The organism is Caballeronia sp. INML1, from assembly GCF_023631085.1.
In the GTDB taxonomy this organism is placed as follows: domain Bacteria; phylum Pseudomonadota; class Gammaproteobacteria; order Burkholderiales; family Burkholderiaceae; genus Caballeronia; species Caballeronia turbans.
Window position 1 is genome coordinate 1 of record NZ_JALQDT010000071.1, and the last position, 57671, is coordinate 57671.

Here is a 57671-nt window from a genome sequence, read left to right on the forward strand (position 1 = left end):
GCCGGCGCGCCGATCTCGCGCGAGATGACTTGGGCCATCTCGTCGTAACGCGCGAGATACGCTTCGAGCAGACGCTGTAGCAACGCGACGCGCTCTGCCACGCGCGTCTGCGAGAACGACACGAACGCGCGCCGCGCCGCTGCCACCGCGCGGTCCACATCGCGTGCATCGCCGAGGGCGACTTCGCCGATCGTTTCTTCGGTCGATGGATCGATGACAGGCAAACGCATGCTGCCGAAAGGCTCGACCCATTCGCCGTCGATATAGAACTGCTGTAGATGTCGCATGTTTTCGAGTAGTGGCGGATCGTTCAGGAAGCGTCAGGCGGCGTGCGCGCTGTCGAAAGCAAATGCCCGCGGTCGATTTTGCGCGACGCGCTTGGACAAACCGGCATCGAGCTCGGCCGAGCGGGCCTTCTTTTGCGTGCGCTCGACGAAAGCGCTCGGCGTCATGCCGCATAGGCGCTTGAAGTGCCGCGCAAGATGACTCTGATCGAAAAAGCCGACTTCCGTCGCGACGACCGAACCCGGCACACCCGCGAGCAACAAGGTCTGCGCGCGCCGCACACGCAGCTCGCACAGGTACTTGTACGGCGACAGCCCGAATTGCTCGCGAAACACGGTCGCGAAGCGCGATACGCTCAGCGCCGAGAGATCGGCGAGTTGCGCGAGGCTCACGGTCTTGTCGAAATTGGCTTCGATATAAGCGAGCGCGTCGACGAGATTGGCTTGGCTCATGGCGAAGTCTCGGAGGTGACCGATTCGGCGTGCGTCGACGAAGCGCGCTGAAATCGTCCAATGGAAAACGATGTGAGGTCGACTGGCGTGCTGCCGCTATCGAGCAACTCGGCGAGCGTTTCGCCGACGCCCGGCCCGATCTGAAAGCCCGATCCGCTGAAACCAAACGCATAGAAAAGACCATCGGCTTTCGTGCTTGGGCCGATCACCGGCTCCGAATCCGGCAGATAGCTTTCCACGCCGCTCCATACGCGAATCACATGCAGCGGGCGCATCGCGGGCACCATGCGGCAGAACTGCGCCATCTGTGCGACCGTATTCGCGGGCAGCACGGATGCGCGCCGCGTGCCGGCATCGGCGGGACCGGGAGGGCCGCCACCCAGCACGATATTGCCGCGCGGAATCTGCCGGAAGTACACGCTCTCTTCTTTGATGGACGTGTACACGCCCATCGAAAACTGGAAGACGTAGGGCACGGGCTCGGTCACGGCCATCTGCGGACCGCGTGCGGTGAGCGGCACAGGCTCGCCGAACTGCGTCGATAGCGCATTGGCCCACGCGCCCGCGCAGATCAGCACCTGCTCCGCGCGATACACGTCGCCCGTTGCGCTTTCCACGCGAAAGCCGCCCGCTTCCTTTTCGACGCGCACCACTTCCGTGTTCTCGACGATGCGCGCACCGAGCCGCGCCGCCGCGCGGCCGAACGCGGGCGCGGCGAGACGCGGGTTCGCGTGGCCATCGAGCGGCGAGATCGATGCGGCGAGCACATCGCGGCCGAGGAACGGAAAGCGCCTGAAAAGGGCCGCGCCTTCCAGCACATCGAGATCGAGGCCATACGCGCGCGCATCAGCGGCATAGCGATGAAAGTATTCCGCGTCATGCGCGTGATAACACACACGCGTATGCCCCGACGGCAGGAACTCGACGTCCTCGCCGAGCAATTCGCGCGAACGCCGCCATGTGTCGAGCGCACGATTCGACATCGCGAGTTGTTCGAGCGCGCGGCCTTGGCGACGCACGCCGCCGAAGTTCACGCCGCTCGCCTGCTGTCCCGTCAGACCGCGTTCGAGCAGAATCACCGAACGCTTGCGTCGGCGCAGAAAGAAAGCGGTCGAGGTGCCGACGATGCCGCCGCCGATCACGATCACATCGGCGCGTTCGATCATTCACTGGTCTCCATGTCCTCGTGCGGCGCAAGCGCCATCGGTAAAGGTTTGACGGGCGCCTGCCCGCGCAGGCGCCCGACTGCTTCGAGCGGCACGCGTGCTTGCGCGGCGATCACTTCCGCGCCCGCATGCGCGCAGAACCGGCCCTGGCATCGGCCCATGCCGACACGGGAGAATGCCTTGGCGCGATTCGCTTCCTTCGCGCCCATGTCGTTCACGACGCGCCTCAGCTCGCCGGCGGTGACCGCTTCGCAGCGGCAGACGATGGTTTCGTCCGGCAGCGTGGCCGCGAATCGCGCGGGCCACGGGAATGCGGTACGCAAGCCCGCCGCGAAACGCGTGAAGCGGCTTAGTTGCGTACGCAATTTGTTTGCTTCATCTTCGTTGCAGGTCATGCCGATGTCTTTGATCGCCGCAAGCGCGGCAAGCCGTCCCGCGCGTTCAGCGGCATCCGCGCCGCGCACACGCGCGCCATCTCCCGCGAGATAGACGCCCCTTACGTTGCTGCGGCCGTCTTCATCGGCGACGGGAAGCCACTGTTGCAACGCATGATCGAAACGGAATTCGCAGCCCGCGAGATCGGCGAGTTGAGTTTCGGAGCGCAGGTGATAACCGAGCGCGACGGCATCGCATTCGACTTCGAGCATTGCGCCATCGGCAAGCGTCACGCGCACGGCTTGAACGCCACGCTCAGGTGTGCCGCGAACCTCGACCGGCGTAATGCCGCGATGAATCGGCACGCGCGCATCCTTGAGAATGCCCATCAGCGCGATGCCTTTCTTCAGCGTCGATGGAATCGCGAGCAGTTGCGGCAACGCGCGCAGACGTTGCGCAAAAGTCGATGTATCGAGCACTGCGCTCACCGTCGCGCCCGCTTTGACGTATTGCGCGGCGACGAGATAAAGCAGCGGCCCCGTGCCCATCATCACGACGCGAGAACCGATCGCGCAGCCCTGCGATTTCAGCGCAACCTGCGCGCCGCCGAGACTATAGGTTCCCGCGTGATGCCAGCCAGGCACGGGCATCACGCGATCGGCCGCGCCGCTGCAAATGATGAGCGCATCGAATGCAAGCTCGCGATGATGCGTGCCGCTCACTACATGCACCGCGTTCGGCGCTACGTTCCACACGAGCGTATCGGGCATATGGTCGATGTGCGGGCGCAATGCATCGAAGGCCTCGTGCAACGCACGCGCGCGTTGCGCCTCGGTGCCGTACAAGGTGTCATAGGTGCGCGTGAATCCTTCCGGCTGACGACGATAGATCTGCCCGCCATCGCGCCGGCTTTCGTCGATCACCACGGGACGCAAGCCGGCTTCAACGAGCGCCTGCGCCGCGCGCACGCCTGCAGGCCCCGCGCCGATCACGATCACAGTCGCGGCCATACGCCCTCCTCGGCTTGCGAGAGACGCGTGACAATGGACATGCCTTCGACCGCCGGCGTCGTGCACGCGCGCACGCGCTCGCCGGCTTCCGTCCACACCCAGCAGTCCTGGCATGCGCCCATCACGCAGAAACCCGCACGGCGTCCGTCGCCGAACTCGGAATCGCGCAAGTCTTCCTGCGAGGTGAGCAGCGCGACCATCAACGTGTCGCCTTCGGACGCGAGCGCACGTCTGCCGTCGATGACGATACCGAACGTCCTGCGCTCTTTCTCCGCGACCCTCACGAAACGTCCGCTCATGCCGTCTCCGCTTCTGTGGACTGCATGCGCGAGAGATCGCCCGCGCTGTGATGACACAAAATCTGCGCGCCCGACGGCAAGGTCTTCCTCGCTGGCGGCGTCACATTGCATTTGCCGTCGATGCGCGCCGAACAACGCGAACGGAAGCTGCACAGTTCGGGCGCATCGCTTTCCGGGCCGAGCACGGGCAACGCGCCGAGCGCCATCGCGCGGCGCGAATCGAGCCAGCCGGGACGCAGCGCGGGCACCGAGTCGATGAGCAAGCCCGTGTAAGGGTGATAAGGCGGATGCGAAAGCGCATCGCGCTGGCCCGCTTCGACGCACTGGCCCGCATAGAGCACGATTACTTCGTCGCAGATCGCGCGCACCGTCGAGATGTCGTGGCTGATGAACATGTACGACACGTGCAGTTCGCGGCGCAGTTCCGCGAGCAGATCGAGGATCGCTGCGCCGACGACGGTATCGAGCGCAGACGTCACTTCATCGCAGAGAATGAGTTCGGGATTCGCGGCGAGCGCACGCGCGAGGTTCACGCGCTGCTTCTGTCCACCCGACAAACCGCCGGGCTGACGCTTCGCAATCGATGCGGGCAGCTTCACCAGATCGAGCAGTTCGAGCATGCGCTTTTGCGCAGCCGCGCCGCGCAAGCCGTGATAGAAGTTCATCGGCCTGGCGAGGATATCGGCGATGGTGCGGCTCGGGTTCAGCGCGGTATCGGCGTTCTGAAACACTATCTGCACGCGCCGATACTGCTCCAGCGTGCGCTCCGACAGCTTCGCGGGCAAGGGCTTGCCATCGAGCAGCACGTCGCCGCGCGCACGATCGACGAGGCCCGCGATCACGCGCGCGAGCGTCGTCTTGCCCGAGCCGGATTCGCCGATCACGCCGAGCGTGCTGCCGCGCGCGATCTTCAGGCTCACGTCATCGAGCACGCGCACGGCGGGCACGCCGTTCGCATCGATACGGCCATAGCCCGCGCTCAGGTTGCGTATTTCGAGCAGCGGCACGTCGCGCGCTTCGTCGGGCATCGTGAGCTGCGCTTCCGGACGGCGCGTAGCAGCAAGCAGTTGACGCGTGTAATCGTCGGCGGGTGCATCGAGCACTTGCGCGGTCGCGCCGTTCTCGCGCACGCGGCCGCCATTCAATACGACGATGCGATCCGCCATCTGCGCGACGACCGCCAGATCGTGCGACACGTACACGGCTGTCGTGCCCAGTTCGCGCACCACGCCCTTGAATGCGGCGAGCACTTCGATCTGCGTGGTCACGTCGAGCGCGGTGGTCGGTTCGTCGAACACAACCACGGCGGGATCGGTGATCAACGCCATCGCCGCCATGAGCCGCTGCAACTGACCGCCCGACACCTGATGCGGATAACGATCGCCGATGGTCTCGGGGTCCGGCAATGCCAGCGAACGGAAGAGACCGATTGCCTTCTCACGCGCGGCGGCGGGCGTCATCAGCTTATGCAGCAGCGCGGGCTCGGTGACCTGATCGATGATCGTGCGCGCCGGATTGAAGCCCGCCGATGCGCTCTGCGCGACATACGCGACCGTTCGTGCACGCAATGCGCGACGGCCCCTGGCGTCGAGCGACAATACATCCGTATCGCCGATCTTCACCGAGCCGCCCGCAATCGCGCATCCGCCGCGCGCATAGCCGAGCAGCGCGAGCGCGATCGTCGTCTTGCCCGAACCCGACTCGCCGATCAGCGCGAGCACTTCGCCCTTCTTCACCGTGAAATCCACGCCTCTCACGATCTCGACGACCGGATCGGGCGTCACGCCCGCGACGACGCGCAAGCCTTTCACTTCGATCATGTTCGTGCTCGTTGCCGTATTCACTGAGCGCCTCCATGCGAACGCGCGCCATGACGACGCAGGCTGTCGATAAGCAGATTCACACCGACGGTCAGCGTCGCGATCGCCACCGCGGGCATCAGCACCGCGGGCGCGCCTTCCGAGAGTCCGCCGATGTTCTCGCGCACGAGCGAGCCCCAGTCCGCATTCGGCGGCTGCACGCCGAGGCCAAGGAAGCTCAGCCCCGAGAGCAGCAGCACGATGAACACGAAGCGCAGGCCGAAGTCCGCGAGCATCGGATGAATCATGTTGGGCAGCACTTCCACGCGCGCGATATAGAAGAGTTTCTCGCCGCGCGCCTTCGCCACCTGCACATATTCGAGCGTCATGATGTTCACCGCGAGCGAGCGCGAAATGCGGAATGCCCCGGGAATGTAGGCGAGCGCGGCGACCATCATCAGCATCGGAATGGATGAGCCGAACGCCGCGATCACGACGAGCGCGAGAATCTTGCTCGGGATGGAAATGAGCGCATCGAAGAGGCGGCTCAGCACTTCATCGACCCAGCGCCCCGACACGGCGGCGATGAGACCGAAGAACGTGCCGATGACGCTCGCCGCCACCGTCGATGCGAGTGCGAGACCCACCGTGTATTGCGTGCCGTAGAGAATGCGGCTCAGCATGTCGCGGCCGAGATAGTCGGTGCCGAGCAAATGCGCCGGGCTATACGAGCCGAAGACTTCCGTCGACGTGAACGCGCCGCCTTTATACGGCGCGATGACCGGCCCGATGAATGCAACCGCTAGCCAGAACACGACGATGAAAAGACCGACGAGCCCCAGCACGGAGAAGCGATCGACGAGGCGCTTCGGCATGCTGCGCTTGACGACGGGCGCCTGTTCCTGCGGCGCATCGGCGGGAGGCTGCTCGTATAGCACGGTCGTGGCGTGAGAAGAGACGTTCCGGTTCATCGTTGACGCAGCCTCGGGTTGGAGACGATCTGAGCCAGATCGGCAATGAGCACGAGCGCGAGATAGGCCGCGCAGAAGACCATCACGCAGCCCTGCACGAGCGGCATGTCGCGATTGGTGACGGCATCGACCATCAGGCTCGCGAGACCGGGATAGTTGAAGATCGATTCGACGATCACCACGCCGCCGAAGAGATACGACAGCGAAAGCGCGACCGCGTTGGCAATCGGTCCAATGGTGTTCGGCAACACATGCCGCAAGACGACACGCATGGGCGTTGCGCCCTTCAGAAAGGCCATTTCCACATACGACGCATTCAGTTGATCGAGCACGGCCGCACGCGTCATGCGCGCCATCTGCGCAACGATCACGCAGCAGAGCGTCATCACCGGCATCGCATACGTGCGCACCAGGCCGCCGAACGACGACACATCCGACAAATACGACAACGCGGGCAGCCAGCGCAGCTTCACGGCGAAGATCAGCACGGCGATGGTCGCGACGAGAAACTCGGGCACGGCGACGGTCGACAGCGTGAGCACATTGAGCACGCGATCGACGAGCGAGCCGCGATACATCGCCGATGCAATGCCGATCACGAGCGCGAGCGGCACGGACACGAGAGCGGTCAATCCCGCGAGCACGAGCGAATTCGGCAGACGCGTCGAAATCAGTTCGCTGACCGGCAGATTGTTCGACAGCGACGTGCCGAAGTTGCCCGTCATCACATGCACGAGCCATTGAACATAGCGCGTGAGCGCGGGTTGATCGAGACCGAACTGATGCCGCAGCGCCGTCACCTGCTCGGGCGTCGCCGCCTGACCGAGCGCCTGTTGCGCGGCATCGCCAGGCAACAGTCCGGTGATGCCGAACACCACCATCGACACGATCAAGAGCGTGAGCAGCGCGAGGCCGAGGCGCGCGGCGACGAGTCGTTGCGCATGAACTTTCATCGGATATCGCCTCTCGTTGAAGGGTTGACTTCGCGCGCCGCCGCTTCAAGCCGGCGCGCGTCCGCTGTCAAATCACGCTCATGCTTCGAGCCACACGTTTTCGGCGAACATCCAGCCCATCAGACCCGCGAGCGGAATGCCGCCAAGACCCTTGAGCTTCGCGCTGTGCGCATCGAGCGAGCTCTGGAACATCGGAATGCCGATGCCGCCATCCGTATGCACGAGCTCCTGCATGTCGCCGTAGATCTTCTTGCGCTTCGCTTCGTCCGGTTCGCCGCGCGCGGCGACGAGCATCTGGTCGAACTGCGCGCTCTTCCAGTTCGCTTCGTTCCACGGCGCGTCGGACTTGAAGAACTGCGTGAAGATCACATCCGCGCTCGGGCGCGCATTGATGTTGCCGAAGCCGAGCGGATGCTTCATCCAGTGGTTCGACCAGTAGCCATCGGATGGCACGCGCACGACTTGCAGATTGATGCCGGCCTGCGGCGCGACCTGCTGCATCAGCACGGCCATTTCGACGGAGCCTTCCGCCGCCGGCGATGCGTACAGCTGGATCGGCGTGTTGCCGACCTTCGCCTTCTGGAAGTGGAACTTGGCCTTGTCGGGATCGAACGCGCGTTGCGGCAGGCCCGACATGTAGTACTTGTTGCTCGGATCGATCGGCTGATCGTTGCCGATCGCGCCATAGCCGCGGAAGATCGTCTTGCGCATCTGCTCGCGGTCCATGAGATACGTCATGCCGCGACGAAAATCCGCGTTGCCCGTGATGCCGCCGTCGTCGCGCATGATGAGGTCGGTGTACTGGCCTGTCTTCGTTTCCAGCACCGCGAAACCCGGCGTGCCCTTGATGCGCTCGGTCGAACGCGCGCTCACCGCGTTGATGAGCTGCACGTCGCCGGACATGAGCGCGTTCACGCGCGCGGGTTCATCCGCGATGCCGATGAGTTCCACTTCATCCAGATGCGGCATGCCCGGCTTCCAGTACTTCTCGTTGCGTACGCCCACGGTGCGCACGCCCGGCGAGAACTCCTTCAGCTTGAACGGGCCCGTGCCGACGGCGGTCTTGAAGTCTGTCGTGCCGTCTTTGATGATGAGGAAATGCGAGTCCGCGAGAATCACGGGCAGGTCCGCGTTCGCACCCGTCAGCGTGATGGTCAGTTCGTTCGGGCCGGTCGCCTTGATCTCCTTGAACTGATCGGCGAGCGTCTTCGCCTTCGAGGCGACAGCCGGGTCTTTATGACGCATCAGCGAATAGATGACATCCTGCGGCGCGAGCGCTTTGCCGTCGTGGAACTGCACGCCGTTGCGCAGCTTCACGACCCATACGGTCGCGTCTTTCGTTTCGAGCGACTCGGCGAGCGCCATCTTCGCGCCGAGATGATTGTCGAGTTCGGTCAGGCCGCTATAGAACATGAACGCGCGGGCGTAGTCCGTGCCGAGCGCGCCCTTGGCGGGATCGAGCGTATCGGCGGCCGACGACGACTGCGTCGCCACGCGGATGCGTCCGCCCTGCTTCGGCTTGTCCTGCGCGAAAGCCGCGCCGCTTGCGCTCAGCAGCCCCGCGCCTGTCACTGACAGCAAGCCGCCCGCGGCCATCGCGCGAAGGACGTTGCGCCGCGACGCGCCGCGGCGCGTCAGTTCTTCGAGCCGTTTGCCGGCATCGGCATGGACAAGTGCTTCAGGCGATGTGTCGATGCTCATGAACTTCTCCGCGATAGGGACTGTGAATGTTCGACGGCTCTTTGATTGAATGCTGGCCGCCTGTCTTTGCTTCGATGCTTCAATAGAACACGTCTTTGATCGAGTAATACGCGCCGACGAGCGGTAAGAACCACGGCTTGCCCGTATGACCCGGAATCGCGGGCCAGTCGAAATCGCGCCACGGGTTCGCATCGGCGTGGCCGTTCATCACGTCGGCCATGATCTGGCCCATGTGCGTCGACATCTGCGTGCCGTGGCCGCTGTAGCCCATCGAGAAATAGATGCCGTCGTGCTGGCCCGCGCGCGGCAAACGATCCGCAGTGATATCGACGAGACCGCCCCAGCAATAGTCGATGCGCACGTTGGCCAGGCTCGGGAAGATCGCTGCGAGATTCGCTTGCAGAATGCGGCCGCTCTTCGCATCCGATGGGCGCTCGGATGCGGTGAAGCGTGCGCGCCCGCCGAGCAGGAGACGCGCATCGGGCGTCACGCGAAAATAGTTGTGCATCAGGCGGCTCGTCGTGTACGAACGCCGGTTCGGCAGCAGCCGTTGCAGTTGGTCCGCAGGCAGCGGCTCCGTCACGATGATGAACGAACCCACGGGCGCGAGTCTGCGCCGATACCACGAGAACGGGCCGTGCTTCGACGGGCCCGTCGCGATCAGCACCTGCTTCGCGTGCAAGGCGCCGCGCCTGGAATCGATTCGATATGCGCCGCCTTCCTTCGTGATTCCCGTGACTTCCGCGTGCTCGTAGAGACGCGCGCCTTGCCTGACCGCTGCCTGCGCAAGCCCGGCGGCGAACTTGCCCATATGCATCTGCCCGCCATGACGCTGCAGCAAGCCGCCGTAAAAGGCATCGGACTGCACTTCGTTGCGGACCTGCGCGCGATCGAGCAGATCGATGTCCGGATCGACTTCACGCCGGATCAGCTCGGCGGTCTTCGCGATATGGTCGAGATGATGCGGCTTCGCGGCGAGCTTCAGCTTGCCGGACGCGAGATAGTCGCAATCGATGTTCTCTTCGCGGATCAGACGCTCGACGGTGTCCACCGCCGCCGCATACGCGCGATAACAGCCTTGCGCCCGTTCGACGCCGAGTTGCGCGCGCAGCGCCGCATAGTCCTGCGCGACGCCCGTATTGCACTGACCGCCGTTGCGCCCCGACGCGCCGCCGCCCACGCGCCCGGCATCGAGCACGACGACGCCCGCGCCGCGCCTGCCCAACGCGAGCGCCGCCGACAAGCCCGTGAACCCGCCGCCGATCACGGCGACATCGGCCTGGCCATCGGCCGGGCCTTCGCACGTCGGGATCATCGCGGGCGCGGTGTCGAGCCAGTAGGAGTCGAGTTTCATCGGCATTGCTCGCGTGGAAGTGGCTTTCTTTACAGACCGAGTTGCGTGGCGAGATCGCCGATGGTGTCCACTTCGTAATACTCGTAGTACGGCGTGCCCGGCTCATGGCCGCGCTTCACGAACGCCTTGTGCTTGATGCCCATGTCGTGCGCGGTCATCAGGTCGTAACGCAGGCTCGACGACACATGCAGCACGTCCTCCGGATTGCAGTTCAACTGATCGAACATGTATTCGAAGCCCTGCATGCGCGGCTTGTACGATTGCGCCTGCTGCGCCGTGAATACGCGATGGAACGGCGCGCCGAGCTTGTCGACGTTGCTCTGGATCTGATCGTTCGATGCGTTCGACAGAATCACGAGCTTGTACTTCGTAGCGAGCCGCGAGAGGCCTTCCGGCACGTCCGGATGCGGGCCCCAGGTCGGCACGGCGAGGTAAAACTTTTCGGCTTCCGCTTCATCGAATGCGACGTTCGTGCGTTCGCACGTGCGGCGCACGGAGTTGACGATCACGTCGCGATACGGCTTCCACGCGCCGAGCACTTCGTCGCGGCGATAGCCCGCGAAGAACTTCACGAATTGTTCGAGGTCGTCGCCTTGCAGGCGGTCGCCGTACATCTCGCGGGCCATATCGGCCATGCGGAATTTCGTCAGCGTGCCGTAGCAGTCGAACGTGATGTACTTCGGCTCGAAATCGATCATGGTGTCAATCCTGTCGTGTGATGAACCCGTCCGGAGTTCAGTGGTGAAAACAAGAAACAGCGATGTGTTGATGAAAATTTAAACAGTGCAAAAATGACTGATGGCGTCGAATGCGTGCCTCGCGGCGACATAAGTCATGCGTTTTGAGGCATCGCCACAGCAGAAAATGCGGCGCCTTTTTTGCACGATCGTGCATGTCTTGTGCGCCTCATCCTTCCGTATCGATGAGCACGCTCTTGAAGCGCAGATTCGCTTCATAAGCCTGCCGTCCGAGGTCCTTGCCGATACCCGAGCGCTTGTAGCCGCCGGTCGGAAGCACGAAGTCGCTCGTGCGGCCATAGCGGTTCACCCAGACGGTGCCCGCCTCGATGCCGCGCACCATCCGCAAAGCCCGCCCGATGTCCGCCGTATGCACGCCCGCGGCGAGACCGTATTTAGGATGCGCCGCGAGTTCGAGCGCTTCTTCTTCCGTATCGAAAGACTGCACGGTGAGCACGGGGCCGAAGATTTCGCTGCGCACGGCGTCGTTGTCCTGCGTGACATCGCATAACAAGGTCGGCGCGTAGAACGCGCCCGGCGTCGCCGCATCCGCGCGCTTTGCGCCGCAACGCAAGGTCGCGCCGCCCGCGATGCTGCGTTGAACGATCGCGTCGATACGTAGCGCCTGCGGCTCGGAGATGATCGGCGGCAGCGTCGTGCCCGCGGCCCACGTCGCGCCGGCTTTGAGTTCGCCGAATGCCTGCGCGATGCGATCGGTCAGCTCGCCGGCGATTGCGCGCTGCACGAGAAGCCGCGAACCCGCAACGCACACTTGTCCGGCATTGCCCGTGATCGCGCCGGCAATGCGCCGCGCTACATCATCGATGCGCGGTGCATCCGCGAACACGATCTGCGGACTTTTGCCGCCCAGTTCCAGCGTGACCGGCTTCGTGCCGGTTTCGGCGCATGCGGCCATGATCGCGGCGCCGGTGCGTGTCGATCCCGTGAACGTCACTTTGCCGATGCGCGGATGACGCACGAGCGCGTCGCCGGTCGTGCGGCCATCGCCCTGAACGACGTTGAAGATGCCCGGCGGCACGCCCGCTTCCAGTGCGAGCTCGGCGAGACGCAGCGTGGAAAACGGCGTCATCTCCGAAGGCTTCAGCACCACCGCGTTGCCCGCCGCGAGCGCGGGCGCGGCCTTCCAGATGCCCATCACGAGCGGAAAGTTCCACGGCGCGATCGCGCCGATCACGCCGTAAGGCTCCGCTATCGTCATGCCCAGATGCCGATGATCGGTCGCCGCGACATCGCCGCCGATCTTGTCGGCAAGCTCCGCATAGAAGCGGATGCTTTCGGCGGTGAACGGCACGTCCCAGTGGTACGCATCTCGCACGGGGCGCGTCGAGCCGAGCGCTTCGAGCGGCGCGAGTGTGGCGGCATCGGCGGCGACGAGATCGGCGAATTTGCGCAATACTCGCGCTCGCTCGCGCGGCGCGCGGCGTGCCCAGTCGCTCTTCTTGAACGCGCTGAACGCGTTCTGCACGGCGTAGTCGATCATCGCGTCATCGGCGACAGGCACCGATGCATACGCGACGCCATCCGATGGCCGCGCGACCTCGATGCGCGACGCGCCCGCATCGATCAATTCGCCGCCGATGAAATGCCCGCTCCTGATGACGATGCTGGCAGGATCGAACCGGTCCATATGCGTGAGTCCTCTTCCGTGATGCTGCGTTGACATGGCTTCATCGTAGGACCGGAGCACCGGCATATTTCGCCGACAAAATTGCCGATACAGCACAGCATGCGCGTTCTTGCGGCGATAACCCGTGGTTTTGCGTTGCACCACATGCGCCGGTCCATGCACCATGCGTGACAGGAAGATCGTCCTAGCCACGCGCGCGCTGCGGTGTCAAAGTTGCGATAAATGTATTCAAGGTCAGGAGGCCGGCGTGCCCGACTCGAGCAATAACAATGTGGTCGAATACCGGGCTTTCACGCTCGACGATATTCCCGCGGCGCACGCGCTGTCGGCCTCCGTCAAATGGCGGCATCGCGCGGACGACTGGCGCTTCGCGGCGCGTCTCGGCGACGGCCTCGCCGCCGTCGATCCGGCGGGCGCGCTCGTCGGCACGGCGCTCGCCTTTCCGTTCGGCGCGAACGCCGCGACGCTCGGCATGTTCATCGTGTCGCCGGAACATCAACGGCAGGGCATCGGACGCGCGCTGCTCGACCGGCTGACGGCGAAGCTCGGCTCGCGCACGCTCCTGATTCACGCATCGAACGAAGGCAGGCCGCTGTGCGAGCAACGGGGCTTCACGCGCATCGACACGATTCAACAGCATCAGGGTGCGGCGTTTCAACCGCCGCTGGTTTCGCTGCCGCCCGGCGAGCGGCTGCGTCCGATCGGCGCGAAGGACACGCCGCGTCTCGCCGAACTGGCATCGCGCGCGAGCGGGCTGGACCGCTCGGCGCTGCTTCCGCAACTGCTCGATGTCGCGAGCGGCATCGCGCTCGATCGCGACGGCGAGCTGATCGGATTCGCGCTCTTCCGGCGTTTCGGCGACGGACATGTGATCGGTCCGGTGATCGCACCCGAATCGCCGGATCAGAGCCGCGCCAAGGCGTTGATCAGTTACTGGCTCGCGCTGAACGCGGGCATGTTCGTGCGCGTCGATACGCCCTTGCGATACGGGCTTTCCTCGTGGCTCGAAGGGCTCGGGCTGCCGCTCGTCGATACCATCGAGCAGATGGCGTTGAACGGCGTGCCCGCCGCCGATGCCACGCTCACGCAGTTCGCGCTGACGAGTCAGGCGGTGTGGTAGTCGCGTGCGCGCAGACATCGGCGGAAGCGGCTTTCACGCCTTGTCCAGCCACGCGAACTCCGCGAACCGATAGCCCATCACGCGCCCCGAAGGCGTGCCCTTCAATCCGCGCAAGGTCGAGCTCTGTGCGTCGATGAAGTTGATGAATGCGGGAATCACGAGACTGTTCTTCTCGTAGATGATCGTCTGCATGTCGCCGTACATCTGCTTGCGCTTCGCTTCGTCGCGCTCGCGGCGCGCCTGGGTCAGCAACTGATCGAACTGCTCGTTCTTCCATCCCGACTCGTTCCAGTTCGCATTCGAGCGGAAGAACTGCGTGTACAGCAGGTCGAGCGTCGGGCGCGGCAGGATGGAGCCGTAGGTCATCGGATACTTCATCCAGTACGTCGTCCAGTAACCGTCGGCGGGCACGCGGCGCACGTTGATATCGACGCCCGCCTGCTTCGCGGCCTGCTGAATCATCATGGCGGAGTCGAGCGCGGTTTCGACCGATGGCGGCGCGATGATCTCCGCACGCGCGCCTGGCGTGCCGGCCTTCTTGAAGTGGAACTGCGCCTTGTCCGGATCGAACGTGCGCTGCGGCAATCCCTTCATGAAGTACGGATGCCACTCCGGCACCGGATGATCGTTCGCAAGCGTGCCGTGGCCGCGCAGCATCACGTTCACGATGCGCTGCCGGTCGTGCAGATACTTGACGCCCTCGTTGAAGTCCGCGCTCTTCGTCGGCAGCATGTCCTGCCGCAAGGCGAGGTCCGAGTAAAGCTGCGACGGACTTTCGAGCACCGTCACCTTGCCTGTCTGCTTGACGCGATCGACATCGCGCGCGGGCAGCGGCGAGATGAGCTGCACGTCGCCCGCGAGCAGCGCATTGGTGCGCGCCGCGTCGTCGCCGATGCCGATGATCTCCACTTCGTCGAGATACGGGCGCCCCGGCTTCCAGAAGTTCGGGTTGCGCGCGCCGATGCAGCGCTGCGCCGGCGTGAACTCCTTGCACGTGAACGGGCCCGTGCCGTTCCCTTTGGAGAAGTCCGTCGTATTCGCGGCGACGATCACCAGATGCGGAATCGCGAGCAGCGCGGGAAGGTCGACGTTCGGCTCGGTCAACGTGATCTCGACCTTCAGCGGCCCCGCCGCCTTGACCGAGCTGATGCCATCGACGATCGACTTCGCCTTCGATGCCGTCGCCGGATCCTTGTGGCGCATCAGCGAAAAAACGACATCGTCGGATGTGAAGGGCTTGCCGTCGTGGAAATGCACGTTGGGCCGAAGCGTGACGGTCCATTTCACGAAGTCGTCGGATTCGAGCTTTTCCGCGAGCGCGTTCTGCGTCTTGAAGTCGGCGTCGAGTTCGGTGAGGCCGCTATAGAACATGTACGCGCGTGAATAGTCGCCGGTATGCGTGCCCTTCGCGGGATCGAGCGAATCCATGAGCGACTGGTTCGCCAGCGCCACGCGGATGCGTCCGCCGCGTTGCGGCGCGGGCTGCGTCGCGGCGAACGCGAGTGACGATGCGCCCGGCAGGATGAGCGTCGCCGCGCCCGCGGCGGCCAGCGTCTTCATCGCCTTGCGGCGGCCAGGATCGGCGACTACGAGTTCCTTCGGCAATATCATGGTCAGCCTCGCTCGGTCATGTCGTTATGCGGATGGTATGGCGGATACGATGCAACCGGCCTTCACAGCGCGAGGCATAGCCTGCAGGCGTCGTAGATGGCCGTGTGAATGTCGCGCGACGCGCTCGCGTCGCCAATGCGGTAAAGATGGAACTGTCCTTCTTCGCCCTTCTGCACTTCGGGCTGCGGCTTGCCCGTGGCGAACGCTTCGAGATCGGTGTAGCCGTCGTTGACGGAATACATGCGCGTCGCCTCGAACAGATCATCGACTGCGAGCATGCCGCGCTCGACGACGACATGATCCGCTTCCATCTCCACGAGATCATTCGTCAGGTGATGACGGAACACGGCCCGGCGCTTGCCGGTATCGGACGTGCTCACTTCGATGAGCTCGATGTTCGTGCGCACGGGCACGTCCCAGCGCGCGATATTGCGCATCCAGACCTGATCGTCGCCGCGGCCGCCGGTTTCCTGCGCCGGCATGCTGTCGATGAGCGCGAGCGATACATCGAGGCCCGCATCGACATAACGCTCCGCGCACAGATAAGCGTTGTGGCGGCCGGTGCCGTCGTACACGAGCACGCTGCCTTCGCGCGGCGGCGTGTCCGTGAGCGCGTCGAAGACCGACTTGCACAGCTCGCCGCCCGGCAGCGCATCGAGATTGGGCAGACCGCCCGTCGCGATGATGACGACATCCGCGCCATGATCGAGCACGTCGCTCAGTTCGGCGTAGTGGTTATAGCGCACGTCTACGCCGAGCTTTTCGATCTGCGCCACGCGCCAGTCCACGATGCCGATGAGGTCGCGCCGCCAGCTTCCCGTCGCCGCCAGCAGCATCTGTCCGCCCGCCGTCGAGTTCGCTTCGAGCACGGTGACGTGATGGCCGCGCGTCGCGCAGATGCGCGCAGCTTCGAGACCCGCCGGTCCCGCGCCTACGATGAGCACGCGCTTCTTCCGCGCGGCTTCGGGTATGTCATGCGTGAGATAGGTCTCGCGCGACGTCGCCGGATTATGGATGCACGTCGCGCGGAAGTTGCGGCAAAACGATGCGCCGACGCACGGCCGCGCCTCGTCCTCCTTGCCCGCTGCGACGAGCTTCACGAGATGCGGCTCCGCGATATGCGCGCGCGTCATGCCGACCATGTCGAGCAGGCCTTCGCGGATCGCGTAGCGCGCGGTGGCGAGATCGGCGATCTTCGCTGCATGAAACACGGGCAGATCGACTGCGCGCTTGAATGCGGCGGCTTTCGGCAGCCACGGCGCGGACGGCACGAACATCCCCGGCATGGAATTGACCGCGAGCGACATCTTCGTGTCCATGCGCCCGAACGTGACGTTGAAGAAGTCGAAAAGGCCCGTGCCTTGCAGAATGCGCGACATCTCCAGCCCTTCCTCGAAGCTGCATCCGTCTTCGAGCGCGAAGCGAAAGCCGACGATGAAATCATCGCCCACCTGCTTGCGAATCTCCTCGTGAACCTCAATCGCGAAGCGCACGCGATTCGCCGTCGAGCCGCCGTATTTGTCGGTGCGCAGGTTCACGGTCGGGTCCATGAACTGGCCGATGAGATGACCGCCCGCATGCGATTCGATGCCGTCGAGGCCGCCATCGCGGCAGCGCTTCGCCGCGAGGCCGAAATCGCGGATCACGCGTTTGATGTCCGCGTCGTGGATTGCTTGCGGCATGGCGCGGTGCAGCGTTTCACGCACGGCCGATGGAGCGATCATCGGCAGCCACGGCTCCGTGTACGCATCGCCGCGCCGCCCGAGATGCGTGATCTGGCACATGAGCGCCGCGCCGTGCGTGTGGATGCGATCGGAAAAGCGCCGCAGATGCGGCACCACGGCGTCGGTTCCGACGTTGATCTGCTGGAACGTGTTCGGACTGTCGAGGCTGACGTTCGACGACCCGCCGAACATCGTCAGCGCGATACCCCCTTTCGCCTTTTCCTCGTGATACCGTTGATAGACCTCCTGCGGGAATTCGTCGCGCGTCAGACGGCTTGCGTGACTCGTGCTCATCACACGATTTTTGAACACGAGATGCCTGAGTGCGAATGGCTGAAGCAACGGGTCCGACGAAGCAGTAGTCATGGCCTGCCAGATGAAGTGAGCGTCGGACTCAAGGTAAGGAGGTCAATATGCGCCGTCAAATTACAAATCGATGCATGCCCCATAACATGGTGTTGTATGAGTCTGCGACTTCCCTCGCTTCAGGCACTGGTCGTTTTCGAAACATCCGCGCGGCTGCTGAGCTTCACCAAGGCCGCCGGCGAACTCAACGTAACGCCCGTCGCGGTGAGCCGCATGGTGGCGCGGCTTGAAGACGCGCTCGGCTTCAGGCTCTTCGAGCGCACGAAGCTAGGGCTAACCCTGACCGATCGCGGTGCAACATTGCAGCACGCCGTGGCTTCCGGCTTCGGGCAGATCGGCGACACCATCGAGGAGCTCAAGCGCGACCACGCGCAAGGCGAGATCGTCACGCTATCGCTCGCAAGCGGTTTCGCCGCGTTATGGCTCCTGCCCCGATACGCCGAGTTTCGCCGTGCGTTTCCTTCCGTCAATCTGCGCTTGCAGGTGATGGCGGGACGGTTGTATGGACCGCTCGAAGATGCGGACCTCGGCATCCGGCTGCATGGTCCGGGTTCGGACAAGGACCCGCTTCTGCTGTGTCCGGAGATCATCGTGCCCGTCTGTAGTTCGAACTATCTGGCGCAGTTCGGTCCGCTCGATGCACCGAAGAGCATCGACGGTCACGCCTACATTCATCTCGACGTGACCACGCTCTCATGGGCTGATTTTCATCGGGCGACGGGACTCTCGGAGAAAGGCATCGGCGAAGCGGTGCATCACACCGACCCGGGACTTGCCGTGCAATGCGCGATGCTCGGCCAGGGCGTCGTGCTCGGCTGGCTGCTCGCGGTCGCGGCGCCGCTCAACGAGGGCAAGGTCATTCCCGCGTGGGATCGCTATATCGAAACGGGCTCCAATTACGTGCTCGAATTTCGCTCGTCGAATCCGTCGGAGAGCACGCGCGCGGTGGCGCGGTGGCTCATCGACGAGATGAAGAAGGAACTCGACGACGCGCGGCGCGTGCTGGCTTTGTTGAAAGCGGTGCCCAAGCACCGCGTCGATCATGCGAGCACGCTTTGAGCGTCGTCATGACGCCGCTGCCGACGCGCGCTCGCGCTGCCAGCAGCGCAGGCCGAAGAGCGGCACGACGCCATAAGCGTGATCGAGCATGTCCGACAGCAGGCTTTCGTATCGCTCCCAACGTATCTCGTCGATAAACACGCAAATCTCCAGCGCGACGATGGGCGCCGTCGACTGCACCTGGCGAATCACGAGCGGCATGTCACGGCGCACGGCCGGATGCTCACGGAAATATCCGCTGAGATAGAGCCTGTACAAGCCGAGGTTCGTGCGGCGCTCGCCTTCGGGCATCGCGAGCGGTCGTTCGAATGATTCGCGCAGCCGCGCGAGCAAGGCATCGTCGGGGAAGCGGATGGTATCCACATCGAAGTGAATCGCGTGCCGCAGGCGCCGCCCGCCGGACGCGATCATGCCGCGCCAGTTCTTCACGCTGTTGGTCAGGAGAAGCTGGCTCGGCAGCATGACGACCGTGTTGTCGAAGTTGCGCACCTTGATCGTGTTCAGCGCGATGTCGATCACGATGCCATCGGCGACGAATCCCGGCACTTCGATCCAGTCGCCCACGCGCAGCATGTCGTAGGCCGCGAGCTGAATGCTGGCGACGAAGCCGAGGAGCGAGTCGCGAAAGATGATGATGAGCAGCGCCGTGACGGCCGAGAGACCGGTGAGCAGATAAACCGGCGAACGCTCCAGCAGCAACGACACCACCGCGATCAGCGCGACCAGATATACGACGATGGTCGCGATTTGCAGAAAGCTCTTGATCGGCCGTTCGCTCGCGGAAGGAAAGTGGCTGTATCGCTCGTCGATGCTGTCGCGCAACGCGAGCGCCGCGCGCACGAGCGTATAGACCATGTAGCAGGCTGCAAGGATGGCCAGCGGGTGGCCGAGCGCAGGAATGACCGGGAACGAGAGGCCAGAGAGCAACGGCGCCGACGCATAGATGATTGCCGCGGGCACGAGCGGCGCGAGCCGGTGAAACACGCGATGACGCTCCGCCGCGATCAGCCACTTGCGCCCTTCCTTGCGTGCGAGCCGGCCGACGATCAGGAGCATGATCGAGCGCGTCACGTAGTAGCAGATCACGCTCGCCAGCAGGATCGCCAGTAGCAGGGCGGCCACCAGCAGTGTCGCGACGAGCCAGCTCTCGGTGGCGACGTGGACTTGCCAGTCCGGTCCGACTTCGAAACGCAAGGTGTTGCCGAACATGGACGCTCCCGATGTGGGCGAAGCGAAATGATTATTCAGGCGAATCGGACGTGGCACTTGCTCCGCTGGCTATTGTAGTAGCGTCGTCTTGATCATCGGGTGCCCATGTGACGCACGAAGGTACTTCGCATCTGCGGATTTTCCCGCTAGAATTCGGTCCCCTTTGCCCAGGTGGCGGAATTGGTAGACGCACTATCTTGAGGGGGTAGCGCCGCGAGGCGTGCGGGTTCGAGTCCCGCCCTGGGCACCAGTCGCATCGGCGACGACTTCCGTTTTCTTCTGTTCCTTGCGTCCCGAACGTGCCTTGTGCATCTCCGGCGGCGCAGTCAGGCCCGCTACAGCCGCCCCCGACTGCATCAGAAACTCCCTGAATGCATTGGCGACCTGAGGCAGGCGCCGCTCCGACATATGCACCACATGCCACGCCCGCTCGATCGGCGTAGATGGCACGGGCAGCGTCGCGAGCAAGCCCGCCTGCATCTCGAGCGCGCACGCGTGCAGCGAAAGAAACGCGACGCCGAGTCCCGCTTCGACGAGCTGCTTGATCGCCTCGTTGCTCGATAGCTCCGATGCGGCATGCAGCTTCAATCCCGCTTCCTTGAAAAGCCCTTCGATCGCGACACGCGTGCCCGAGCCGCGCTCCCGGACGAGCAGATTCGCCGATTCGACATCGGTCAGGCTCAGGCGCCTGGCGTGCATGAGCGGATGCGACGGCGCGGCGACGAACGCCATCGGATGCTTCGCGAATGCCGCCGCGTTCGTGCGCAATTCGCGCGGCTGACGTCCCATGATCGCGAGATCGATTTCATTCGTCGCGAGCATGCGCACGATGTCATCGCGATTGCCGATGCGGAACTGCAGCTTCACGCCGGGCCGGTCTTTCGTGAAGCGCACGAGCAGCGGCGGCACGAGATACTCCGCCGTCGTGATCGCGCCGATGCGCAGCGTGCCGCCCAGCTCGCCGCGCAGCGCCGCCACTTCTTCGCCGGCTTCATTCCACAGGCTCAGAATCTCGTTCGCATAACGCGCCATCACTTCGCCCGCGGCCGTCAACTGCACCTCGCGCCCTACCCTGCGCAAGAGCGGGGTGCCGGCCGCCTCGCCCAGCAGCGAAATCTGCAGCGACACCGCCGGCTGGGTGAGATGCAGTTCGTCGGCGGCGCCCGAGATGCTGCCCACGCGCGCAACGGTCTGCAGCGTGCGCAACTGGCGGAAAGTCGTCGTCTTTAACATTAGTGAAAACTTATGAGTCGGCGATAAATACTCAATGGCGCAAATGTTTTCGCGACCTTATATTTTTTCCAACGAGGTCGTCAAGCATCCACAGCACTCCCGGGAGGTCCATGATGTTGAATCCGTATGCGCAACAGCAGGTCGATTCGCCCCATCGCATCGTCGTCGTGGGCGGCGGGGCCGCCGGGCTGGAGCTCGCGACGCGTCTGGGCAATGGCGTCGGCAAGCGGCGCCGCGCCGAAGTGATCCTCATCGACCGTTTCCCGACACACTTCTGGAAGCCGCTTCTGCACGAAGTCGCATCAGGCCAGATCGACGCGTCGAGCCATCAGATCGATTACGCCGCGCATGCGAAGTGGAATCACTTCCGCTTCGAGCAGGGCGCGCTCGCGAGCATCGATCGCGGCCGCCGCGAGATCGTCATCGACGAGACGACCGATATCGACGGACGTCCGCTCCTGCCGAAGCGAACGCTCGCATTCGATACGCTCGTGCTCGCGCTCGGCAGCGTGACGAACTTCTTCTCGATTCCGGGCGCCGAACGGCACGCATTGACGCTTGAGACGGTGGAGCAGGCAGAGACGTTCAGGCGGCGTCTGCTGTCGAGCCTGCTGCGCTCGAGTCACGCGCGGCAAGCGACGCCCGGCGCGAGCGCGACACCTGTTTCGGTGACGGTGATCGGCGGCGGCGCGACCGGCGTCGAACTGGCCGCCGCGCTGCGTGGCTCGGCCGAAATGTTGCGCGACTATCACCTCGCCTCGCTCGATCCGGCGCGTGACATCCGCATTCGCCTGCTGGAAGGCGCGCCGCGCGTGCTGCCCGCGCTGCCCGAGCGCATTTCGGCGCGCGCCCAGGACGTGCTCGCCGGGCTCGGCGTCGAGGTTCGGCTGGGCTGCCGTGTGCGCGCGGTCGATGCGAATGCCGTTTCAACCGTGGACGGCGAAACGCTCGCCAGCGACATCACGATCTGGGCCGCGGGCGTGGAAGGGCCGCCCGTGCTGCGCACGCTCGAAGGACTGCCGTTGAACAGGCTCGGGCAGGTCATCGTCGATGCAACGCTGCAGGTCGAACCCGGCTCGGGCATCTACGCGATGGGCGACTGCGCCGCGTGCGCCGCATCGAAAGGCGACGCGCTCGTGCCGCCGCGCGCGCAGGCCGCCTGGCAGCAGGCCGTCTATCTCGCCGATGCGCTCGCGCGCCGCCTCGACGATTGCGCCGTGCCGCTTTTCTCCTATCGCGATCAAGGCACGCTCATTTCCTTCGGACGCGCGGGCGCGGCCGGCGCGCTGATGAGCGAGTTGCTGCGGCAGCCGCTTTTCATCGACGGATGGTTCGCGGCGTCGTGCTACCGGCATCTGTATCGCCGGCACATCATGGGTCTCACGGGTGTCAAGCGAGCCGTGATGTATGCCGCGAGCCAATGGCTGCGCGAACGCGTGCGGCCCACGGTGAAGCTGAACTGAGGCGGCGACTGTCCGCGCAAGCCCGCGTGAACGGGCTGCCGTTTCACCGCATCGCCACGGCCTCGCCAGGCTGCGAGCGGCCCGACACGAGGCATTGCGACCTGAATGCGTCGCGCTGGCTGCTCGCGGCGGCATGACTGAAACCCTTGCTCAGGGCGTCGAATTCGACTTGCGCGGCGCTCTGGGCACACGAGGCCGCGCCGATGTCGTGTCCCTGCGCGTGAAGCATGGCGCGATCGGCGACGAGGTACGCGACGAGTGCGAATACGACGGCCTTGAATGTTTTCTTCATGCTTGTCTCCTTGCGGTCTAGGCTAAGGGCCAGCGGGCCGCGGGCAAATCAGGGCAACCCCGGAGCGAACGAATGTTTGATTCGATGCGGCGCGCGTCGGACCGATAAGCGGTAAAAAATGTCAATGCCGTCCGGCGCAATGAATTTGATACGCCGCAACGTCCCCAAAATCTTTTCTTTTGGGTTATCCTCGTTAACCCTTAGGAATACGCCTAGCGTATTCGGGTTGCGCTTGCGGATTCAACCTTCCGCGCATCTCGTCCCGTCTTACATTCCACTGTCACCGCGCCTTTCCCGCGAGCACGCCATTGCGTGCTAACCGTGCTTTGCGCCTGATTAGAACCAAGCTTATGCATCTGCCGTCCGTTCTCAGCTTTCTCATCTGGATTCCAGTGGTGTCGGGCATCTTCGTGCTGACGTTCAGCGCGTCGGCCACGCTTTCGCGCGCCGTCGCCCTGTGCGGCGCGATGCTCGGCCTGCTGCCGGTCGTGCCGCTGCTGTCGCGCTTCGACGCCTCTTCCAGCGCCATGCAGTTCGTCGAGCGCATCGAGTGGCTGCCGCAGTTCGGCATCTCGTACCATCTGGGTGTCGACGGCATTTCGCTGTGGTTCACCGTGCTGACGGCGGTAACGACGCTCATCATTTTCATCGCGTCGTGGCAGTCGGTCACGAAGCAGGTCGCGCAGTACTACGGCGCGTTTCTCGTGCTCTCGGGCTGCATGCAGGGCGTGTTCGCATCGCTCGACGGCATGCTGTTCTTCGTGTTTTTCGAGGCGTCGCTGATTCCGCTGTATCTGCTGATCGGCACATGGGGCGGCGAGCGGCGCGTGTACGCGGCCATTCGCTTCTTCTTTTTCTCGCTGCTCGGCTCGCTCGCGATGCTGGCCGCGCTGATCTATCTCTGGACGCAGGCGCATACCTTCGACATCGACGCATGGCGCCATCTGAAGCTCGGCTTCGCGCCGCAGATCGTCGTCTTCGTCTGCTTCCTCGCGGCTTTCTCGGTGAAGGTGCCGATGTGGCCGGTTCACACGTGGCTCCCCGATGTGAATTCGGAAGGCCCGACAGGCGCGGCAATTCTGCTCGGCATGCTCAAGATCGGCGGCTACGGCATGTTGCGCTACGTGTTGCCGATCGTGCCCGACGCATCCCACTTCTTCGCCCCGGCGATGATCGCGCTGTCGCTCGTCGCCGTCATCTACGGCAGTCTCGTCGCGCTCGTGCAGACGGACATGCGCAAGCTGCTCGCATACTCGGCGGTCGCGCACATGGGTCTCGTGACGCTCGGCCTCTTCACGTTCGACCGCATGGGCACCGAAGGCGCGGTCGTGCAGATGCTGTCGTACGGCATCGTGTCCGGCGCGATGCTGTTGTGCACCGGCGTGCTGGTCGAGCGCACGAAGAACGGTTCGATCGATGCCTACGGCGGCGTCGCCAACACGATGCCCCGCTTCGCCGTCTGCGCGATGCTGTTCTCGATGGCCAACGTCGGCCTGCCGGGGACCTCGGGTTTCGTCGGCGAGTTTCTGGTGCTGATGGGCGCGATCCGCCTGAATTTCTGGATCGGCGCGGCAGCCGCTTCGTCGCTGATTCTGAGCGCGGCCTACACGCTGTGGATGGTCAAGCGCGTGATCTTCGGCGCGGTGAAGAACGAGCGCGTGGCCGGCCTGCGCGATCTCGGCAAGCGCGAGCTCGCGCTGTTCGGCGCGATGGCCGTGCTCGTGCTCGCGATCGGCGTTCATCCGAAGACCTTCACGGACGCGATGGGCCCGTCGGTCGAGAGCCTCATGTCGGCGGTGCAGGGCTCGACGCTGCCGGACGACGCCAGCGCGCCTTCGTTCAACGCGCGTCGTGAAGCGAGTTCGGAACGCACGCCGGGCTGAGTCCCGCGACGCTGTCAGCCTGTCGCGGCGTGCCGGTGCACGAGCGGCAGGCGCACCTGCAACGGGGTCCCGCTCGCCTGGCGACGGCTTTCGCTATATTCCGGCATCCTTATCATTCGATCACGGCGCATTGGCCCGCGTTGATCGCATATCGGTGCATCAGGCACGCAACGCGACGTGACGTCCCCGATCACGCCGGAAGGCTTATGATAGGCACTTGCGGCCATAGTGATCCAGGCCCGGACGACATGGAAGCGCACCGCGCCGTGCAAAGATCGGGAAGCAACGCTAACATCTGATCATTCGCGGATCGACGCTGCCCGGCCCCCACGCACGGGGCAGCCCGCCCGTCTTGTATCGCCTGCTCCATCCGAAATTTGAAATGCAATCGCTCGATATGCAGTCAAAGGAGGCCTGGACATGAACAAGAAAAGCTCCGCAGCCATCTGGATCCTGGTCGCGATGGTCATCGGCATCGGGGTCGGCTACATGATCTTCACGAGCTTTCCCGACAAGAAGACCGCCACGGAGATAGCCGGTTACATCTCGCTCGTGTCCGACGTCTTTCTGCGGCTCATCAAGATGCTGATCGGGCCGCTCGTGTTTTCCACACTGGTCGTCGGCATTGCGCACATGGGCGACGCGGCCTCGGTCGGCCGCGTGTTCGCCAAGGCGCTAGGCTGGTTCGTCACCGCCTCCCTCATTTCACTGCTGCTCGGCTTGGTGATGTCGAATCTGCTCAAGCCCGGCGACAACCTGGGATTGCCGCTGCCCGACATCGGCGCATCGGCGAATCTCGCCACATCGAAATTCACGCTGAAAGACTTCGTCGGCCACATGGTGCCGCGCTCCTTCGCCGAATCGATGGCCAACAACGAGATCCTGCAGATCGTCGTGTTCTCGATGTTCTTCGGCGTCGCGCTCGCCGCGCTCGGCGACAAAGGCAAAATCCTGCTCGCCGCGATCGATCAGCTCTCGCACGTGATGCTCAAGATCACCGGCTATGTGATGAAAATCGCGCCGCTCGCCGTGTTCGCGGCGATGGCCGCCACCGTTGCCGTGAACGGGCTGACGATTCTTTTGAAATTCGCCGTCTTCATGGCCGATTTCTACCTCAGCCTGTTTCTTCTGTGGGGCCTGCTCGTGCTCGCGGGCTTCGCGTTTCTCCGGCGGCGCGTCTTCAGGCTGCTCTCGCTCATCAAGGAAGCATTCATGCTTTCGTTCGCGACCGCCAGTTCCGAAGCCGCGTATCCGAAGATCCTGGACGCGCTCGACCGCTTCGGCGTGAAGCGCAAGATCTCCAGCTTCGTGATGCCGATGGGCTACTCGTTCAACCTCGACGGCTCGATGATGTACTGCACCTTCGCAACGCTCTTCATCGCGCAGGCGTACAACATCCATCTGCCGTTCAGCACGCAGATCACGATGCTGCTGATCCTGATGCTGACGTCGAAGGGCATGGCGGGCGTGCCGCGCGCGTCGCTCGTCGTCATCGCGGCCACGCTCAATCACTTCAACATTCCCGAGGCGGGCCTGTTGCTGATCCTCGGCGTGGACACTTTCCTCGACATGGGCCGCTCCGCCACCAACGCGGTCGGCAATTCCATCGCGAGCGCGGTGGTCGCCAAGTGGGAAGGCGAGTTGCTCTCCGAACCGGAAGCGGCAGCGAATGCGGCGCGCATCGAGGCCGAACAGGAAGCCTCGCTGGCGCATCCCGCGCAAGTCTGAAGGAGGCGAGCCATGACAACGCAGCGCTTCTGGGCGGCGCTGGCTCTGGCCAGTCTGATCGCCGTGGCCTTCGGCGTGCGCGCCGCCGAAGACGTGCAGACGCCGCCGCCGGACAACGACGCCTTCGCGCCCGCCACGCTGACGGGCACGCTAGCCAAGGCCCGCGACACGGGCACGATCGCGCTCGGCTATCGCGAGTCTTCGGTGCCGTTTTCCTATCTCAATGCGCGCAAGGAGCCGATCGGCTATTCCATCGAACTGTGCAAGGCGCTCGTCGCGGCGGTCGGCAATACGGTCCACAAGAACCTGAAGATCCAGTGGGTGCCCGTGACGCCGGAAAACCGTATCGATGCCGTCGTCGATGGCCGCGTGGATCTCGAATGCGGCTCGACCACGAGCAACGTCGAACGGCAAAAACGCGTGGCCTTCTCGCCGATCTTCTTCGTGGCCGGCACCAAGGTCATGGTCAGGCGAGGCTCGCCGATCCGCTCGTTTCGCGATCTGGCGGGAAGGAAGGTCGCGGTCACGGCGGGCACCACCAATGAAAAGGCGCTGCGCGACATCGACAGGAAGTTCGGGCTCGGCATTCAGTTGCAGGTCGTGCCGGATCACGCGGAAGGCTTCGCGCGCGTGGCGAACGGGCAGGCCGACGCATTCGCCACCGACGACGTGCTGCTTTACGGCCTCATCGCGGAGAACGCGGCGAAGGGCGGCGCGTATCAGGTCGTCGGCGATTATCTGTCGTACGACCCATACGGCATCATGTATCGCAAGAACGATCCGCAACTCGCGCAAGTGGTGAAGGACACGTTTCAGGCGCTCGCGGCCGATGGCGAAATCGAGCGGCAGTACAAGCGCTGGTTCCTGCAACGTCTGCCGTCGGGCACGAGCCTCGACATGCCGATGAGCGCGCAGCTCGAAAGCATCATCGAGACGATGGCGGGCGGCGAGGCGCAGTGAGCGCGCGTTATTCGTCCACGAGCTGGCGGACGCGAGCGGCGAGCGTTTCGATCGCGAACGGCTTGGTCAGCACCTGCATGCCGGGCTCGAGGCGCCCGTTGCCGATCACCGAGTTCTCCGCGTAGCCGGTGATGAAAAGCACCTTGAGATCCGGGCGCGCCTGCCGCGCGGCATCGGCCATCTGGCGGCCGTTCATGCCGCCGGGAAGGCCGACATCGCTGATCAGCAGGTCGATCCGCACGTTCGACTGCAACAGCTTCAGGCCGGCGACGCTGTCGGCGGCTTCGATCACCGAGTAGCCGGCCTCTTCGAGGACATCGACGATCAGCATGCGCACGCTCGGTTCATCGTCGACGATCAGCACCGTCTCGCCGGCCTCCGCGCCCGAGACGGGCGACGCGGCATGGTCGGCCGCGTCGGTGTCGACACCGCCGTAGAAGCGCGGCAGATAGATGCACACCGTCGTGCCCTGCCCGGCTTCCGAATAGATCCGCACCTGACCGCCCGACTGTTTCGCGAAGCCGTAGATCATCGAGAGACCGAGGCCCGTGCCCATGCCGATCGGCTTGGTGGTGAAGAACGGATCGAACGCCTTCGCGACCACTTCGGGCGTCATGCCGGTGCCGGTATCGGTCACGCACAGCGACAGGAACTGGCCTTCGGGCATGTCGTGGGTCTCGGCCGCGCGCCGGTCGATCCATTTGTTGGCGGTTTCGATCGTGATGCGCCCGCCGTCGGGCATCGCGTCTCGTGCATTGATGCACAGGTTCAGCAGCGCGTTTTCGAGCTGGCCCGAATCGACCAGCGCGGGCCAGAGGCCCGCTGCGCCGACCGCCTCGACCTTGATGCCCGGCCCGGCCGTGCGCTGTATCAGATCGGTCATGCCGTTCACGAGCGCGTTGACATCCGTGGGCCGCGGATCGAGCGTTTGCCGGCGCGAAAAGGCGAGCAGCCGATGCGTCAATGCCGCCGCGCGCCGCACCGCCCCTTGTGCCGCGACGACGTATTTATCGACCTCGGCGACGCGTCCCTGGCTCAGCCGTATGCTCAACAACTGCAGCGAGCCCGACACGCCCGCCAGCAGATTGTTGAAGTCGTGCGCGAGGCCGCCGGTGAGCTGACCGACCGCTTCCATCTTCTGCGCTTGCCGCAGTTGCTCTTCCGCGCGCATCAGTTCCGCCGTGCGCTCCGCAACCCGCTGCTCGAGCGTCTCGTTGAGCGAGCGCAGCGACGCGTCCGCGCGGTCGCGCTCCTCCTCGGCTTGCTTGCGCGCGGAGATATCGCGAAACAGGACCGACACCTGCCGCAGGCTTGCCGGTTCGACCCGCGCCGCCGACACCTCGATGTGCCGTCCCGCTGTCAGGAAGTAGCGCTCGAAACGCGCCGGGACGCCGGTGCGCAGCACGTTGCCATACAGTTCGATCCAGCGGTCCGCCTCAATCGGATCGATCTCGCGCAAGGTCTTGCCCGCCACGTCCGGGATGCCCGTATGCCGCTCGTATCCCGGATTCGCTTCGACATGAACGTAATCGCTGAGCGGCCCGTGCGGGCCGTCGAAGAATTCGATGATGCAAAAGCCATCGTCGATTGCGTCAAATAGCGCGCGATAGCGCGCCACGGCGGCGAGACGGTGCGCTTTGGAATCGGGGGCGTGGGTCATCGGAGGAAGTTCTTGTTGATCGCGCGGCACGGCGGGTGAGAGCTTACGCGAAACCTGGCAGAGGGTGCACGCGAGAAAAACGTTTCCTGCCTGCGACGAACTTTCGTCCAGCCTTCCAATGAAAAATAACGCGCAGCTTCAGGCGGGACTCGCCAGCCTCACCCGATTGCGTCCGGATGCCTTCGCATCGTAAAGCGCCTCGTCGGCGGCGCGGATGAGCGCGCTCACGTCGTCATCGCGCTCGGGCCGCCAGCTCGCGAGGCCGATGCTGGCCGTGACGCGACCGAACTCGCTGCCGGCGTGCTCGATCGACAGATCGCTGATGGCCGCGCGAATCTGCTCCGCGATTCTCGCGGCGCCATCGGCTGGGGTGTCGGGCAACACGACAACGAATTCCTCGCCGCCATAGCGCGCCGCCGTGTCACCCGGCCGCCGGATGTTGTCGCCGATGCAGCGTGCGACGGCAGCGAGCGCATCGTCGCCGGCCTGATGACCGTAGGCGTCGTTGAAGGCCTTGAAGCGATCGATATCGACGAACAGCAGAGAGAAGAGACCGCGCGTGCGACGCGCCCTGCGCCATTCCTGATCGAGGATCTCGCCCAGCGTGCGGCGATTGTGCAGCCCGGTCAGTCCGTCGGTGCGCGCGAGCAATTGCAGTTCAGATTCCGCGCGCATGCGCCGCCTGAATTGTGCGGCGAGCACGAACGACAAGGTGATGAAGCCGACCGCGAGCACGCCCATCGACGAACCGATGATGGCCGCGCGCCGCCGCCACGCCGCGTAGATGTCCTCTTCCCCTTCGGCCACCATGATGATGAGCGGCAGGTCGGGAAAGTTGCGGAAATAGTAGAGCCGGCGCCTGCCGTCGATCGACGATGTCTCGGCGAAGCTGCCTTCCGCGGCCGCGCGGAAGTGCCTGAAGGTGTCGGCCTTGCTGATGTCGCGGCCGATCACGCTGGAATCGAAGGGTTGACGCATGATCATCACGCCGTCGTGGTTGATCAGCGAGACGGCGCCGTGCGGCCCGAGCGAAAGCCCCGCGAAAAGATTGCGAAAGTATTCCAGGTTGATGGCGAGCATCGCGACGCCTGCGAACGAGCCATCCGGATGCGACAGCCTTCGGCTGAGTGCGATGCTGGGCGCGCCGCCACGCAATCGCGACGCGTAGGGGCTGCTGAGATAAAGACCGGTGTGCGGGTTGTCGCGCTGAACCGTGAAGTAACGGCGGTCCGCAAAGTTGCCCGGTCGGGGCGCCACGCTGCCCGAATCGATGACGATATTGCCGTGCTCGTCGAGGACGAGAATCGAGCCGAGATCGCGGGCGGTGGCGGCCCGGTCGAAGAGCACGTCGTTGCGCAGGTGCGGCGGGAGTCTGATCACATCGTCGCGCTGCACGCCCTCGACGACCGCCTGCAACGACAACTCGTACAGTTCGAAATTGCGTTCGATATCGCGCTCGGCGAGCAGCGCCAGATTGCGCGACGTGTCGCGCGCGCGATCGAGCGCATCGACTCTGCCCTGATAGAGGACCAGCGCGCAAAGCCCCATCATGACGAGCGCGATGAGGGTGCCGCACAGCACGATGACGTTCGGCGTCGATGTTCGCGCGCGCGTCGGCGGCTGTGCATTGAGACTCGGGTTGTAGATATTTTCGGATGCCACTTTTCTGGGTGTCCCCGGAATACTGCTTCGCGCGTTTGTCAGTGCTCTGTACGGTCCTCAGTCAGCGAGCCAGGGCAATATTCTCTCCTATTTGTCCAGGCAGGGTGTGGACGAGGGCGATGTCGCTCGCCAGGTCAAGCCACCGGAGCGCGCCCCAGTTCGATGTATCGCGCAAGATGATGGTCTTCATCGCCCAACTGATGGTCGATCATCACGAGCCGCTTTGCGTAGTGAGCGAGCGGCAATTCCCACGTCATGCCGATGCCGCCATGCATCTGAATGGACTCTTCCGCGACGCGCGCGCCAATGCGCCCGATGGAATACTTCGCCGCCGACAAGGCGCGTTCACGCGCGACGCCCGACTCACCGACCGTCGCGGCCGCATTGATCGCCGCTGAACGCGCCTGTTCGATGTCGACGAGGACATCGGCCATGCGATGCTGCAGCGCCTGAAACGCGCCGATGGGCACGCCGAACTGCTTACGCGTGCGCAAGTATTCGAGCGTGTGCTCCTTTGCGACATCCATCGCGCCGACCGCTTCCGACGCGAGCGCGACGAGACCATAGCCGATCACATGCGTGAGCACGGCGTAACCATCGCCTTCAATACCCACGAGCGCGTCCGCTTCGAGTGCGACGTCATCGAGCGACACCTCCGCCGCCCGTCCGCCATCGATCTTGCGATAACCGCGCACATCGACGCCCCCGGCATCACGCGGCACGACGAAGAGCGAAATGCCCGCTTCGTCATGATCGCCGCCCGACGTGCGCGCCGACACGAGCAACACGTCGGCGTGTTCGCCCTCTTGCACGACGCCTTTCGCGCCGTTCAACACCCAGCCGTCGCCGCGGCGCGTCGCGCGCGTGCCGACGCGTGCGCGCTCGTAGTGTGAGCCGGGTTCGTCGTGCGCGAATGCTGCAAGCGTGGAGCCGTCGATCATCTTGGCGATGATCCCGCGCTGCGTGTCGTTGCCGGCAAGCGCGAGCGCGCGTCCGACGATGAGCGCATCGAGAAACGGTTCGACGACGAGCCCGCGTCCGAGTGCCTCGAACACGACGCTGACATCGAAGCCATCGCCGCCGAATCCGCCCGCCGCTTCATCGAAGAACGCGCCGATGATGCCGAGCTCGCAAAACCGCAGCCACATGTCGCGGCTGTACCCTTGCGCCGAGCGCGCGATCCCGTCTCGCGCATCGAACGCATACTGCTCCGCAATGAAGCGGTTCAGCGAATCCGCGAGCATCCGCCGGTCTTCCGTGTGCTGGAAATTCATCGTGCGAATCCTTTAAAGCCCGAGCATCATCTTCGCGATGATGTTCTTCTGTATTTCGTTGGAGCCGCCGAAGATCGACAGCTTGCGATTGTTGAAGTACTGCGCGGCCGCGGTGGACGCTTCATCGTCGCTATCTTCCTCAATGAATTGCTGCGCATACGGACCCATCGCGCGACGCATCAGCGACGAGATTTCCTGACGAATCTCGGTGCCGCGAATCTTGAGCATCGAGCTTTCCGCGCCTGGCGCGCCGCCGCCCGCCACCGCCGCGAGCACGCGCAGATTCGTCGTCTTCATGTTCTCCAGATCGATCTCGACACGCGCGAGCCGCGCGGCGAACAACGGATCGTCGGTGAGGGCGCGGCCATTACTTTGCAGTCTGCTCGCCGCCTCTTTGAGGCGGCCCAGCGCCGCGACCGAGAAGCCCACACCCGCGATGTTCGTGCGCTCATACGTCAGCAGGTACTTCGCATACGTCCAGCCCTTGTTCTCCTCGCCGACGAGATTCGCAACGGGCACGCGCACATCGGTGAAGAAGACTTCGTTGACTTCGTGCTCGCCATCCAGTGTGATGATCGGACGCACTTCGACGCCCGGCGTGTTCATGTCGATCAACAGGAAGCTGATGCCCTCCTGCTTGCGCGCGTCCTGCGACGTGCGCACGAGGCAGAAAATCATGTTCGCGTAGTGCGCGAGCGTGGTCCAGGTCTTCTGGCCATTCACGCGGTAATACTCTTCGCCGTTCTCCATCGCGCGCACGGCCGTCGTGCGCACCGATGCGAGATCGGAGCCCGCGCCCGGTTCCGAATAGCCCTGACACCACCAGTCTGAGCCATCGAGAATGCGCGGCAGCCAGTGACGCTTTTGCGCTTCGCTGCCGTACTTGATGAGCACCGGTCCGAGCATGTTCACGCCGAAGGGCACGACACGCGGCGCGCCCGCTATCGCGCATTCGTTCTCGAAGATGAACTTCTGCACCGCGGTCCAGCCGGGTCCGCCGTACTCTTTCGGCCAGTGATTCGCGAGCCAGCCCTGCGCGTTGAGGATGCCGTGCCACTGCGCCATGTCGTCGCGTGTGAGGCGCCTTCCCGTGTGCACTTTCTGCGCGATTTCGTCCGGCAGTGACGTGCGCAGAAACTTCAGCACGTCGGCGCGAAACGCCTCTTCTGCTGCGGTGAATTTCAGGTCCATGACTGCGATTCCATGAAGAGATTGACGAAGCCCGCGGCTCAGGCCGCCTGATTGAGGCTGGCGAAATTCTTGCCGCGCGCAACGAGATCGACGATCAGCGGCGACGCGCGCCAGAACAACGGATCTTCCTTGGCGAACTCGCGGATATCGGCGAGCACGGTGTCGAGGCCGATGCTGTCGGCGTAATGCATCGGGCCGCCGCGATAGCGCGGAAAACCGAAGCCGTGCATCAACGTAGCATCGATATCGAGCGGGCGCTGCGCAATCCCTTCATGCACGATATTCGCGCCTTCGTTGATCATCGCGGCCATGTAGCGGCGCACGATCTGCTCGTCGCTGAACGCACGCGGCGTGACGCCCGCACGCACGCGCTCCGCGTCGATGATCGCTTCGACTTCGGCATCCGGCTTGCCGATGCGCGCGCCGTCTTCATAACGATAGAAGCCGCGTCCCGTCTTCTGGCCGAGCCAGCCGCGCTCGCACAGCGCGTCGCCGATGCGCACATAACGCGCATTCGGATCGCGCGTCGCGGCGCGGCGCTTTCTCGCGGCCCAGCCGATATCGCCGCCTGCGAGATCGATGACCTGATACGGTCCCATCGGAAAGCCGAAGTCGCGCACGGCCTGATCGACCTGATACGGCGAGGCGCCGTCTTCCATCAGATGATCCGCCGCAGCGCGATACACCGCGAGCATGCGATTGCCGATGAAGCCGTCGCACACGCCCGCGCGCACCGCGACCTTCCTGAGTTTCTTCGCAAGCTCGAAGCCGGTCGCGACGACATCTGCGGTGACGCGCGCGGGCACGACCACTTCGAGCAGCTTCATGATGTTCGCGGGCGAGAAGAAGTGCAGCCCGAGCACGTCTTGCGGGCGCGTGATGCTCGCCGCGATCTCGTCGATGTCGAGGTACGACGTGTTCGTCGCGAGCACCGCGCCGGGCTTGCACACGCGATCGAGTTGCGCGAATACGGCCTTCTTCACGGTCATGTCCTCGAATACGGCTTCGATGACGAGATCGGCACCGGCGAGTGCGTCGTAGGCCGTGTCGCCATTGAAGCGCTGCAGCGCGCGCGCTTTCGCTTCGGGCGTCATGCGGCCTTTTTCGACCGATCCGTCGTAGACCTTTTCGACATGCGCGCGGCCGCGTTCGAGCGAGGCGTCGTCGCGCTCGATCATCGTCACCGCGAGGCCCGCATCCAGCAGCGCGACGGCGATGCCCGCGCCCATCGTTCCGCCGCCGAGCACGCCGGCCGAGCGCAGCGCGCGCGGTTGCGCACCGCGCGTTTCCGGCGATTTCTGCGCCTCGCGCTCGGCGAAGAACGCGTGCACGAGACCGGCGCGCTGCGGACTCTCGCGACATTCCAGGAATCGCTCGCGCTCGAATCGCAGACCTTCGTCGAACGGCAGATTCAACGCCGCCTCCACGCAGTCGACGATCTTCAGCGGCGACGCCAATCCGCGCGCTGTCTTCTGCGTGTCGGCGCGCGCGGCGGCGATCGCGGCGGCGCTGGCTTCCTTGTCCGCCAGACCGCGCGCGTTCTTCGTGCGGCGCGGCGCGGCGTGCGTCGCGATCAGTTCGTGCGCGTAAGCGAGGCCTTCGGCGAATACGTCGTCGCTCTGGCCGACGCGATCGACGAGGCCGAGACGCAGCGCATCCTGCGCGCCGACATGACGGCCGCTGAGCATCAGCGACAACGCGGCCTGCGCGCCGATCAGACGCGCCGAGCGCTGCGTGCCGCCCGCGCCGGGCAGGAGGCCCAGTTGCACTTCCGGCAGACCGAGCTTCGCACCCTCGACGGCGATCCGGTAATGCGACGCCAGCGCAACCTCCAGCCCGCCGCCGAGCGCCGCGCCATGAATCGCCGCGATGACCGGCTTGCCGCACGCCTCGATGCGATTGCACACCTCGGGCAGCGAGGGCGGCACGGCGGGCTTGCCGAACTCGCGGATATCCGCGCCGGCGATGAAGTTGCGGCCCGCGCCCACGATCAGCACCGCGCGCACGGCGGCGTTCGCATCGGCGGCGTCGATGGCGTCGATCAGACCGCGCCGCACGGCGGCATTGAGCGCGTTGACGGGCGCATGATCGATCGTCACGACGAGGACGCTGCCACGCAATGCGTGCTGGACTACCGCGGTTTCGGGCGCGCTCGAAAGCGTCATGGCTGGTGTCTCCTGTTCCGATGTTTGCCGACTGTGTCGAGCATTCTCGCGGGGACAAGCTTCCTTGACAATGACAGCGACGGTTGACAGACTGTCAAATCGCTTTTGACAATCGCTTGGGCCGTGGACGTCAACGAACTTACGCTGCTGGTCGAAATCCTCGATGCGGGCAATCTCAGCGAAGCGGCGCGGCGCCTGAAAATGAGCCGCGCCAATGTCAGCTATCACCTGAATCAGCTCGAAAAGTCGGTCGGCTTGCAGCTCGTGCGGCGCACCACGCGCCGTGTGGAGCCGACCGAACTCGGCCTCGAGTTGTATGAGCATGGCAGGTCGATCCGGAATGCGCTGCTCGCGGCGCAGGAATCGGTGTCGATGCTCGGGCAGAGATTGCAGGGACGCGTGCGCCTGTCGGTGCCGAGCGGTTATGGGCAGCTCGTGATGTCGGAATGGCTGATCGCGTTCAAGCGCGAGTATCCGGATATCGTGCTCGATGTGATGTTCGAGAATCGCGTGGAGGATCTGTTGCGCGATGAAGTCGACATCGCCGTGCGCGTGATGCCGGAGCCCCCGCCGAGTCTCGTCGCGCGCGACATGGGGCCGGTGCGGTACGTCGCGTGCGCATCGTCCGCTTATGCGGATGCGCACGGCATGCCGACGCGCTTCGAAGACTTGGGCGTCGCGCCGGTGATTACCGCGACGGTCGTCGGCAAACAGACGCGCGTCGCCGCCTATCTCGACGACGAGCGTCACGAAGTGCTGCTGGAGCCGAGCCTGATCTCGGAGAACTTTCTGTTCCTGCGCGATGCGATTCTCGCGGGCCTGGGCGTCGGGATCGTGCCGGATTACGTCGTGGCGGAAGACATGCGGCGCGGCGAGGTCGTGACGGCGCTCGATGAATGGCGGCTCAGCATTTTCGGCACGCACATGTACATGCTGTATATGCCGAACCGGCATCACACGCGCGCGACGCTGGCGTTCATCGAGTTCATGCTGGAGCGATCGCGGAAGGCGGGACGCGGGGGGCTTCTTCCAGGCACGCATTGAACGAAGCGTGCGCGGTCAGTCGCCGCCAAAAAGCTCGGGAGCAGGCCGGATGATCTCCCTGAACATCGCACACCGGTCACCGCTGCGTCACCCACGCCGCCCGCGCTCCGCAAACCAGATCGCCGCCGACATCAACGCGATGCCCGCGATCTGCACGCCGCTCAAACGCTGATCGAGAACCAGCCAGTCGATGACGATGGCAAGCGCCGGATAAACGAACTGAAACACGGCGATACGCGCCGTATGAAGCCGCGCCATGCCGATATACATCAGCGTATACGCGAGACCCGTATGAATCAGCCCAAGGCCCGCCAGCCACGCCCACGACATGCCCCACGCGGGCCAGCCATGCTGCATCGGCCAGAGCCACAGCAGGATCGTGCCGACGGCGCACTGCCACCACGCAAGAATGCCGGCGGGCATATCGCGCAGGCGTGTGGCGATGATGGTCACGCACGCCATGCACAGCGAGCCCGCCAGACACGCAGCAACGCCCATCCAGTATTGCGGCTGAAGCGCGCCGCCCGCCGTGTGCTCGACGATGCCCGTCGCCAGCACCAGCCCGCACATCGCAACCGACACCGCGACGACGCGCTGCCCGCCGATCGCTTCTTTCAGCCATAACGAGGCGAACATCAGCACCCACATCGGCTGGACATGGAACAGCACGATCGCGACGCCCGCCGATATTCGCTCGACCGCGCCGAAGAACAAGGCCCAGCTCAGCACCATCAACGCGCTGGCACTCAGCACCCACGGTCCGTTCGCCCGCGTGAGAAGCAGAAAGCGCGCTTGCCCGCGCAGAATCACCCACGCGCTCATGCAGACGAGTCCGAACGCGCAGCGAAACCACGTCGCGGTCAGCGGATCAGCCCTGGCCTCGTGCAAGAAAACGCCGATCGTGCCGAGCAGCGCGCAGCCGGCCAGAAACGGCCACGCGCCTGCTGCACGGCCTCCTTCGCCGCGCGCAACGATGCGTGCCGCCGCCCGATGAGATGATGAATTCGTGTCCATGCCCGCAGTGTGTGCCGCGACGGAACGAACGAAAAGCGCATAATTCGAACTTAATCCATTCGATTTTCGAAAGCCGCCTGAACACGATGAAACACCACGATCTGCAAACCGACTGGCTTAAATGCTTCGTCGCCGTCGTCGACGCGGGGTCGCTGTCGAGCGCGGCCAGTGAAGTGCACCGCTCGCAATCGGCGGTGAGCATGCAGTTGAAGAAGCTCGAAAACGCGCTGGGGCTGCGACTCGTCGAGCGCGGCTCGCGCACGCTCGCACTGACTCACGACGGGCAGACGCTGCTCGGTTATGCGCGCCGCATCCTCGATTTGCACGCCGAAGCTCAGGTCGCGCTTCAGGGCGAGCAACTCACCGGCCGCGTGCGGCTCGGCGTACCCGACGACTACGCCGCAAAGTATCTGACGCCCGTGCTCAAACGCTTTGCGCCGCGGCACAGCGGCGTCGAAATCGAGCTGATCTGCGAGCAATCGACTTCGCTCATTCCGCGTATCGCCCATGGCGAGCTCGATCTTGCACTCGTGTCGCGCGATCATGGCCGGCGCGGCACGTCGCTCTTTCATGAGCCGATGGTCTGGGTCGGCGCCGCGCAGTTCGAGTTATGGCGGCGCGATCCAATGCCGATTGCCGTCTACGAGAGCACGAGCCTCGCGCGGCGCAGCGCGATTCATTCGCTTGCGCAACAGGGGCGCCGATACAAGGTGGTCTACAACAGTTCGAGTCTCGCCGGGCAGATCGCCGCCGTCGAAAGCGGCCTGGCCGTGGCGGCGCTGACGCAATGCAGCGCGCCGGAACATCTGCGGATACTGGGCCGTGAAGAAGGTCTGGGGCCGCTCGAACCGATGGAAGTCGCGGTGTATCGCAGCCGCGATTCGCGTGGCTCGAAGGCCGTCGACAGCCTGCACAGCCTGCTCGTGAAAACCCTGCGGCAATCGGCGTCAGTCTGAGCGATGCCGATGTGACGCGATCCCCTCGATCTCGACGAGCAGATCGGCGCGGCAAATGTCGACGTTCAGATAACGCACGCTCGCATCGGGATGAAACGCAGTCTGCGCCAGCTTCATCACGCGCGGCAAATCCGCAGGATGCCGGTAGTACACCTTGATCTGGTCGAGATCGCGCAACGTATAACCGTTATGCACACCCTGCTTTTCCAGACTCTCCCCGCCGATCAGGTGCGCGATGTTGCCGGTCGCGACGCTCCACTGCTTCTCGAGATCGCCCACGTGCACGGTCTCGTGGCCGAGAATGCTGGCCGTGCCGGATACGAAGAGCGTGTCGCGCAATTGCGTGGCCCGGGCGAAGCTCGGCGACTTGGGGCCGTAACGTTGCGGATACTCATACGCGGGCGTCTGGCGTGAGTTCTCGATATGCCGAATCGGACTTTCGCGGCACGCCAGAAAATAGAAACCGACGCCATCGCCCCATGTGCCGATGCCCGTCGCCGCCGGCATGCCCGACGCATTCGCATAGTCCTGCTCGAAGGCCACGGCACGCCCGCGGCAAAAATCGCGATACACCTCGAGCCCTTCCCGATTCGCCCCGTTGATGTGCGGAATGAAGTTCCACATGCGGAAGATCTTCGGGAAGTTCAGTTCGCCGACGAGCGCGAACGCATCGCCATAGGTCTCGCGCGTGGCGTCGGTGTATCGGTCGGAAACGGGGAGGAAACCCGCGCAAAACAGGAACTCGTCGTTGTGCGCGAAGACGAGATCGTTGATGCTTGCGCTGCGGATCGGTCCGGCGCTCGTCCAGATTTCGGCGAAGCCGTCACGGGCGTCGTCGCACATTGCGAGGCGCAGCGTGGGCACGCCGTTTTCGATGCACGGCCGGCCGCTCGCTTCGCCGAAAACGATGCGCGCCAGCACCTCGTTGCCGCATGTCGCCTCGGGCGTAATGAAGCGGCACTCGATCGTCGCGCTCATCGCTTACTCATGGACTATTCATCGGCCTGATCGCCGAACAGGTCCGCGGTCGCGACGCGATCCTGCAGCGGCGGCAATGCGCCGCTTCTCACCTGTTCGAGGACGGCGGGCGGCAGCCAGGTCTCTTCCATGGCGCCGATGCCGTTCTCGATCATCTGCTGGAGGAAGAACGATTGCTTGCGCCCCGTTACTTCCGCCAAGAGTCGCAGCCGTTGCTCGAATTGTGGATCGACCCGCACTGCGACCACCTTCAGCTTGTTTTCGGCGGTCCTTCTCACTGCATGCTCCTGTTACGTTCGGTGCGCGCCGCAAGCCGGCGCGCGCATGCGTGCTTATACCACAGCGCAACTTCGGCCCGATCCGGCTTCGCCCGGCGCACGACCGTGCGCGGCGCTCGCGGACGTGCGTGCTACCATCGAAAAGGGCATCCTGCATCCGTCCGACGACGTCCGCGCCGGCGCTCGCGCACGTCTCACACAGCGTCATGAACGAATCAGAAGACCACCCCGGACTCGGCACGGCAGAGGTCTTGCCTTCGCTTCCTCCGCTCGACTTTCGCGCGGCGCGCAGGCGGCTCTTCGCTGCGCTCGTCGCGTCGATCGTCATCCCGCTCGCGTTTTTCTGTCTGTACGGTTACTACACGTATGAACGCGCGCTCAGCGAAACGGGCCAGTCGCTCGAACGGCTGGCGCGCGTCATCGACGAAAAAGCGAACACCGTTTTCAGCATCAACCGCGAGCTGATTTCACGCATCGAAGACATGCTCGGCAGTGGCGACGAGGACTTCATCGCACGCAGCGAGTCCGAACTGCACGACAAGCTCGCCCGTCTCGCACAGAGCCACGCGCAGATCGCCGCGCTGTCCGTGCTCGACAGTCGCGGCAGGCTCGTTCTCAGCAGCCGCCTTTTTCCGGCGCCCAATGTGTCCATCGGCGATCGTGCCGATTTCATCGCAACGCGCGACTCGCGCGCGACGTTCCATGTCTCCATGCCCGAGCGCGGGCGCGTGAAGAACACCGACATCATCGATACGCTGAGCGCGCGCTTTGCGAAGGACGGGCGCTTTCTCGGCGAGATCTCGATCGCGGTGCGGCGCGATTATCTGATCGGCTTCTATCGCGAGCTCGCCACGAGCGATTCCGCGCTCACGCTCGCGCTGCATCGCGCCGACGGCGCCGTGCTCGCGCGTTATCCGCCGCCGTCCGTGCGGAATCCACCCGATCGCCATCTCGTGCTCGCCGACGCATTCGCGCAAGGCAAGTCCACGGGCCTCATGCGTTACCTGTCGCCGCTCGACAACGACGAGAAGCTCGCCGCCTGGCGGCGCGTCGGCGACTATCCGGTCTATGCCGCCGCGGGCTTCGCCATCCGCGACATACGCCTCGCATGGTGGCGGCGAGATGTATCGATTGCGTCGATCGCGCTGATACCGTGCATTGCGCTGTGGCTGCTGATCGGCTTTTCGCTGCGCCGCCTGAAGGCCGAAGAAGCGGCGTGGCACAACTGGCGCGGCGAGCTCTCGCTGCGCCGCTCGGCCATCGCCGCGACGCGCCGTTTGCAGCGCATGGGCGCGCTCGGCAATCTGGTCGCGAGCGTCGCGCACGATTTCAATAACCTGTTGATGGTCGTCACGGCCAACATGGAGATGGCGCGGCGCAAGGGCTTCAATGGCCTCGAGAAAGAAGTCACCGCGGTCGAGCGCGCAGCGACCAATGCGCAGTCGCTCGCGCGCCGACTGCTGAGCGTCGCGCGCCGTCAGCCGTTGCAGATGCAGGTCATACGGCTCGACCGATGGATGGCGGAACTGGAGCCGCTCGTGCGCGCGTCGGTGGGCGACAAGGTGACGTTCGGCACGCGCGCGCCGGATACGACGTGGCCCGTGCGCGTCGATCCGACGGAGCTGACATCGGCGCTCATCAACATCGCCGTAAACGCGAAAGACGCGATGCCCAATGGCGGCGACTTCCGGATCGATTGCAGCAACGTGCGCTACGCGGACACGCACGACGGCCTCGGCGCGGGCGAATATGTCGTGATCTCGTGCAGGGACAGCGGCATCGGCATGCGGCCCGATGTCGCGAGGCAGGCGTTCGAGCCGCTTTTCACGACCAAGGGCGCAGGCGCCGGCACGGGGCTCGGCCTCGCGCAAGTGCTGGCGATGACGGAGCAGGCGGGCGGCACCGCGCGCGTGAACTCGGCATGGGGCTTCGGGACGACCATCGACATCTATCTGCCGCACTGGACCGGAGAAGCCGAAGCGCTTGCAGACGCGCCGCACGTCGAGGCGATCGAACACACTGCGCTTTCGTCGACCGTGCTCCTCGTGGAAGACAACGAGGAAGTCGCGGCGGGCCTGTGCGCAGTGCTCGACGTGCTCGGCTGGCAGGCGCGCCACGCAGCTTCGGGCGATGCCGCGAAGCAGATGCTCGAAGCGGGCAACGCGTTCGATCTCGTGCTCTCGGACATCCAGATGCCCGGCAACTACGACGGCATCAGGCTCGCGGAATGGATCAAGGCGACGCGCCCGACGCAGCCGGTCACGCTGATGACGGGCTACGCCGATCAACTCGACGAGGCGCGCCGCACGGGCTTTGCGATCCTCGCGAAGCCTTTCAACATCGACGATCTGCAACGGCTGCTGAACGGTCTATCGATGCGTGTGACGAAGTAATTCCGATAGCCGATCAACGCGGATCGCGCCACCCGCCGAATTGCGCGATATCTTCGAGCGACAGGCGCGCACGCGGCGCGCGCTCACGCTCGGCCAGCGACGCAGGCAGCGCGCGAGCGTCGCCGTGATGCGCAACGGAAATCACGGAGAGCGGCGTGAATCGCTCCGGAATCGCGAACGCCTCTTTGAGGCCGCTTGCATCGAATCCGCCCATCGCGTGGGCGGCGAGTCCTTGCGCGTGCGCCTGGAGCAGCAGCGCCATCGCGGCGGCGCCCGCATCGTAGGCTGCGCTCACGTTGACTTCGCCCTTCGCATTCAGTGTGTCCGCGAGCACCGCGATCAACACTTGCGCATTCGCATTCCATGACTGATTGAACGGCACGAGCAATGCGAATGCGCGCGCGAAGGCGTCGGGATCGTGCGCCTTCTCGAACACGACGAAGCGCCAGGGCTGCACGTTATAAGCCGACGGCGCCCAGCGCGCCGCTTCCAGCAACGCGACCACCTGCGCATGCGCGACCGCGCGATCCGCATAAGCGCGCGGGCTCCATCGTCCCGCGATGAGCGGATGAATGGCGATATCGGTCGGAGCAGGTCGATGTGTCATGAATGATTCGGATGAACATGAAGTCTTGCAACGCGAAATCATATGCGCGATGTTCCCGGGCACAAACCAATTTACCTTGCTAAGCAAATGAATGGGCTTTGCACATACACAGCTATTCAAAGCATCGATTCATTCAAAAGCATCGCTGAAATGATCGGTTCGTCACGAATGCACGCGCGGCGAAGATAGGCTTCTTTTCTTCGCACGAAGTGCTTCATGTCCACGACTCACACGCTCGACACTTCGGCGCGCTCGAAAGTGCCCATCGACGAACTCGCGCTCGACCGTCACCGGCGCAACATCCGCGCCATGGCCTCGCACCGCGCGGCGTTACCGAACGGCACATTCTTCTGACAGCCCATTTTCACGGAGTATCGATCTTGTCTCGATTCAATTCATCGCGCGGTCCACGGGTGGTCGGCATCGGCGGCACGACGCGGCCTCAATCATCGACCGAACGGGCACTCGCGTTCGCATTGCGCGGTGCGCAGGAGAGCGGCGCGAGCGTGCAACTCTTCGGCGGCGCGTTTTTACATAGCCTGCCGCACTACGCACCGGAATCGCGCGAACTCACCGATGAGCAACACGAACTCATCGAGGCCGTGCGCGCGGCGGATGCGCTCATCATCGCGACGCCCGGCTATCACGGCGGCATCTCGGGCCTCGTCAAGAATGCGCTCGATACGCTGGAGGAGCTACGGCTCGACGAGCGCCCCTATCTCGACGGACGCGCGGTCGGCAGTATCGTCACGGCGTATGGATGGCAGGCGGCGGGCACGGTGCTCACGTCGCTGCGCTCGATCGTGCACGCGTTGCGCGGCTGGCCGACGCCTTTCGGCGCAACGATCAACACGCTGGAGACGCGTTTCGAATCCGCAGATACTTGCTCCGATCCGAAGGTCGTCGAGCAACTCCGCACCGTGGGGCGGCAGGCGTCGGGCTTCGCGCTGGCGTTCGGCGCGGCGCGTGCGGACGACTACCATGAAGTGGACCGACGCGTCGCGCTCGTGCAGCATTGACTTGCGGATGACGAAGCTGCGCATGGCGCGCAGCTTTTCCGCTTCGTTTCAGTGCAGCGGCGGCTCGCCGGGCAGCTGAAACGCATCGACGGTATAGCCCATGTTGAAATAGCCCGCGCGTGCATAAGCGGAAATGTGCTCGAGCTGTTCCGCGCGCGTAGTTTCGCTGACGGCGTGCGCCTCGTGTGCCGCCCCTTCTTTCGTGAAGTGCTTACGCACGCGCCCGGCCGGCGCCGACAGCGCCTGCCAATATTGAGTCAGGAAGTGCGGCATGGTACGCCTCCTCGAATGCACGGATGACTCGACTCTAGGCTGTCAAAAACGTTTGGACAAACAAGGGTTTCTGCAATGCATAGCAGGCGGCACCTGTTTGGCGCGTTGAGGCGGCTTTCCGCATGGGACGAAGACGGCGCCGGTAGCCTGGGCCCGCGAAGCGCTTCATGCAATCACTTCGTGCCATCCAGTATCGGATGAGACTGCCCCGGTATCGGACGGCCGCGATTATCGGTCGGCACGAGCTGCGTCTGAAACGCGACGAAAAGCGCCTGGAACTTGCCGTCCACTTCGACCATCACCGCGCCGTCCTGAAACACGCCGTTCTCGTTCGAGTGGTCCTTGACCGGGCTGCCCTTGCCCCGCTTCGGGTTGCCCTGATTCATGTGCGTTTCGTGCAAGCCGTCTTTCCCCGGTTCGAACAGAAAGCCGAAGCCGTAGACGGTGACGTCTTTCGCGGGTTTCCATCCGAGGCGATCGTCGCTATAAGCGGGCGTCTTGTAGACATAGTCGACGCCGTCGGCCGACATGTCGAGTTGCAGCATCTCGTTGAGAAGCGCATTGATATCGTTGTGCTCGTCTTTGGTATCGAGCGGGATCGGACGCATCGCGCCGAGATCCAGGAGACGCGTGTCATGCACATAATCGAGCTTCGGGAAGTTCGACGTGGCGACACCGGCAGGCAGCCGGACGAGATCGGCGGTCATCGGGTGATCGAAGTATTGATTCCAGAGATACAGCACGAGATAGCCCGCCGGCCCCGTCAGTGAGCTGTCCGATTTCACATTGGTGACGATATTGAACGGCTTGCCATTCGTATCTTCGCCGACGATCACATAGTGCGGATCGCCCTTGTAATTCTGGAGATAGGGCACGCCGAGCGTCACCGTGCCCTTGAAAAGAACGTATTCGTTGCGCTCCATGATGCGGCTCCGTGAAGTGAGCGATCATTTGATGCGGCCAGTGTGACATCTTTGCGATCGACAGGCGACCCGCGCCCGCGACGGCGCCGCCGTCAGCGTATCGCCTTTCTCGCGGACTTGAAGCGATGCTTCTGCTCGCTTTTGAGTGCCCGTATCGCCGGCTTGGTATCGACGTCATCGGGAAACGCCCCTTCCGAGCCGGAAAGCAGACCGCGACTCGCGACCACGTCGTTCAACGCGCCGAAACGCTTTTGCAGCCGCTTAAGGCTCTTCACACTGTCACGCATGCCGGGCGAGACATCCCCGAAAAATTCGAGCAGATAGCGCACCTTCTTTCCGGCCTTGCGCACTTCGTGATAAGCGGCATAGTCGGATCGCTTCGCGCGCAGCGCCCGCTTGATGCGCTTTTTCAACTGACCGCGCGCCGCGCCGATCCGCTTCTTTGCAAACCGTTCGACCGGCACGCGACTATGCCCCGTGTTGAGCTGCTGATTCGCCTCCTTCACGCCCGTCAGCAACACATGCTTTACGTCCGCGTTCGCAATGGTTTCGATGCTGGTCGCGAGCACCGCCGCACGACGCGCCTTCACGGAGTCGTCGAGCCCTTCCACATGGAGTTCGTCCAGCAGCTTCAGCAAAATATCCCAGTCGCGCGCCCTGCCCGCCGACGTCGCCAGATACTTGAGCAACGCGCGCTGATGCGTGTCGAATTCGTCTTCCAGCAAGGGGCTGTAAGCCCAGAACAATGTGCGAAGCCGTCGCAACGCGACGCGCAGCTTGTGCAGCACCTCGGGGTCCGCGTTCCCGTCGAGCGTGGACGCATGCCGCAGCGCCTCTTCGACCAACGGCGATGCCAGTTCACCAAATTTAGTTTCCGCTGTTTCGCTCCTCGCGCGCGCACTGCCATTCGAAGCCATGATCGTTTCCCGTTGCGCAGTACCATCCACATGCAACATGCATACCCGCCGCCGCGCTTGCCCCAAAACAAGGCACGAAAAGCGGAACACGTCTTGCTGGGTTCGCGATACGGGAAATGCCGCTGTCAAGGAACGCTCCACAACAAAAAAGCTGTTGGGTACACTTGGACGCGCCTGCAGATTCAAACGAACAGAATCACATATTCGGAGCCAGCTTGAGGAAGCGAGCCACGGTCATCTGTCGAAAGGGCAACCGGATTTTGCTGGTTGCGCGACGTCGCACCAAATGGGCGCTGCCCGGCGGCATGCTCAAACGGGGCGAGGATTTGCCGGATGCCGCACTGCGCGAGCTCAAGGAGGAAACGCGTCTTGCGGGCAAGTCGGCTAAATTTCTGTTCCAGCATCGCGGAAGGCAGAAGCATCATCACGTCTTTTTCTGCGATGTGCCGAAACGCGCGAAGCCGCGCGCGAGCAATGAAATCTCGCGGTGCCGCTGGGTCCACGTTTCGGAAATTCAGCGGCTCGCCACCAGTGCGCCGACCAAAATGATCGTCAAAGCGCTCGGTGACGAAAGGCGAAAACGCTGACCGTGCAACGCTCACGGCGACCAGGCATCAAACGCCCTGCTGTTTCGCATCGCCGTACACGACTCGCACCGCGGGCACGAACCACGCGAGACACAAGCCGACGAACGCCGCCATCGCGGCCACGACAAGCCCGACGTGAATCGACGCGACGAGCGCCATGCGCGCCGAGTGCGTCATCGCGTCGCCCGGCTGGCCAGCAGCTACAAGCCGTTCGATCAGCGCTGACTGTTCCGCACGGTCGATCAGCAAATCGGGGCTCGCGAACGATTTGAGCCACTGCGTCGCCTGATACGAATCCAGCGGACGATGCACGTTTCGCGTAGAAATGCCCGAGCAGCGCGCCCGTGATCGCGGTGCCGAGCGCCGAATGTCGACGTGACGAGCACGAGCCAGCGCAAACGCAGCTTCGGATCGGGAAAAGAGATCGGCGACGGCGGCGAATACCGTGCCGAGCAGGATACCGCCGCCGATGCCCTGCACACCGCGTGCAATGACGGGAAACAGCATGCTGCGCGCGAATCCGCATAACACGGACGCCAGCCTGAGCAGCACGATGGCCGCGAGCAAAAGAGCTTGCGCCCGTAGAGGTCACCGAGCCGCCCGAAAATCGGAATCGTGATGACGGAGGCGAGCATGTACGAGGTCGCGACCCACGCGTACAGATCGGAGCCCTTCAGCTCGGCGATGATGCGCGGCATTGCGGTGCCGACGATGGTCTGATCGAGCGCGACCAGCATCGTGACGAAGGCGATGCCGAGCATCGCGAGCAGCGATTCGCGAAACGGCAGGCGCTGGCGCTCCGGCTCGTGAACGTCAGCGAACGAGTTCATGACACGCGCGAGCACGCGCGTTTCGTCGTGCTCGCGTGCGAGCGCCTACTGCCCGCCTTCCTGAATCGTCAGAACATTCTTCACGGACGTGACGCCGCTCACGCCCTTCGCGATCGAAGCGGCCTTGTCGATCTGCTCCGCATCCGCGGCATGTCCGGCGAGCGTGATTGCGCCGTTCTTCGCGATCACGTTGATGCCGTTCAATTCGACGCCGCCTTTCTGCAGCGCCTGGGACACCTTCTTGCTGAGAGCCCGATTGGCCTTGCGGGCCGCGGACTTCGAGGTTCCGGCGCTCGCCGACGGCGTAGCGGACTGAGTCGAGGCCGCATCGCTGGTCTGTGACCACACGTTGACGGAGAAGGCAATCGCTGATGCAACGGCGGCAAATCTGAGCGCATTGATCGTTTTCATCGCTTGGCTCCAGGTTGGCTTGATTGGCTTGATGGGCTTGGGTGAAACGAAGGCACGATGAATTCTAGTCGCGGGTTCGCGAGATCGCAGGGATTCGGGCCGTTCATTTCGCATACGCGCGCAATTCGGCGGGCGACAGGAAGAAATCGCCGTTGTCCGCGAGCTTTTCGATCATGAAGTCAATGAACGTTCGCACGCGCAACGGTTGCTCCGTCCGATGCCGGTAGTAGATATAAATCGATTCGCGCTGTGTCAGATGCCGCGTGAGCAAGGGCACGAGCCGCCCTTCGCGGATATGCGTCACCGCCGAAAAACTCCCGAGCTGGCCGATCGCGACACCGGCGAGCACCGCGTCGGTTTCCGCATCGATATCGTTCGCGCAAAGCGCCGCCGCGACCTCGCGGTAGACGATTTCATCGCCGATCATGAATTCCCACGGCGCCTGCTTGCCGGTGTTCGCACGCCGATAACCGGTGCAACGATGCGAGGATAGATCGTCGACGGTACGCGGCGCGCCATATCGTTCGATATACGCGGGCGACCCGCACACGATCAGCTGGATCGGCACGAGCCGCCGTGCAATCGCGCCGCCTGAGGGCGGCGAGCCGCCACGCAATCCGACATCGGCGCGTTCTTCCACGAGATCGGTGAAATGGTCGTCGAAACGCACGTCGAGTCCGACGTCCGGATAAAGCCGCGCGAACGCCAGCACCGACGGCCACAACGCGCGCGCGAGCGCTTTCGGCGCGCTGATGCGCAACGGACCGGCGATGACTTCCTTCGCGCTCCTCGCATCCGCAATGGCCGATGTGAGCATTGCGAGCGCCGGCTCGACACTTTGCAGGAGCCGCTGCCCTTCCTCGGTCAGCGAGAGCTTGCGCGTCGTGCGATGAAACAGGCGCACGCCCAGCGACTTTTCGAGCTGCATCACCGCGTGACTCGCGGCTTGCGGCGAAATCCCCTGATCAATGGCCGCACGCCGCAAATTGCCGAGCGTGGCGGCGCGCACGAAGATCGAAATCGCGCGGACCTCGTTCATGAAGCGCCTCGATTCGCAAATTCAGGTTGATTATCAGTCTAGCGTTCGGCGGCTAGTTCGTGCGAATCGGACGTCCTATGCTTCGTTTCACCTTCACCACCGGCACAACGGAGCACATCATGAGCAACGCCATTCAACAGCAATACAAGCGGGTCTGGTTCATCACGGGCGCGTCGCGCGGCCTCGGCGCGCTGATCGCCCGCGCGGCGCTCGACGACGGCAACGCGGTCGTCGCCGCGGGCCGCAATGTCGAAGCGATCGTCGAGCGTCTCGGCGAATCGCCCGCCCTGCTGCCGGTCGCGCTCGACGTCACGAGCGAAGCGCAGGCCAAGGCGGCCGTCGAAGCCGCCGTCGCGAAGTTCGGCCGTATCGACGTGCTGATCAACAATGCGGGCTTCGGGCTGCTCGCGGCCGTCGAAGAATCGAGCGATGCCGATGTGCGCCGCATGTACGACACCAACGTCTTCGGCCTGCTCAACGTGACGCGCGCCGTGCTGCCCGTCATGCGCAAGCAGCGCGGCGGGCATGTCATGAACATGTCGTCGATCGGCGGTTATCGCGCGGCAGCGGGCTTCGGCGTCTATAGCTCGACGAAGTTCGCCGTCGAAGGCATCACCGAAGCGTTGCATGCGGAGTTGAAGCCGCTCGGCATTCACGCGACCGTCGTCGAGCCGGGCTACTTTCGCACGGACTTTCTGGATGCGTCGTCGCTTCTCGTCGGCAAGGAAATCATCGACGACTACGATGCGACTTCGGGCAACGTGCGGCGCTTCGCTGCCGGCATGAATCACAATCAGCCGGGCGATCCCGAGAAGCTCGCGACCGCGCTCGTCACGCTCGCCGATGCGCAAACACCGCCGCTGCGTCTCGCGCTCGGCACCGACACGCTGAAGGCTATAGCGGAAAAGAACGCGTATGTCGCGGCGGAAACGGAAAGCTGGAAGGCGCTGTCAAGCTCGACGGACTTCGCGGTTTAAGCGGTTTCGGGCGAAAGAGCGGTGTCTCTGAAGGAACGACGAGCCCAATCCTTCTGGCGACGTCGCGTCTATGTTTCGAAGGCAACGGGACGTGACGAAGCGATCACATCGCCCGCGCGGATCGCATCGACGTTCGGCGTGCCGCACAGCGTCATCGCGCGTTTTGCTTCATCGAGCAGGATGTCGATGGCGCAGAGCGCGCCTTGGTCGCCGCCGATGGCCGCGCCGAACAGCACGGGACGCGCGATCGCCGCCGCCTGCGCGCCGAGCGCCACCGCCTTTACGATATCGACGCCGCGCCGGATGCCCGAATCGATGAGCAATTCCGTGCCCGGCCCGAGCGCGCGACGCACCGCATGCAGCGATTCGAGGCTCGAGCGCGCGGCGTTCGAACGCCGCGCGATTCGCCGCGAGCGTGATCTCGTCTTCCGCGCCGCCGTCGATGAACTCGAACACGAAGCGCGGCAGCGTGCGGCGCGCGAGTTCGCGCAGATCGGCGCTCGACAGCGCGCTGTCGAGCGTAAGCCTCATGCCTCGCGCACTTTGCCCGTTTGCGCGAGCCGCATCGCGAGCGTCGAGAGCGCGTCATACGCGTCGCGCGATACCGCGTCCCACGCGCCGATAGCCTGCGACTGCGCTTCGACGACCGCGCGATCGCCGCGCGCGGCCGGGCCCGTCAACGCATCCTTCGGCCCGAGCGCGACGATGTTCGCGGCCGCATTGCGCGACAGCGTATGCATCATGTCCTCGATGAGCGGCTGCGGAATGCCCGCCGCCTGCCACATCTCGACGGACATCGCCGCGAGTATCGGCAGAAAGTTCGACGCGACGACCGCCGCCGCGTGATAGAGCGCCTTGCTGCCCGGCTCGATATCGAAACAGCGCGCGCCGATGGCCGCGAGAATCTCGCTCCATGCGGCACGCGCGGCCCGGTCGCCTTCGAGCCCGCACGGCGTGCCTTCGAACTGAAACACGGCCGTGCCGGGATTGGCGAAGCTCAGCATCGGATGCACGCTCGCGACATTCCAGCCGAGCGCGCGCAAGGGCGCGAGCGTGTCCGTGTCGAGCGCGCCGCTGCAATGCACCGCAATCGACGGCATGTCGTCCCTGCGATGCCCCGCGAGCGACTGCGCCACTTCCGCGATGCGCATGTCGGGCACCGACAGCAGCCAAATATCGGCGGGGCGCATCGCGGCGATGTCGTCGAGCGCGCGGCCCGCGCCGATGAAATCGACCGCGTCACGCGCATGCGCGATATCGCTGTCGCATACGTCGCCGATATCGAGCACGCGGTTCGCGACGATCAGATTGCCGAGCGTCGCGCCGACGCGCCCCGCGCCGATGATGTTGAGAGTCGCCATGATGATGTGAGGCCGCGCGAGACTCAGCCGTGCCTGATCGCGATGGTCTTCAGACTCGTGAAACCATAGAGCGCCTCGAAGCCCTTCTCGCGTCCGTGGCCGCTCGCCTTCACGCCGCCGAACGGCAACTCGACGCCGCCGCCCGCGCCGTAGTTGTTCACGAAGACCTGCCCCGCCTGCAGCTTGCGCGCGAGACGCAAGCCACGCGAGCCGTCGCGCGTCCACACGCCCGCGACGAGGCCGTAATGCGTCCCGTTGGCGAGCTTCACGGCTTCGGCTTCATCGTCGAAGGGCATCGCCGCGAGCACCGGTCCGAAAACTTCTTCTTGCGCGAGGCGGCTTTGCGGCGGCACGTCGCGGAACAGGACCGCCTCCTGGAAAAAGCCGTTGCGCGACGCCTCCACGACGATCCTGCCGCGCGCCGCCACGCGAATGCCTTCGGCCTCTGCCTGCTCGACCATGCTGCGCACGCGCGCCTGCTGCTTCGCGTTGACGAGCGGGCCCATGTCGAGGTCCATCGCGGGCGGGCCGGAGCGCAGCGCTTCGAAACGCTGCGTCAGACGTTCGATCACCGTCTCGTAGATGCCGCGCTGAACCAGCAGGCGGCTGCCCGCCGAGCACGTCTGCCCGGCGTTCTGGATGATCGCGTTGAGAATCACGGGCAAGGCTTCGTCGAGATCGGCATCGTCGAACAGGAGTTGCGGCGACTTGCCGCCGAGTTCGAGCACGCTCGGGCAATGACGCTCCGCCGCCGTGCGTCCGACCAGCGCGCCCGTCGCGCTCGAGCCGGTGAACGAAATATGGCCGATGCCGCCGTTCGCCGACAACGCCGCGCCCGCTTCGCTGCCCAGACCCGTGACGACGTTGATCGCGCCCGCCGGAAAGCCGATGTCGGCGGCGATTTCGGCGAGACGCAGGATCGACAGGCTGGCGTCTTCCGCCGGCTTGATCACGCACGCGTTGCCCGCCGCGAGCGATGCGCCGACGCTGCGGCCATAGATCTGCATCGGGTAATTCCACGGGATGATGTGCCCCGTCACGCCTATCGGCTCGCGCACCGTCAGCACCGTGAAGCCCGTCGTATAGGGCAGCGTCTCGCCATGCAGCTTGTCGACGCAGCCGGCGTAGTACTGCAGATAGCGCGCGAGCACGGCCGCGTCGGTGCGCGCGGTCTTGAGCGCCTTGCCGGTGTCGCGCGCTTCGAGCCGCGCGAGTTCGTCGGCGTTCTCCAGCACCGCCGCTGCATACGCGAACAGCAGATTCGCGCGCTCGACCGGCGAGCGCTTCGCCCACGGACCGTCGAGCGCCTCGCCCATTGCGTCGCGTGCGGCGGCGACAGCGCGGTCGACATCGGCGGCATTGCCGCGCGCGATCGCCGCGAACGGCTCGCCCGTGCTGGGGTCGATGACATCGAGCGATTCGCCGTTGTCGCCCGCGCGCCATGCGTTGCCGATGAAGTGACGATATTCCATGCTTACTCCGTGATCAGTGCGTGTTCGGTGACGGCTGCGGCGATCGCCGTGCCGACTTCGATGGTGTTCGCCGCGCCGCCCATGTCCGGCGTGCGCGGACCGCTTTCGAGCACGGTTTCGATGGCCGAGACGATGGTCTTCGCCGCCGCTTCGTAGCGCGCCTCGCCACGGCCGAGATGCTGCAGCATCAGCGCCGCCGACCAGATTTGCCCGATCGGATTGGCGATGCCCTTGCCCGCGATATCCGGCGCGGAGCCGTGCACCGGCTCGAAGAGCGACGGAAAGCGCCGCTCCGGATTCAGGTTGGCCGAAGGCGCGATGCCGATGGTGCCGGTGCACGCAGGCCCGAGGTCCGAAAGAATGTCGCCGAAGAGATTGGACGCGACGACCACATCGAAACGATCGGGATGCTGCACGAAATGCGCGCACAGAATGTCGATATGAAACTTGCGCGTCTCGATGTCCGGATAGCGCTTCGCCGCTTCCGCGAGGCGCTCGTCCCAGTACGGCATCGTGATAGAGATGCCGTTCGATTTGGTCGCGGCGGTCAGCTGCTTTTTCGGGCGGCTTTGGGCGAGCTGAAAGGCGAAGTCGAGAATGCGATCGACGCCCGTGCGCGTAAACACCGCCTGCTGCGTCGCGAACTCGCGGTCGGTGCCTTCGAACATGCGTCCGCCGACCGACGAATACTCGCCTTCGGTGTTCTCGCGCACGACCAGAAAGTCGATGTCGCCGGGCTTGCGGTGCGCGAGCGGCGACGGCACGCCTGGCATGAGACGCACCGGGCGCAGGTTCACGTACTGATCGAAGTCGCGGCGAATCCTGATGATCGATTCCCACACGGCCGTGTGGTCCGGCACGACATCGGGCGTGCCGACCGCGCCGAAGAAGATGGCGTCGTGCTTGCCGATCTGCCTCGCCCAGTCGGCGGGCATCATCGTGCCGTGCTGCACGTAGTGTTCGGTGCACCACGACGCGAATTCGTCGAAGTCGAGCGCGATGTCATAGCGCGCCGCGGCCGCCTTCAGCACGCGCAAGCCTTCGACCATGACTTCCTTGCCGATGCCGTCGCCCGGAATGACGGCGATGTGATGCGTTGTTGCCATTGCGCTATGTCTCCTCGATTTCGACGCGGACATGCCCGGCGTGCGCACGAGAGGAGACCTTGCACATGGCAAGAGCCTAGTTGTCTCCTTCGTCTCTGTCGCCCTCGGAACGCGTGCGTGTCCGGGCATCGGACTATTCAGATGAGCAATCTAGCGGACGCCCTCACGCGGCGGAAGTGCGAATCCGCAAACGGGAGTCTTCGAATATCCGCAAGGGGGTTCAGCCGGCCGGACGTTCGCCGCCCGGCGCAACCAGCGATGCGGGCGCGAACGCGCTCAGGAAATCGAACAGCTTGCGCGCGGGCAAAGGCGCGGCGCCGGCGCGAATCCCGACCGACATCACGCGCTCGGCCCAGGGATTCGTCAGGCGGATGAAGCGCAGATGCATCGGCTCGCGAAAGAGACGCACCGCGCCTTCGGGCAGCACGCCGACGCCCTGCCCCGCCGCGATGAGCCGGCACATCGCCTCGAAGCTTTGCACCTGCACGCGAAAGCGGATCGTGCGGCCCGCGAGCGCGGCTTCCTTGACGAGCATTCGCGTGACTTCGGCCTTGTCGTCGAGGCCGACGATATCGTGTTCGAGCAGCGCCGCGAAGTCGATCTGCTCGCCCTGCAAAACATGGTCTTCCGGCACGACGACGCTGATGCGGTCCGCGCAGTATGGCGCGAGGCGAATGCCTTCCATGCCGACCTGCGAAGTCACCACGCCGACATCCGCGCGCCCTTCACGCAACGCCTGAAGAATGTCCATGCTGCGCAATTCGCTGATATGCAGCTTGATGTCCTGATACCGCTGCGAGAACGCGCGCAGATGATCGGGCAAGTCCTGGCTGATCGCCGAGATATTGGCGAACACGCGCACGCGGCCGACGGAGCCTTTGGTGTAGTCGGACAGCTCGCTGTATATCGCATCGGTCTTGAGCAGCAGCTCGGTGGCATGACGCGCGAGCGCTTCGCCCGCGGGCGTGGGCTCGACACCCGCCGACGTGCGGTTCAGCAACCCGACGCGGAAGTGATGTTCGAGCAGCGCAATACGCCGGCTCGCCGTCGACAGCGACATATGCGATTGCTGCGCCGCCTTCGACAGGCTGCCCAATTCGACTGCGCGCAGAAAAAGAGCCAGCGACGTGAGATCGAACAAACCGGACGCTCCTTAAAGTCTTGCCGCGCAGTATGGCATCCGGGCGCGATCGGCGCGTCGTGGCCGGATACAGGAAAACCCTGACCGATGCGCACGCCCGTGTCGCGAAGGGCGTGTTCGAACTATTCGAAAGCCCGCTTCAACGATTTCGCATATCACCGGCGCTCGGCAGCCGCTACATTTCCCCTGTTCCGCCGCGTCTTCCGTCCACGAATCCGGGCGACGCAGGACGGAGCTTAAAAAAAACATACATGGAGACAGACGTGGAAATCGATGCGACCAACATGCCGCCCGGCGCGGCATCGCCCGCCCCGTCACACGACGCGGCCACGGCGGACCGGATCTTCCGCCGCCTGGCTCTGCAAATCCTGCCGATTCTGATGTTCGCGTACATCACGTCGTACATCGATCGCGTGAACGTGAGCTTCGCGAAGTTGCAGATGGCGCAGCAGCTCGGCTTCTCCGATGCCGTGTTCGGCTTCGGCGCAGGCATCTTCTTTCTTGGCTATGTGATTTTCGAAGTGCCGAGCAACATGATCCTGCAACGCGTGGGCGCGCGCAGATGGATCACGCGCATCATCCTGTCGTGGGGCGTCGTGTCGGGGCTGACGGCCTTCGTCGCCACGCCGATGCAGTTCTACGTGATGCGCTGCCTGCTCGGCGTCGCGGAGGCCGGCTTCATTCCGGCGATCGTCTTTTATATCGGCCAGTCGTTTCCGCGTAACCGCCGCGCGCGCATCCTCAGCATGTTCTATGCGGCGCTCGCGCTCGCGGGTCTCATCGGCTCGCCGTTGACGGGCTTCATCATGCAGTACTTCGACGGCCTCATGCAGTTGGCCGGCTGGAAGTGGATCTTCATCGTCGAAGCCTTGCCCGCGTTTCTCGCGGCGGTCTACACATGGAAGGGACTCGACGACGACGTCACGAAAAGCCCGCGCTACAGCGAGGCCGATCGCGCCTTCCTCTCGCGCGTGCTCGCCGAGGATCGCGCGGTGACGGCGGAATCGAACCACAAGGGCCTCTTCTCGAGCTGGCTCGTGTGGGCGTTTTGCCTGATCTATTTTCTCGATGTATTCGGCATCTATGGCTACACCTTCTGGGCGCCCACGATGATCAAGTCGATGGGCATCTCCGGCGACTTCGCGATCGGCGCGCTCGCGGCGTTGCCGAACGCGGTTGCCGTCGTCGTGATGTTGACCTTCGGCCGCAGCGCGGACAGGCGCGGCGAGCGGCGCATGCATGTCGCGGCATTGCTTCTGATGGGCGCGGTCGGCTTGTCGCTGTCCGTGCTCTGGCATGACAATTTGTGGCTCGGCATGATCGCGCTGTGCATCGCCAACGCGGGACTGCTGTCGTTTCCGCCGCTCTTCTGGAGCATGCCCACGGCCGTGCTCGGGCAGGCCGCGGCGGCGGTCGGCATCGCATGGATCAGCGCGTTCGGCAATCTCGGCGGCTTCTTCGGCCCGTATGTGGTCGGCTTCCTGAAGCAGGCTTCGGGCGGCATGACATTGCCGATTTTCTCGATGGTAGGCTGCCTCGCACTCGGCATCGTTCTGACGATGCTGCTGCCGAAGCGGCTCGTGAACCGCTGAGCTTTTTTCCACAGACACGACAAGACGAAGAGAGGCAGGATGAAGCAGCGAATCGGCATGATCGGTATCGGCCTGATGGGGCACGGCATCGCGCGCAATGTGATGAAGCATGGCTATCCGCTTACGGTGGTCGAGCATCCCGGCAATCAGCCACTCGACGAACTGCGCGCGGGCGGCGTGAAGACCGTCGCGAACGGCGAGGCGCTCGCGCGCGAATCGGACATCGTCATTCTCTGCGTGACAGGATCGCCTGAAGTCGAAGCGGTGTTGACCGCGCCCGATGGCGTGCTCGCGGGATTGCAGCCGGGAACGATCGTGATCGACTGCTCGACGGCCGTACCCGCATCGACGGCGCGCATGGCATCGCTCGTGAAGGAAGCGGGCGGTCTGTTCGTCGATGCGCCGATGACGCGCACCGCGAAGGAAGCGCATGAAGGGCGCCTGAATCTGCTGGTCGGCGCTGAGCCGGAATTGTTCGCTCGTATCGAGCCGCTGTTGCGTACGTATGCGGAGAACGTGACGCTCGTCGGCGGCCTCGGCGCGGGGCACAGCATGAAGCTGCTGCACAATTTCGTATCGCTCGGGACGATCGCGCTGATCTCCGAAGCGGCGGCCTGCGCGAAGCGCGCGGGTGTCGATGCGCAAACCTTCGTCGATGTCCTCGCGAAAGGCGGTGGCGGCGGCGCGGCATTGGAGCGGCTGCGTCCGTCGCTCGTGGAAGACGATCCGTCGGGCATGCCGTTTCACATGTCCAATGCGCTCAAGGATCTCGGCTACTACGTGACGATGGCCGGGGACACGAACGCGGTCGATGCGATCGCCACTGCTGTTCGCGCGACGTATGCGGACGCGGTCGAGCAAGGCGGCGCGCATCGGACGTTGCTGGAGTTGCCGAAGCTGCTGGGCGCCTGATTGCGACGACGCGAAAAAAAGCCGCTCCGAAGAGCGGCTTTCGCAACTTGCGGGTGGCGCCGCTTCAGTCGTCGAGCAAGGACAAATCCCGCACCGCGCCCTTGTCCGCCGACATCACCAGCTTCGCATACGCCTTCAGCGCCGCCGACACCTTGCGCGGACGCTGCTTCGCGGGCTTCCAGCCCTTCGCGTTCTGTTCCTCGCGACGGCGCGCGAGTTCATCGTCCGAAAGCAGCACGTCGATCGTGCGATTGGGAATGTCGATGCGGATCTTGTCGCCGTCGCGCACGAGACCGATCGCGCCGCCTGCCGCCGCTTCGGGCGAGCAATGGCCGATCGAAAGCCCCGACGTGCCGCCCGAGAAGCGGCCGTCCGTCAGGAGCGCGCATGCCTTGCCGAGACCTTTCGACTTGATGTAGCTCGTCGGGTAGAGCATTTCCTGCATGCCCGGGCCGCCCTTCGGACCTTCATAACGGACGATGACGACATCG

At 64.3% G+C, this 57671-nt stretch carries 52 protein-coding genes, 1 tRNA gene and 3 pseudogenes (1 of these 56 running past the window's edge); 16 read left to right on the forward strand and 40 right to left on the reverse strand.

Going from position 1 to position 57671, the window contains the following annotated elements:
* The 12 genes from NCR38_RS28980 to NCR38_RS29035 form a co-directional block, all read right to left on the reverse strand.
* A partial coding sequence (locus tag NCR38_RS28980) for an aldehyde dehydrogenase family protein (protein WP_143756433.1) occupies positions 1–287 on the reverse strand: 287 nt, incomplete at its 3' end.
* A gap of 33 nt (positions 288–320) precedes the next feature.
* On the reverse strand, positions 321–737 hold the full coding sequence (locus NCR38_RS28985) for a helix-turn-helix domain-containing protein (RefSeq protein WP_061121224.1): 417 nt from the start codon (positions 735–737) through the stop codon (positions 321–323).
* Positions 734–1903, reverse strand: a complete 1170-nt coding sequence (locus NCR38_RS28990; protein WP_061121223.1) for an FAD-binding oxidoreductase — start codon at positions 1901–1903, stop codon at positions 734–736. Before NCR38_RS28990 ends, NCR38_RS28985 begins: the two co-directional genes overlap by 4 nt.
* Positions 1900–3288, reverse strand: a complete 1389-nt coding sequence (locus NCR38_RS28995; protein ID WP_061121222.1) for an NAD(P)/FAD-dependent oxidoreductase — start codon at positions 3286–3288, stop codon at positions 1900–1902. Before NCR38_RS28995 ends, NCR38_RS28990 begins: the two co-directional genes overlap by 4 nt.
* Positions 3273–3587 (reverse strand): (2Fe-2S)-binding protein, encoded by a 315-nt coding sequence (locus tag NCR38_RS29000; protein WP_061121221.1) that lies wholly within the window; start codon positions 3585–3587, stop codon positions 3273–3275. The genes NCR38_RS28995 and NCR38_RS29000 overlap by 16 nt, the downstream gene beginning before the upstream one ends.
* Positions 3584–5407 (reverse strand): ABC transporter ATP-binding protein, encoded by a 1824-nt coding sequence (locus NCR38_RS29005; RefSeq protein WP_061121233.1) that lies wholly within the window; start codon positions 5405–5407, stop codon positions 3584–3586. The genes NCR38_RS29000 and NCR38_RS29005 overlap by 4 nt, the downstream gene beginning before the upstream one ends.
* A gap of 20 nt (positions 5408–5427) precedes the next feature.
* A complete protein-coding gene (locus NCR38_RS29010) occupies positions 5428–6357 on the reverse strand; it encodes an ABC transporter permease (RefSeq protein ID WP_061121220.1) in 930 nt (309 codons plus the stop codon).
* Positions 6354–7310 carry an ABC transporter permease gene (locus NCR38_RS29015; RefSeq protein WP_061121219.1) on the reverse strand — a complete coding sequence of 319 codons (957 nt, stop codon included), beginning with the start codon at positions 7308–7310 and terminating at the stop codon, positions 6354–6356. The genes NCR38_RS29010 and NCR38_RS29015 overlap by 4 nt, the downstream gene beginning before the upstream one ends.
* 78 nt (positions 7311–7388) lie before the next feature.
* Positions 7389–9011, reverse strand: a complete 1623-nt coding sequence (locus NCR38_RS29020) for an ABC transporter substrate-binding protein (protein WP_061121218.1) — start codon at positions 9009–9011, stop codon at positions 7389–7391.
* A gap of 79 nt (positions 9012–9090) precedes the next feature.
* Complete coding sequence (locus NCR38_RS29025; RefSeq protein WP_061121232.1) at positions 9091–10365, reverse strand: FAD-binding oxidoreductase; 1275 nt, start codon at positions 10363–10365, stop codon at positions 9091–9093.
* Positions 10366–10394: 29 nt separating this feature from the next.
* Complete coding sequence (locus NCR38_RS29030) at positions 10395–11063, reverse strand: haloacid dehalogenase type II (RefSeq protein ID WP_061121217.1); 669 nt, start codon at positions 11061–11063, stop codon at positions 10395–10397.
* A gap of 208 nt (positions 11064–11271) precedes the next feature.
* The gene (locus NCR38_RS29035; RefSeq protein WP_061121231.1) at positions 11272–12750 is read right to left on the reverse strand and encodes an aldehyde dehydrogenase; all 1479 of its coding nucleotides are present in this window, start codon (positions 12748–12750) and stop codon (positions 11272–11274) included.
* 247 nt (positions 12751–12997) lie between these two features.
* Between NCR38_RS29035 and NCR38_RS29040 the strand changes: the two genes are divergently transcribed.
* The gene (locus NCR38_RS29040; protein WP_250478038.1) at positions 12998–13870 is read left to right on the forward strand and encodes a GNAT family N-acetyltransferase; all 873 of its coding nucleotides are present in this window, start codon (positions 12998–13000) and stop codon (positions 13868–13870) included.
* 33 nt (positions 13871–13903) lie between these two features.
* On the opposite strand, the gene NCR38_RS29045 is transcribed toward NCR38_RS29040, so the two are convergent.
* Together NCR38_RS29045 and NCR38_RS29050 are read right to left on the reverse strand one after the other, a co-directional pair.
* Positions 13904–15481 (reverse strand): ABC transporter substrate-binding protein, encoded by a 1578-nt coding sequence (locus tag NCR38_RS29045; RefSeq protein WP_061121215.1) that lies wholly within the window; start codon positions 15479–15481, stop codon positions 13904–13906.
* Positions 15482–15543: 62 nt separating this feature from the next.
* A complete protein-coding gene (locus tag NCR38_RS29050) occupies positions 15544–17571 on the reverse strand; it encodes an FAD-dependent oxidoreductase (protein WP_061121214.1) in 2028 nt (675 codons plus the stop codon).
* 96 nt (positions 17572–17667) lie between these two features.
* On the opposite strand from NCR38_RS29050, the gene NCR38_RS29055 reads away from it, so the two are divergent.
* Entirely contained in the window at positions 17668–18630 is a 963-nt protein-coding gene (locus NCR38_RS29055; RefSeq protein WP_061121213.1) for a LysR family transcriptional regulator, read from the forward strand.
* Between the two features lie 6 nt (positions 18631–18636).
* On the opposite strand, the gene NCR38_RS29060 is transcribed toward NCR38_RS29055, so the two are convergent.
* Positions 18637–19839 (reverse strand): mechanosensitive ion channel family protein, encoded by a 1203-nt coding sequence (locus NCR38_RS29060; RefSeq protein ID WP_061121212.1) that lies wholly within the window; start codon positions 19837–19839, stop codon positions 18637–18639.
* A 165-nt stretch (positions 19840–20004) separates the two neighbouring features.
* On the opposite strand from NCR38_RS29060, the gene NCR38_RS29065 reads away from it, so the two are divergent.
* A tRNA-Leu gene (locus tag NCR38_RS29065) sits at positions 20005–20089 on the forward strand.
* A 47-nt stretch (positions 20090–20136) separates the two neighbouring features.
* Here NCR38_RS29065 and NCR38_RS29070 read toward each other — a convergent pair.
* Positions 20137–21072, reverse strand: a pseudogene (locus NCR38_RS29070) (LysR family transcriptional regulator); the annotation flags it as partial.
* Positions 21073–21182: 110 nt separating this feature from the next.
* On the opposite strand from NCR38_RS29070, the gene NCR38_RS29075 reads away from it, so the two are divergent.
* The gene (locus tag NCR38_RS29075) at positions 21183–22535 is read left to right on the forward strand and encodes an NAD(P)/FAD-dependent oxidoreductase (RefSeq protein WP_061121211.1); all 1353 of its coding nucleotides are present in this window, start codon (positions 21183–21185) and stop codon (positions 22533–22535) included.
* A gap of 43 nt (positions 22536–22578) precedes the next feature.
* On the opposite strand, the gene NCR38_RS29080 is transcribed toward NCR38_RS29075, so the two are convergent.
* Positions 22579–22827 (reverse strand): hypothetical protein, encoded by a 249-nt coding sequence (locus NCR38_RS29080; protein WP_061121210.1) that lies wholly within the window; start codon positions 22825–22827, stop codon positions 22579–22581.
* 350 nt (positions 22828–23177) lie between these two features.
* Between NCR38_RS29080 and NCR38_RS29085 the strand changes: the two genes are divergently transcribed.
* From NCR38_RS29085 to NCR38_RS29095, 3 genes are all read left to right on the forward strand, one after another.
* A complete protein-coding gene (locus tag NCR38_RS29085) occupies positions 23178–24710 on the forward strand; it encodes a NuoM family protein (protein WP_061121209.1) in 1533 nt (510 codons plus the stop codon).
* A 420-nt stretch (positions 24711–25130) separates the two neighbouring features.
* Positions 25131–26438: a dicarboxylate/amino acid:cation symporter gene (locus NCR38_RS29090; RefSeq protein WP_061121208.1), complete on the forward strand. Its 1308-nt coding sequence runs from the start codon at positions 25131–25133 to the stop codon at positions 26436–26438.
* Between the two features lie 12 nt (positions 26439–26450).
* Positions 26451–27398, forward strand: a complete 948-nt coding sequence (locus NCR38_RS29095; protein ID WP_061121207.1) for an amino acid ABC transporter substrate-binding protein — start codon at positions 26451–26453, stop codon at positions 27396–27398.
* Between the two features lie 7 nt (positions 27399–27405).
* Here NCR38_RS29095 and NCR38_RS29100 read toward each other — a convergent pair whose 3' ends face one another.
* The 5 genes from NCR38_RS29100 to NCR38_RS29120 all read right to left on the reverse strand — a co-directional run bounded on the left by NCR38_RS29100 (position 27406) and on the right by NCR38_RS29120 (position 35350).
* Entirely contained in the window at positions 27406–29058 is a 1653-nt protein-coding gene (locus NCR38_RS29100; protein WP_250478039.1) for a response regulator, read from the reverse strand.
* 138 nt (positions 29059–29196) lie between these two features.
* On the reverse strand, positions 29197–30720 hold the full coding sequence (locus NCR38_RS29105) for a sensor domain-containing diguanylate cyclase (protein ID WP_061121206.1): 1524 nt from the start codon (positions 30718–30720) through the stop codon (positions 29197–29199).
* Positions 30721–30854: 134 nt separating this feature from the next.
* A complete protein-coding gene (locus NCR38_RS29110; RefSeq protein ID WP_250478040.1) occupies positions 30855–31994 on the reverse strand; it encodes an acyl-CoA dehydrogenase family protein in 1140 nt (379 codons plus the stop codon).
* A 12-nt stretch (positions 31995–32006) separates the two neighbouring features.
* Entirely contained in the window at positions 32007–33185 is a 1179-nt protein-coding gene (locus NCR38_RS29115; protein ID WP_061121204.1) for an acyl-CoA dehydrogenase family protein, read from the reverse strand.
* Positions 33186–33223: 38 nt separating this feature from the next.
* Positions 33224–35350, reverse strand: coding sequence for a 3-hydroxyacyl-CoA dehydrogenase NAD-binding domain-containing protein (locus tag NCR38_RS29120; protein WP_061121203.1), 2127 nt, complete (start codon positions 35348–35350; stop codon positions 33224–33226).
* A 123-nt stretch (positions 35351–35473) separates the two neighbouring features.
* On the opposite strand from NCR38_RS29120, the gene NCR38_RS29125 reads away from it, so the two are divergent.
* The gene (locus tag NCR38_RS29125) at positions 35474–36394 is read left to right on the forward strand and encodes a LysR family transcriptional regulator (protein ID WP_061121202.1); all 921 of its coding nucleotides are present in this window, start codon (positions 35474–35476) and stop codon (positions 36392–36394) included.
* Between the two features lie 87 nt (positions 36395–36481).
* On the opposite strand, the gene NCR38_RS29130 is transcribed toward NCR38_RS29125, so the two are convergent.
* Positions 36482–37408: a DMT family transporter gene (locus NCR38_RS29130; protein ID WP_250478041.1), complete on the reverse strand. Its 927-nt coding sequence runs from the start codon at positions 37406–37408 to the stop codon at positions 36482–36484.
* An 86-nt stretch (positions 37409–37494) separates the two neighbouring features.
* Between NCR38_RS29130 and NCR38_RS29135 the strand changes: the two genes are divergently transcribed.
* Entirely contained in the window at positions 37495–38364 is an 870-nt protein-coding gene (locus NCR38_RS29135; protein WP_061121228.1) for a LysR family transcriptional regulator, read from the forward strand.
* Here NCR38_RS29135 and NCR38_RS29140 read toward each other — a convergent pair.
* Together NCR38_RS29140 and NCR38_RS29145 are read right to left on the reverse strand one after the other, a co-directional pair.
* Positions 38356–39342 carry an FkbO/Hyg5 family chorismatase gene (locus NCR38_RS29140; RefSeq protein WP_061121201.1) on the reverse strand — a complete coding sequence of 329 codons (987 nt, stop codon included), beginning with the start codon at positions 39340–39342 and terminating at the stop codon, positions 38356–38358. The two genes, NCR38_RS29135 and NCR38_RS29140, sit on opposite strands and share 9 nt — an antisense overlap.
* Before the next feature lie 14 nt (positions 39343–39356).
* A complete protein-coding gene (locus tag NCR38_RS29145) occupies positions 39357–39620 on the reverse strand; it encodes a hypothetical protein (RefSeq protein ID WP_061121200.1) in 264 nt (87 codons plus the stop codon).
* Positions 39621–39826: 206 nt separating this feature from the next.
* Here NCR38_RS29145 and NCR38_RS29150 point away from each other — a divergent pair, with 206 nt between their 5' ends.
* Positions 39827–42013, forward strand: coding sequence for a hybrid sensor histidine kinase/response regulator (locus NCR38_RS29150; RefSeq protein ID WP_250478042.1), 2187 nt, complete (start codon positions 39827–39829; stop codon positions 42011–42013).
* Positions 42014–42026: 13 nt separating this feature from the next.
* Here the strand turns inward: NCR38_RS29150 and NCR38_RS29155 are convergent, their stop codons facing one another.
* A complete protein-coding gene (locus tag NCR38_RS29155; RefSeq protein WP_061121198.1) occupies positions 42027–42620 on the reverse strand; it encodes a nitroreductase family protein in 594 nt (197 codons plus the stop codon).
* Between the two features lie 216 nt (positions 42621–42836).
* On the opposite strand from NCR38_RS29155, the gene NCR38_RS29160 reads away from it, so the two are divergent.
* Together NCR38_RS29160 and NCR38_RS29165 are read left to right on the forward strand one after the other, a co-directional pair.
* Entirely contained in the window at positions 42837–42974 is a 138-nt protein-coding gene (locus NCR38_RS29160) for a hypothetical protein (protein ID WP_250478043.1), read from the forward strand.
* A gap of 26 nt (positions 42975–43000) precedes the next feature.
* Positions 43001–43639, forward strand: coding sequence for an NADPH-dependent FMN reductase (locus NCR38_RS29165; protein WP_061121197.1), 639 nt, complete (start codon positions 43001–43003; stop codon positions 43637–43639).
* A 48-nt stretch (positions 43640–43687) separates the two neighbouring features.
* Here NCR38_RS29165 and NCR38_RS29170 read toward each other — a convergent pair whose 3' ends face one another.
* From NCR38_RS29170 to NCR38_RS29180, 3 genes are all read right to left on the reverse strand, one after another.
* Complete coding sequence (locus NCR38_RS29170) at positions 43688–43912, reverse strand: hypothetical protein (protein ID WP_061121196.1); 225 nt, start codon at positions 43910–43912, stop codon at positions 43688–43690.
* A 173-nt stretch (positions 43913–44085) separates the two neighbouring features.
* Complete coding sequence (locus tag NCR38_RS29175; protein ID WP_250478044.1) at positions 44086–44835, reverse strand: DUF2278 family protein; 750 nt, start codon at positions 44833–44835, stop codon at positions 44086–44088.
* A 92-nt stretch (positions 44836–44927) separates the two neighbouring features.
* The gene (locus NCR38_RS29180) at positions 44928–45752 is read right to left on the reverse strand and encodes a CHAD domain-containing protein (RefSeq protein WP_061121227.1); all 825 of its coding nucleotides are present in this window, start codon (positions 45750–45752) and stop codon (positions 44928–44930) included.
* A 215-nt stretch (positions 45753–45967) separates the two neighbouring features.
* Between NCR38_RS29180 and NCR38_RS29185 the strand changes: the two genes are divergently transcribed.
* Positions 45968–46339, forward strand: coding sequence for an NUDIX hydrolase (locus tag NCR38_RS29185; protein WP_061121194.1), 372 nt, complete (start codon positions 45968–45970; stop codon positions 46337–46339).
* Between the two features lie 27 nt (positions 46340–46366).
* Here the strand turns inward: NCR38_RS29185 and NCR38_RS29190 are convergent, their stop codons facing one another.
* The 4 genes and pseudogenes from NCR38_RS29190 to NCR38_RS29205 all read right to left on the reverse strand — a co-directional run bounded on the left by NCR38_RS29190 (position 46367) and on the right by NCR38_RS29205 (position 48619).
* Positions 46367–46588, reverse strand: a complete 222-nt coding sequence (locus NCR38_RS29190) for a hypothetical protein (protein WP_061121193.1) — start codon at positions 46586–46588, stop codon at positions 46367–46369.
* A gap of 113 nt (positions 46589–46701) precedes the next feature.
* Positions 46702–47169: pseudogene (locus NCR38_RS29195) on the reverse strand (MFS transporter); the annotation flags it as partial.
* 45 nt (positions 47170–47214) lie between these two features.
* Complete coding sequence (locus tag NCR38_RS29200; RefSeq protein WP_061121191.1) at positions 47215–47580, reverse strand: BON domain-containing protein; 366 nt, start codon at positions 47578–47580, stop codon at positions 47215–47217.
* Positions 47581–47683: 103 nt separating this feature from the next.
* On the reverse strand, positions 47684–48619 hold the full coding sequence (locus NCR38_RS29205) for a LysR family transcriptional regulator (protein ID WP_061121190.1): 936 nt from the start codon (positions 48617–48619) through the stop codon (positions 47684–47686).
* A 119-nt stretch (positions 48620–48738) separates the two neighbouring features.
* Here NCR38_RS29205 and NCR38_RS29210 point away from each other — a divergent pair, with 119 nt between their 5' ends.
* Positions 48739–49596, forward strand: a complete 858-nt coding sequence (locus NCR38_RS29210) for an oxidoreductase (protein ID WP_061121226.1) — start codon at positions 48739–48741, stop codon at positions 49594–49596.
* 68 nt (positions 49597–49664) lie between these two features.
* Here NCR38_RS29210 and NCR38_RS29215 read toward each other — a convergent pair whose 3' ends face one another.
* From NCR38_RS29215 to NCR38_RS29240, 6 genes and pseudogenes are all read right to left on the reverse strand, one after another.
* The gene (locus tag NCR38_RS29215) at positions 49665–49949 is read right to left on the reverse strand and encodes an alpha-hydroxy-acid oxidizing protein (protein WP_061121189.1); all 285 of its coding nucleotides are present in this window, start codon (positions 49947–49949) and stop codon (positions 49665–49667) included.
* Positions 49950–50010: 61 nt separating this feature from the next.
* A pseudogene (locus NCR38_RS29220) lies at positions 50011–50127 on the reverse strand (alpha-hydroxy-acid oxidizing protein); the annotation flags it as partial.
* Complete coding sequence (locus NCR38_RS29225; protein WP_061121188.1) at positions 50124–50957, reverse strand: Rossmann-like and DUF2520 domain-containing protein; 834 nt, start codon at positions 50955–50957, stop codon at positions 50124–50126. The pseudogene NCR38_RS29220 and the gene NCR38_RS29225, both read right to left, overlap by 4 nt.
* A gap of 23 nt (positions 50958–50980) precedes the next feature.
* Positions 50981–52429, reverse strand: coding sequence for an aldehyde dehydrogenase family protein (locus NCR38_RS29230; RefSeq protein WP_061121187.1), 1449 nt, complete (start codon positions 52427–52429; stop codon positions 50981–50983).
* A gap of 2 nt (positions 52430–52431) precedes the next feature.
* Complete coding sequence (locus tag NCR38_RS29235) at positions 52432–53535, reverse strand: tartrate dehydrogenase (protein ID WP_061121186.1); 1104 nt, start codon at positions 53533–53535, stop codon at positions 52432–52434.
* Between the two features lie 220 nt (positions 53536–53755).
* Positions 53756–54676, reverse strand: coding sequence for a LysR family transcriptional regulator (locus NCR38_RS29240; RefSeq protein ID WP_061121185.1), 921 nt, complete (start codon positions 54674–54676; stop codon positions 53756–53758).
* Between the two features lie 263 nt (positions 54677–54939).
* Between NCR38_RS29240 and NCR38_RS29245 the strand changes: the two genes are divergently transcribed.
* Complete coding sequence (locus NCR38_RS29245) at positions 54940–56268, forward strand: MFS transporter (RefSeq protein WP_061121225.1); 1329 nt, start codon at positions 54940–54942, stop codon at positions 56266–56268.
* Positions 56269–56307: 39 nt separating this feature from the next.
* The gene (locus NCR38_RS29250; protein WP_061121184.1) at positions 56308–57180 is read left to right on the forward strand and encodes an NAD(P)-dependent oxidoreductase; all 873 of its coding nucleotides are present in this window, start codon (positions 56308–56310) and stop codon (positions 57178–57180) included.
* A gap of 64 nt (positions 57181–57244) precedes the next feature.
* On the opposite strand, the gene ilvD is transcribed toward NCR38_RS29250, so the two are convergent.
* Positions 57245–57671 carry the final stretch of a dihydroxy-acid dehydratase gene (gene ilvD / locus NCR38_RS29255; RefSeq protein ID WP_061121183.1) on the reverse strand. The gene runs 1433 nt beyond the window's last position, so the window shows 427 of its 1860 coding nt (coding positions 1434–1860); its start codon lies beyond the right edge, outside the window; it ends in the stop codon at positions 57245–57247.

Coding starts and splice junctions, on each gene's coding strand:
- NCR38_RS28985 (WP_061121224.1), bottom strand. CDS start 737: ATGAGCCAAGCCAATCTCGTCGACGCGCTCGCTTATATCGAAGCCAAT.
- NCR38_RS28990 (WP_061121223.1), bottom strand. CDS start 1,903: ATGATCGAACGCGCCGATGTGATCGTGATCGGCGGCGGCATCGTCGGC.
- NCR38_RS28995 (WP_061121222.1), bottom strand. CDS start 3,288: ATGGCCGCGACTGTGATCGTGATCGGCGCGGGGCCTGCAGGCGTGCGC.
- NCR38_RS29000 (WP_061121221.1), bottom strand. CDS start 3,587: ATGAGCGGACGTTTCGTGAGGGTCGCGGAGAAAGAGCGCAGGACGTTC.
- NCR38_RS29005 (WP_061121233.1), bottom strand. CDS start 5,407: ATGATCGAAGTGAAAGGCTTGCGCGTCGTCGCGGGCGTGACGCCCGAT.
- NCR38_RS29010 (WP_061121220.1), bottom strand. CDS start 6,357: ATGAACCGGAACGTCTCTTCTCACGCCACGACCGTGCTATACGAGCAG.
- NCR38_RS29015 (WP_061121219.1), bottom strand. CDS start 7,310: ATGAAAGTTCATGCGCAACGACTCGTCGCCGCGCGCCTCGGCCTCGCG.
- NCR38_RS29020 (WP_061121218.1), bottom strand. CDS start 9,011: ATGAGCATCGACACATCGCCTGAAGCACTTGTCCATGCCGATGCCGGC.
- NCR38_RS29025 (WP_061121232.1), bottom strand. CDS start 10,365: ATGAAACTCGACTCCTACTGGCTCGACACCGCGCCCGCGATGATCCCG.
- NCR38_RS29030 (WP_061121217.1), bottom strand. CDS start 11,063: ATGATCGATTTCGAGCCGAAGTACATCACGTTCGACTGCTACGGCACG.
- NCR38_RS29035 (WP_061121231.1), bottom strand. CDS start 12,750: ATGGACCGGTTCGATCCTGCCAGCATCGTCATCAGGAGCGGGCATTTC.
- NCR38_RS29045 (WP_061121215.1), bottom strand. CDS start 15,481: ATGATATTGCCGAAGGAACTCGTAGTCGCCGATCCTGGCCGCCGCAAG.
- NCR38_RS29050 (WP_061121214.1), bottom strand. CDS start 17,571: ATGACTACTGCTTCGTCGGACCCGTTGCTTCAGCCATTCGCACTCAGG.
- NCR38_RS29055 (WP_061121213.1), top strand. CDS start 17,668: ATGAGTCTGCGACTTCCCTCGCTTCAGGCACTGGTCGTTTTCGAAACA.
- NCR38_RS29060 (WP_061121212.1), bottom strand. CDS start 19,839: ATGTTCGGCAACACCTTGCGTTTCGAAGTCGGACCGGACTGGCAAGTC.
- NCR38_RS29075 (WP_061121211.1), top strand. CDS start 21,183: ATGATGTTGAATCCGTATGCGCAACAGCAGGTCGATTCGCCCCATCGC.
- NCR38_RS29080 (WP_061121210.1), bottom strand. CDS start 22,827: ATGAAGAAAACATTCAAGGCCGTCGTATTCGCACTCGTCGCGTACCTC.
- NCR38_RS29085 (WP_061121209.1), top strand. CDS start 23,178: ATGCATCTGCCGTCCGTTCTCAGCTTTCTCATCTGGATTCCAGTGGTG.
- NCR38_RS29090 (WP_061121208.1), top strand. CDS start 25,131: ATGAACAAGAAAAGCTCCGCAGCCATCTGGATCCTGGTCGCGATGGTC.
- NCR38_RS29095 (WP_061121207.1), top strand. CDS start 26,451: ATGACAACGCAGCGCTTCTGGGCGGCGCTGGCTCTGGCCAGTCTGATC.
- NCR38_RS29100 (WP_250478039.1), bottom strand. CDS start 29,058: ATGACCCACGCCCCCGATTCCAAAGCGCACCGTCTCGCCGCCGTGGCG.
- NCR38_RS29110 (WP_250478040.1), bottom strand. CDS start 31,994: ATGAATTTCCAGCACACGGAAGACCGGCGGATGCTCGCGGATTCGCTG.
- NCR38_RS29115 (WP_061121204.1), bottom strand. CDS start 33,185: ATGGACCTGAAATTCACCGCAGCAGAAGAGGCGTTTCGCGCCGACGTG.
- NCR38_RS29120 (WP_061121203.1), bottom strand. CDS start 35,350: ATGACGCTTTCGAGCGCGCCCGAAACCGCGGTAGTCCAGCACGCATTG.
- NCR38_RS29130 (WP_250478041.1), bottom strand. CDS start 37,408: ATGGACACGAATTCATCATCTCATCGGGCGGCGGCACGCATCGTTGCG.
- NCR38_RS29135 (WP_061121228.1), top strand. CDS start 37,495: ATGAAACACCACGATCTGCAAACCGACTGGCTTAAATGCTTCGTCGCC.
- NCR38_RS29140 (WP_061121201.1), bottom strand. CDS start 39,342: ATGAGCGCGACGATCGAGTGCCGCTTCATTACGCCCGAGGCGACATGC.
- NCR38_RS29150 (WP_250478042.1), top strand. CDS start 39,827: ATGAACGAATCAGAAGACCACCCCGGACTCGGCACGGCAGAGGTCTTG.
- NCR38_RS29155 (WP_061121198.1), bottom strand. CDS start 42,620: ATGACACATCGACCTGCTCCGACCGATATCGCCATTCATCCGCTCATC.
- NCR38_RS29160 (WP_250478043.1), top strand. CDS start 42,837: ATGTCCACGACTCACACGCTCGACACTTCGGCGCGCTCGAAAGTGCCC.
- NCR38_RS29170 (WP_061121196.1), bottom strand. CDS start 43,912: ATGCCGCACTTCCTGACTCAATATTGGCAGGCGCTGTCGGCGCCGGCC.
- NCR38_RS29175 (WP_250478044.1), bottom strand. CDS start 44,835: ATGGAGCGCAACGAATACGTTCTTTTCAAGGGCACGGTGACGCTCGGC.
- NCR38_RS29180 (WP_061121227.1), bottom strand. CDS start 45,752: ATGGCTTCGAATGGCAGTGCGCGCGCGAGGAGCGAAACAGCGGAAACT.
- NCR38_RS29200 (WP_061121191.1), bottom strand. CDS start 47,580: ATGAAAACGATCAATGCGCTCAGATTTGCCGCCGTTGCATCAGCGATT.
- NCR38_RS29205 (WP_061121190.1), bottom strand. CDS start 48,619: ATGAACGAGGTCCGCGCGATTTCGATCTTCGTGCGCGCCGCCACGCTC.
- NCR38_RS29210 (WP_061121226.1), top strand. CDS start 48,739: ATGAGCAACGCCATTCAACAGCAATACAAGCGGGTCTGGTTCATCACG.
- NCR38_RS29225 (WP_061121188.1), bottom strand. CDS start 50,957: ATGGCGACTCTCAACATCATCGGCGCGGGGCGCGTCGGCGCGACGCTC.
- NCR38_RS29230 (WP_061121187.1), bottom strand. CDS start 52,429: ATGGAATATCGTCACTTCATCGGCAACGCATGGCGCGCGGGCGACAAC.
- NCR38_RS29235 (WP_061121186.1), bottom strand. CDS start 53,535: ATGGCAACAACGCATCACATCGCCGTCATTCCGGGCGACGGCATCGGC.
- NCR38_RS29250 (WP_061121184.1), top strand. CDS start 56,308: ATGAAGCAGCGAATCGGCATGATCGGTATCGGCCTGATGGGGCACGGC.